Raw genomic sequence first — 54210 nt, forward strand, 5'->3', positions numbered from 1 at the left:
CGGCGAGCTTCAGTCTCAACGCCACCTCCCTCTACTTCACCGCCATCGCCAATGGCAACAGCCGCTTCTATCACTCCAAGCAGATGTATCAGTGCCTGCGTCAGGCCGGTTTCCATGTAGAGGCCGAGCACGAGATCCCGGGTCCTGGCCATACCCTGCTGGTTGCCCAACCTTTGCCCGAACGGCCATAATGGCCCATCCACATGGATGGCATGCAAAAGGAGCGGCCCATGATGCGTAACGGCAAGGTTCTGCTGACACTGGCTCTGGTGCTGGGTAGCTCGGCTTGCACCCACATCAAGGAAGCGGGCCGGACGGTGGGACACACCACCCGGGACGTGACCCGCGAGATTGGCCATACCACCCGGGATGTGACCCGGGAGATTGGCCATGGCACCAGGGATACCGTCAATAAAGTGGGTGACGAGATCAGTAAATGACAACAGGGGCCTCGGCCCCTGTTGTGCTATCTGTGGTTTCCTTCCCCTGTTCACCACATCGCCATCAGCTGGGATTCCATGGCCTCTTCCTGTTCATCCGGCAGACTGGCGAAAAAATCGAGTCCCGTCTGCGCTTCCACCGCATCCACAGTCACTATGTAGTCTGCCAGCTTGCTGGACGGGATATTCTGCTGCGGCAGAATGAAGGCGATGGCCTCCTGATTGGCCACGTCCATCACCACCCGATAGTAGGCATGGGGCACGGTCACACCGTTGCCGATGGAGGCGTCCGAGTTGGTGAAGATGGGGCCGGTGATCACCTGGACATTCTCATAGGTGATGGCCCACTGGCGGGTCTTCTCCTCGAGGATGCGCCAGGCTCCCTGATTGAGCGCCGGCAATTGCGGCGTCATGTTGGTCAGCAGGAAACTCTGCTTCATGGTGGTCGCGCTGGTGCGCATGTCGGCTGCCGGTGCCTGATGTCCCCTGTCGTAACCGGAGCCCTTGTAGTCCGCCAGGGTGGCGCGGAACTGCACCGGCACCTCCTTGTCCTCGGCGAAGGCATCCTTGCGCGGCACCTGCCCCTGGGCGCTGGCCGCCGTCATCCGGTAAGAGACCCAGTCAGACACCTTGGTGTCGTAGTTGTAGCCCGCCGCATAACCTTCCCGGCAGAGCAGCTGACTGGATTGACCCGGAACCCCCAGGGTCACGTGATCCTTGCATTGGAATCCCGCCGCCAGGGTCGGGAAAGCGCTGAGAGAAAATCCGATAGCCAGGACTAACTTATTAATATTATTCATTATTATGCCACTCCTTGTGTTAGGCGGAGTGATTTGACACCAGGTCTGATGAGTCAGGCAATCGGCTATTTTACGAGCATCTCGTAAATGTGAAGGGGGCGGCAATTTGACCAAAAAGCGGCGGACAGCTGGGGGATTGTCATCGGCCCGTCATTGTGGTGGAGAGGGTACTTTATCTCTGCAATCAAGCAGATAGGCAGGAGAAGAAGCGGAGACTTGCTCCGCTTCCCTGTGCGCCGAATGGTCAGCTCTTGACTTGCGGCCTCGGGGTATCGGGTTGGGACGGCGGCAACATGGGCAGCACTATCTGGGGCTGCTCACCGGTCAGGCTCTTGAGGAAGGCCGTCATGTCCTCGGCCTCCTGCTCGCTCAGCCGCTGGCCGAGCTGGATATCCGCCATGATCTGCACCGCTTCCTTCAGATCCCAGACTGCGCCGTCGTGGAAGTAGGGGTAGGTCAGTTCTATGTTGCGCAGGGTGGGCACCTTGAACCAGCCGATGAACTGCTTCTCACCGGTCACCGCCCCGCGCCCCTGGGCCGGGTTGCTGGTCTGGTAGTGTTTGACCAGCCCCATCTTCTGATAGGAGTTGCCGCCGATGGCAACGCCGTTGTGACAGGCGGTACAGCCCTTGTCCTTGAACAACTGGTAGCCCGTCAGCTGCTGCGCCGTCAACGCCTTGCCATCTCCCTTGAGCCAGCGATCGAAGGGGGCATTGGGGGTGACCAGGGTCTCCTCGAAGGCGGCGATGGCGTCGGTCACCTCATCGATGCCGAACTGCGCCTTGCCGTAGACGGCATCGAAACGGTCACGATACTCGGGCAGGGTGTGGAGGGTCTCCACCGCCAGCTTGTGGGTGAAGGCCATCTCCAGCGGGTTGGCGATGGGGCCCGCCGCCTGCTCCTTCAGATCCTTGGCACGGCCGTCCCAGAACTGCACGAAATTGAGGCTGGAGTTGAGCACGGTCGGCGAGTTGATCGGCCCCTCCTTCCACTTGTGACCGAGGGAGCTGACCTGATTGTCCACTCCCCCCGTCGCCAGGTTGTGGCAGGAGTTGCACGAGATGGCGTTGGATCTGGAGAGCCTCGGCTCGAAGAACAACATCTTGCCCAATTCGACCTTGGCCGGATCACCCACCTTGACCGCTTCCACCGGTTGCACCGGTTCGCTCGCCCACCCCGTCACGGGCAGTGCCAACACCAGCAGCAAATTATATTTATTCATTATTCTCTCTCCCTTGAGTTTGCGAGTCATCGCATTCCCAGCCTGCAGGAGTAGGACTGAGTGTTATTTGTTCAAGATCAAGGGAAAAACACTAAAACCACATTAAAAACAATGACTTTGTGTTTTTTGGACGGAATGAGGGCGGGGTCTTTCGAAGAAAATTTGACTGAATTCTGATGCATCGATTATCAACAGCCGCTGCCGAAATAACAGCCAATTGATTAGATTGAGGTCATTGAATAAAGCGATTATTAAATATGCAGATCATCTCTCGTCATTATTTCATGCATTTAACATACACCGTTAAATAACGATCGATGATATTGACGATCTATTTCCCCCCTGCCGGGCGCCTCTTCCCTGTATTCATGAAAAAGGGGCCTGTGGCCCCCTCTCGTTATCTGACGTTGGCACCTATCACAGGCTGGCGGCGATGCGCGCCCCCAGAGCGGCGTTGTTCAGCACCAGCTGGATGTTGGAAGCCAGGGAGTTGCCGCCGGTCAGCTCACACACCCTGGCCAGCAGGAAGGGAGTGGACTCCTTGCCCTTGACCCCCTGTTCATCCGCCTCACGCAGGGCTTGTGCGATGGCGGCATCGATGTCGGCCTTGGGCATGGCAAACTGGGCCGGGATGGGATTGGTCACCACGGCGCCACCAGCCAGCCCCAGCTCCCACTTGAGGCGCAGGGCCTCGGCAATGGCCGCCGGGGTATCGAGACGGTAATCCACCTTGAAGCCGCTCTCGCGGGTGTAGAAGGCGGGCAACTCCTCGGTTTGATAGCCGATGACCGGCACCCCCTGGGTCTCCAGATACTCCAGGGTCAGACCGATGTCGAGGATGGACTTGGCACCGGCGCACACCACGGCCACCGGGGTCTGGGCAAATTCCTGCAAGTCAGCGGAGATGTCGAAGGTCTCCTGGGCGCCGCGGTGGACGCCGCCGATGCCACCGGTGGCGAAGACACGAATGCCGGCCATGGCGGCGATGATCATGGTGGACGCCACCGTGGTCGCCCCCATCCCCTTGCTCGCCAGCACGAAAGGAATGTCGCGGCGGCTGCACTTGGTCACGGCATGGCCTGCCTTGCCCAGCGCCTCCAGCGCCCCCTCATCCAGACCCACCTTGAGGCGGCCATGCAGGATGGCGATGGTGGCCGGCACGGCGCCGTTGTCGCGCACCACCTGCTCCACCTGGCGCGCCGTCTCCACGTTCTGCGGATAGGGCATGCCATGGGAGATGATGGTGGACTCCAGGGCCACTACGGGTTTGCCAGCGGCCAGGGCGGCGGCGACTTCAGGTTGGATATCGAGGTAAGCGTTCAACATGGGTACTCCTCCAGCAAGCGTTCAACGGCGGCCTTGGAGAGGCCGGAAAAGACGGTATCGGGACAATTGACGGTGAGGGCGGCGCAACCGAGGGCGAAGCGAGTCGTTTCAGCCATGGTCTGCTCCTGCAACCAGGCGTGGGCCAGCCCTGCCATGAAGGCATCGCCACCGCCGGTCACGTTGACGACGGGGCTGCCGAGCACGGGCAGATGGCCCTGACTCTCCCCGTCGCTATAGAAGATCCCCTGATCACCCAGACTCAGGAACAGTCGCTGCACCCCGGCGCGGTGGAACCAGGCCGCCGCCATGGGCCAGGTGTCGGGCCCGGCGATGGTGAAACCGCACAGCTGTTCGGCCTCGCTGCGGTTGGGTTTGAGGGTGTGGATGCGATGCAGCCAGGGGCGGATCTTCTCCACCTTGGCCACGGAGACGGTGTCGACGAAGATGATGTGCTCCCCCTGACGCTCGAACAGCCAGTCCAGGGTGTGAGTCGCAAGGTTGGTGTCGAGCACCCAGAGCCGGGCTGCTCCCAGGAAGCCGCCGAGGGGGGCCAGTCTTGCGGGTGTCAGCTCGTCGATGATCCCCATGTCGTTGACGGCGCAGCTCATCTCGCCGCTGCCATCGTGCAGGCTGAGGTAGCAGGAGGTCGACTGACCCTCCAGCACCAGCACCTGGCGCACGTCGACACCGGCGCGCTGGCTCACCTCCAGCAGGTGGTGGCCGTACTGATCGTTGCCCACCGCGGTCAGCAGGCGGGTATCGGTGCCAAGCCGCGCCAGGTTCTCGGCGATGTTGCGTCCCACCCCGCCGGCGGAGGTACTCACCCGACCCGGGTTGGAATCCCCGATGCGCAAGTTGTCGTGGCTGCTGCCGCAGATATCCATGTTGGCTCCGCCGATCACCACGGCGTAGGGTCCCTCGCGCAGCACATAGCCGCGCCCCTGCACATAGCCCTGGCGCATCAGGCTGGAGATATGACTCGCCAGCGCCGAGCGGCTGATGCCGAGCCTGTCCGCCAGATCCTGCTGGGCAATCATGGGATCCTGGCGCAGCAGGGCGAGGATCTCTTGTTCACGCTCCGTCATAGACAAACATCCAATTGCAAACGTTTGTCTATTATTCTCCGCAAAGGTTTTCCTGCCAGGGTTTTGTGCAAAAAATGTCGCCTGCGCCACAGAAAATCGCCGGGCATGGGCCCGGCGATCGAAAAAAGATTTTCATTTGGTTCTGGTTAATCGAGCAGTACCCATACCGCCTCATCGGCCAGCATCACGGGCCAGGTCGTCACGCTCAGGGCGGGATCATCCAGACAGCGACCATCGACCAGGGCGTAGCGCTGTTTGTAGAGAGGGGAGGCAACCACGGGCTCACCGCCGCAATCTCCCACCAACCCGCGGCCCAGCACCGCCACCCCGGCCCGGGGATCCACGGCATCCAGCGCATAGACTCGCTCCCCGAGCCGGAACAGGGCCAACGCCCGCCCCTTCAACCAGGCGCTGCGCCCCGCCTGCACCGGCAGGGCCGAGAGGGCGCACACCCGCAACCATTCACCGTGCTCGCAAGACAGCATGTTTTCCTTGAATGCATTCATCGCCTCTCCTCCCTGTGGATGACGGATTCGAATCCGGGCTCTTGGCTCATATCACCTCCTTGATGCCGATGTCCGGCACCCACTGCCCCCGCTCCTGCCTGCGAGGAGGGGTCTCGTCCTCGGGCCGGTTGACGAAGGCCTCGAACAGCTTCAGCTTGTCCGGATCCGCCAGGGTGCTCTTCCACTCGCACTGCCAGCTGCCGACGATCTCCGTCATCATCGCCTCCAATTCGGCCCCGATGCCGAGTTTGTCCTCGATGATGACCGACTTCAGGTAGTCGAGCCCCCCTTCCATTCCCTCCATCCAGACCGAGGTGCGTTGCAGGCGATCACCGGTGCGCACATAGAACATCAGCAGCCGGTCGATGTAGCGGATCAGGGTCGGCTCGTCGAGATCGGTGGCGAAGAGGTCGGCGTGGCGGGGCCGCATGCCGCCATTGCCGCACACATAGAGGTTCCAGCCCCGTTCGGTGGCGATGACGCCGATGTCCTTGCTCTGAGCCTCGGCACACTCCCGGGTGCAGCCGGAGACGGCGAACTTCAGCTTGTGGGGAGCCCGCAGCCCCTTGTAACGATTCTCCAGGGTCTGGGTCAGGGTCATGGAGTCCTGCACCCCATAGCGGCACCAGGTCGACCCCACACAGGACTTCACGGTACGCACCGACTTGCCGTAGGCCTGACCGGTCTCAAACCCCGCCGCCACCAGCTCGCCCCAGATGGCAGGTAACTGATCGACCCGGGCACCGAACAGATCGATGCGCTGGCCACCGGTGATCTTGGTATAGAGGCCGTACTTGCGTGCCACCTCGCCGATGGTGATGAGCCCCTGGGGGGTGATCTCTCCCCCCGGGATGCGCGGCACCACCGAGTAGGTACCATCCTTTTGCAGGTTGGCGAGGAAGGCATCATTGGTATCTTGCAAGGCGCGATGGGGCTTCTCCAGCACGTGCTCGTTCCACAGCGACGCCAGAATGGAGGCCACTGTCGGCCGGCAGATGTCGCACCCCAGCCCCTGGCCGTGTTTGTCGCGCAGCGCCTCGAAGCTCTTCAGCTCGCCGACCCGGGCCAGGTGGTAGAGCTCCTGGCGGCTGTGGGCAAAGTGTTCGCACAATCCCTTGTCCGCCTCGACCCCGATTTCGGCCAGAGTCTGCTCCACCACCTGCTTGAGCAGGTTGCTGCAACCGCCGCAGCCCGTGCCCGCCTTGGTGCAGCTCTTCACTGCGCTCAACTCGTGATTGCCCGCCTTGACCGCCGCCACCACGGCCCCCTTGCTGACGTTGTGGCAGGAGCAGAGGATGGCGCTGTCCGGCAGCACCATGGGGGCCGGCGTACCGCCACTCTCCCCCACCAGCAGGGAGAGGGGTGGCTGGGGCAGCGCCATGCCATTCTGGTAGTACTGCAGCAGCCGCTCATAGTCCGCCCCCTCCCCCACCAGGATGGCACCGAGCAGTTTCTCCCCTTCCCCATCGGTCACCAGCTTCTTGTAGATGCCGTTGACCCTGTCCAGCAGCAGCAGCTCCTGGGCGCCTGGGGTGCTGGCGTGGGCATCGCCGATGGAGCCTACGTCCACCCCCATCAACTTGAGCTTGGTGGACATGTCGGCCCCCGCGAAGCGGGTCTCGCCACCGCACAGGCTGGCCACGGCGGCGCGCGCCATCTGGTAGCCCGGGGCCACCAGCCCGAAGATGCGCCCCTGCCAGAGCGCGCACTCGCCGATGGCCAGGATGGCAGGATCCGAGCTGTGGCAGCCGTCATCGATGCAGATACCGCCACGCTCGCCAATGCTCAGCCCGGCCTGGCGAGCCAGGCTGTCGGCGGGACGAATGCCGGCGGAGAAGAGCAGCACGTCGGTCTCCAGATGAGATCCATCCTTGAAGCAGAGGCGATGGCGAGCCTGCTCCCCGTCTTCAATGCACTCGGTGGCCTTCTCCACCAGCACCTCGACCCCGAGGGCCCGGATCTTGTCCCGCAGCACGGCGCCGCCGCTCTCGTCGAGCTGTACCGGCATCAGGCGCGGGGCGAACTCCACCACCTGGGTATCGAGGCCGAGCAGGCGCAAGGCATTGGCCGCCTCCAGCCCGAGCAGGCCGCCCCCGATGACCACGCCGCTCCTGGCCCCGGCGCAGGCATCCCGGATGGCAGCAAGATCGCCCAGGGTGCGGTAGACGAAACACCCCTCCCGCCCATGGCCGGGGATGGGCGGTACGAAGGGGACGGAGCCGGTCGCCAGCACCAGACGGTCGTAGCCCAATCGCTCGCCGCTGGCGAGAGTGAGAATGCGGGCATCCCTGTCCAGCACCTCCACCTCGGCCCCCAGCCGCAGCGCGATGCCCTGCTCTTCATACCAGACGGGATCGGCCATGCGCAGCGCCTCGGGCGCCTTGCCACCGAATACCTCCGACAGGTGCACCCTGTCATAGGCGGGATCCGGCTCGGCGCCGAGCACAATCACGTCAAACTGCTTCAGTCCACCGGCCGCCACCAGCTGCTCGACGAAATGATGGCCAACCATGCCATTGCCAATCACCAGCAACCGCTGTTTTTCAACCTTCTCGGGCGATGTTACGAAGTGATGATCCATCTCATCATTCATGCCATTACCAGTCACCAGCGACTTTTGCTTGCCAATCGTCTCGGGGGATCCGGAAACGTCGCCGCCCCTCAGATCCGGATCATTGCCCACCGACATGCTCTGTTTGTTATCCATCTCTCTCTTCCTTGAATCCGATAGGGGCTCAGGCACGCTGCTTGCCGCGCACTGGCTGATCGACGGCCTTGAGGGGCGTCACCTTGCGCTGCTTCTCGTAGAGGAAGCGCAGCACCTGCTGGCGCAGTCTGTGGTAATGCGCGTCATCCGCCAGGGCGACCCTGTCCCTGGGCCTTGGCAGATCCACCGCCAGGATCTCTCCGACGGTGGCGGCCGGGCCATTGGTCATCATGACGATGCGATCCGACAGCAACACCGCCTCGTCCACGTCATGGGTGATCATGATGACGGTGTTGTTGAGCTCCGCCTGGATGACCATGAGCGCGTCCTGCAGATGGGCCCGGGTCAGGGCATCGAGGGCACCGAACGGCTCGTCCATCAGCAATACCTTGGGGGAGAGCGACAGGGCGCGGGCGATGCCGACCCGCTGCTTCATCCCCCCGGACAATTCGTGGGGCATCTTGTGGCTGGCGTGATCCATCTGCACCAGGGAGAGGTAGTAGTCGACCCTGTCCGCCACGGCCCGTTTATCCGGCTCCACCTGACTGGCGGCCAGCGCCACGTTCTGCTGCACGCTGAGCCAGGGCAGCAGGGCATGGTTCTGGAATACCATGGCCCGCTCCGGCCCCGGCCCCACCACTTCGCGCCCGTCCAGAATGATGCCCCCCGTGGTCGGCTCCAGGAGCCCGGCCACCAGGTTGAGCACCGTACTCTTGCCGCAGCCCGAGTGGCCGATGAGGGAGACAAACTCCCCCCGCTCGATACGCAGGTTGACCCGGCTGAGGGCATCGAAGCGCCCCTTGTCGGTGTCGAACCACATGCCCACATCGCTAATTTGCAGATAACTCTTCATTGGCACTTCTCCTGCCTGAATGTGTGTCCCGTTCCAACGCCACCTCACCCTCTACCGGCATCGCGTTGCGATGCCGCGGGGGTGACGGGCTCGCTTAGCGCAATACCTGGCGCTTGTCCCAGGAGAGCCACTGCTGCAGGGCCAGCATGCCCCTGTCCAGGGCGCAGCCGATGAGCCCTATGGTGATCACCGCCACCATGATGCGGGCCAACGACGAGGCGCCTCCGCTCTGGAACTCGTCCCAGACGAACTTGCCTAGCCCCGGGTTCTGGGCCAGCATCTCCGCCGCGATCAGCACCATCCAGGCCACCCCGAGGGAGAGCCGCAGACCGGTGAAGATCATGGGAAGGGCGCCGGGCAGCACGATGCGGCGCACATGGGTCACAAACGACAGTTGCAGCACCCGGCTGACGTTGTGCAGATCCCTGTCCAGCCCCGCCACCCCGACGGCGGTGTTGATCAGGGTCGGCCAGAGGGAGCAGAGGGTGACCGTCAGCGCCGAGGTGAGAAATGACTTCGCAAGCCAGGGCGTCGGGCTGGCGTAGAGCGCGCTCACCACCAGGGTGATGAGGGGCAGCCAGGCCAGAGGCGATACCGGCTTGAGCAGCTGAATGACCGGGTTGGCGGCGCGATAGAGCCCCTGATTCATGCCGAGCAGCACCCCGCACGGGATGGCGATCAGGGTCGCGAGCCCGAAACCGCACAGCACGGTGAGCAGGCTGGTGGCGATCTGGTCGAAGAAGGTGGGACGCCCGGTATAGGGACGCAGCGTCACCTTCGCCGCCGGATCCTCGGCCAGCAGCTCGGCATTGCGCACCTTCTGGCGCTCGAGGAAGGCATCCGCCTTCTCCCGTTCCGCCAGGTGATCCTGCCCCAGGGCCCAGAATTGGCTGGCGGTCGCAAGCGGCCCCGGCAGGGCTCCCAGACTGGTCTGTACCTGGCTTGCCCCCCACTGCCAGAGGCCGAGAAACAGCAGCACACCGAGCAGGGGCTGCACCAGGGGAGTCAATATCTGTTGCCATCTGTATCCTTGCATCATGGGCTCCTTGCTCATTGCACCCGCTCATCGCCCTTGAGGCCGATGGCGAACTGTTGCAGATAGGCATTCGGGTGACGGCCGTCGTAGATGAGGCCATCGATGAAGCCATCCTGGGGACCCCGATAACCCTGCTCGCTGGCAAAATCGGGGAAATCCTGCGCCTTGAACTTGCCCTCGGCGATCAGTTCTTCGGCCGCCTGACGGTAGATCTCCGGGCGATAGACGGCCTTCGCCACCTGCTCGAACCAGGTATCAGGCTGCGCCTCGGGGATCTGGCCCCAGCGCCGCATCTGGGTCAGATACCAGATGGCGTCCGAGTAGTAGGGATAGGTGGCGTGATGACGAAAGAAGACGTTGAAATCCGGCAGCTGGCGCACATCCCCCTTGCCATATTCGAAGGTGCCGGTCATGGAGTTGGCGATCACCCCCTCATCCGCCCCCACGTATTCCGGTTTCGCCAGCAGTTTGGCCGCTTCGCGCCGGTTGGCATTCTGTTCGGCATCCAGCCACCAGGCCGCCCGCAGCAACGCCTTCACCAAGCGGATATGGCTGTTGGGATGATGTTCCGCCCACTGACGGGTGACCCCAAACACCTTCTCCGGATTGTTGCGCCAGATCTCGAGATCGGTGATGACGGGCACCCCTATCCCCTTGGCCACCGCCTGCTGGTTCCAGGGCTCTCCCACGCTGTAACCGGCGATGGTGCCCGCCTCCAGGGTCGCGGGCATCTGGGGCGGCGGGGTGACCGACAGCAGCACATCGGCCTGACGCTGGCCCGAGTTGTCCCCCTGCAAGGGGGCATAGAAGCCGGGGTTCAGCCCACCGGCTGCCAGCCAGTATCTGAGTTCGTAGTTGTGGGGGGAGACGGGAAACACCATCCCCATGTTGAACGGCTTGCCCGCCTGCCGATATTGCTCCACCACGGGCTTGAGGGTGGCGGCACTGACCGGCGCCGGCACCTGGCCCGCCACCGCTTTGGGCAGCTGGGTGGCCATGGCGGCCCACACCGGATTGGCGACCGTGATGGCATTGCCGTTGAGATCCATGGCAAAGGCCGTCACCAGCTCGGCCTTGGTGCCGATGCCGATGTGAGCCGCTAGGGGCTGGCCCGCCAGCATCTGGGCGCCGTCCAGCTCGCCATCGATCACCCTGTCCAGCAGGATCTTCCAGTTCGCCTGAGCCTCCAGGGTGACGTAGAGCCCCTCGTCCTCGAAGTAGCCGCGCTCATAGGCCACCGCGAGCGGCGCCATGTCGGTCAGCTTGATGAAGCCGAGCCGGATCTCCTCCTGCTCGGGTGCCCCCACCTTCGCCAGCACCGGCAGCGACAGCATCGCCAACAACAGGCCCGCGCATCCTTGTCTCTTGTTCATTCGATTCCCTCGCTCGGTTCACTGTTCCGGGCGATCGCAATGGGGCCTCGTTGCCGCACGGCGACCAAAAAAAAGCCCCACCGATCCGGGATCGGTGAGGCTTCTTTGCCCTGCTGCGGAGGAGGGGAACTGACCCATCCCCCGCTTGTTTGTTCACAGTCTCAGTGATTCATTTTTCATGCCAATCTGCTTGATGCCCAGCGGGCACGGGGTTTCTCGTTATGATGGCGCCTCTCCTCCCCTATTTGCGCCTTGTTGAGGCAAGCTTGCACCAAAGTGGCGTTTGCTGCCCCCATTCAACCGGGCAACGCCAGCAGCAGTTGCCGGGCCAGCTCCCCCAGGCTCAGATGGCGGCTCATGGCGGTGCTGCGCATCAGTCGATAAGCCTGCTCCTCGTCCAGCCCCTGATGACGCATCAGCCGTCCCTTGGCCTGCTCGATCAGGCGCCGCTCCACCAGCTTCTGGCGCAGTTCACTCTCGGTCCGGGCCAGCGCCTGCACCACGGCCAGCTGGCTGCGAGCTAGGCGCAGCCACTGCTCCACCGGCTCGCGTTCGCCGCAGCCGTGGGGTACCAGCAGCACCCCTTGCTGCAGCAGCGACATCTGTTGCTCGCTCCCGATCCGCTCGCAAAACAGCAGCCGGGGCAGCCCGATCCGAAGGGAGAGGCCGAGCCTCACTTCGGCCTCGAAACGACGACTGCTGATGAGCAGAGCATCCCCCTCTACATCCGGGCTCAGCAACTGGCGAGTGTCGAGGATCCTGGGCTGATGGCCATAGTGGCTGACCAGCAGGGCCAGGCGATTGGCCTGGCCCGGATCATCGGCGTGGATCAGCAGGCAGGAAGGGGGGCCGGTGCGGCTCCCCGTGGACATTGTGGTCATGGCGCTCCTTGCCAATGGCGATTGCATTCCGTTTCGCCAAAAAGACGCAACATGAGAGCCAACTGTTTGAATCTACCCCTTTTTTATTCCTCCAGAGGTAGTGGAGGTAGAGGGCCTGCCGGCCGCTCAGGCGACCCGTTCCATGGCCTGTCCCAGCAGACTGTCCAGCTCGGACCGCAGGCGTACCACCTCCCCCATCATGATGAGCACCGGGCTCTGGCCGAGCAGAGACTCAGCCGCCTGCGCCAGGGCGTCCAGCCGGGTCTCCACCACTTGCTGCCGGGGGCTGCACCCGGCCACCACCAGGGCCACCGGCAGATCAGGGAGGGCGCCGGCCGCCAGCAATCCCCGGCGGATCCTGTCCGCCCGCTCCAGTCCCATGTAGAACACCAGGGTATGGCCGCTGCGTGCCAGCGCCTGCCAGCCCTGATAGTCTTCCTCCTCCATCAGGTGGCCGGTGATCAGGGTCAGCGAACGGGCCACCCCCCTGTGGGTCAAGGGAATGGCGGCACTGGCGGCGCAGCCCAGGGCGGCCGTGATGCCGGGCACCAGTTCGGCTTGGATGCCGTGACGGGCCAGGTGCAGCGCTTCTTCTCCGCCACGACCAAACACCAGGGGATCCCCCCCCTTGAGTCGCACCACCCGCTTGCCGGTACGGGCCAGCGCCAACAGCAGGGCATTGATCTGACTCTGGCTCGGGCTCGGCTCACCACAGCGCTTGCCCACGTCGAAACGGGCGGCCCCCTTGGGAATGCAGGCCAGGATCTCTTCGCCCACCAGGCGGTCGTAGACCACCACCTCGGCGGCCTCGATGCGCCGCAAGGCGCGCAAGGTCAGCAGCTCCACAGGGCCGGGGCCGGCCCCCACCAGGCTGATATGGCTCATCTCACTCTCCTCGTGTTGATAGCCGCCCTCAGGCGGAGGCGATGTAAACGTGTTTGATCAGCAGCTTGTCGATTTCAGGCAGGCAGGTGCCGCAGTTGCTGCCACAGCCAAGCAGGGCTTGCAGCCCCGCCAGCTCGCTCACCCCCTGCCGGGTGATGGCATCGACGATGCGTTGCTCCGACACCCGCAGGCAGGAGCAGACCAGTCGGCTCTCCCCCAGCAGGGCCGTGCTCAGGGTCTGACTCAGCGCCCCCCCTTGCAGGGGGGTCCCCAGCAGACTGGCCAGCAGTTCGGTTTTCAGATCCGGGTACTTCTCCCCCACCACCAACAAGCCAACGATGCGCCCCTGCTGGAGCGCCACCGCGCACCAGCCCTGGGCCAGGGGTAACCTCAGCCAGTGGCCAGCCTGGGCCAGCCGTTGCCAGAGTGCCTCCTGGGGCTCAGACCAGGAGGCCAGCAGGGTGCAATGCCCCTCTGGCAGGGGGCGACTGGCCCACCAGTCCATCGGTTCACGCCATGGCTGCGAACCAATCCAGAGCCCCTGCCAACGGGTCGGCTGGGGCTCCACCCATACCCGCCCCTGTTTGAACATGGGCTGGCCAGAGAGCGGATCCACCACGGCGGGGAGGAGGCGGTTGACCGCCCCCTGGCTGCACTGGCTGTCGGTCCAGTGCATGGGCAGGAAGGCTTCCCCCTCCCGCAGCCCCTCATCCAGCCCGACTCGCAGCCGCGCCTCTCCCGATGCGTTGTGCAGCCGCACCAGATCCCCCTCCTTGAGTCCCAGCGCCAGCAGGCTGGCCGCCCCCATCCTCACCCTGGGCCAGGGCTCGGCCTCCTGCAGGCGGGGCACGTGGCCGGTACGGGTCATGGTGTGCCACTGATCCCGCAGCCGCCCCGAGTTGAGCAGCAAAGAGAGTGCCCCCCCTTGCGGCAAGGCCGTCAGGGCCACGGATGAGGGGAACTGCTGGTGCAGTGGCAACAATCTGGCCCGCCCATCCGCCGTGGCGAAGCGGCCATCCTCGAACAGGCGGGCACGCCCCTGCGGCCAGCGCTCGTTGATGGGCCAGCGAAGGGGGGTCAGCGCCTCAAACTCGGCCCGTGACAACTGCGCCAACCCGGAGATGTCGAATTGACGCTCCCCCCCGTTCTCGAAGCCGGAGAGCGCCGCATGCTCACAGAAGATCGCGTGTTCATGGTCGTAGGCAAACGCCGCACCGAAGCCGAGGCGGCGGGCGAGCTGGGTCAGCGCCCACCAGTCCTGCCTCGCCTCACCCGGCATGGGCAGGAAGGCGCGCTGGCGGCTGATGGTACGTTCGGAATTGGTGACGGTGCCGCCCTTCTCCCCCCAGGCGGCGGCAGGGAGCAGCAGATGGGCCAGCCGCGCCGTGTCGGTGTTGGCCGTCACCTCGGAGACCACCAGCAGCTCGCAGCTGGCCAGGGCCTCCCGCACCCGGTTGCCGTCGGGCAGAGAGACGGCCGGGTTGGTGCCGAGCACCCAGAGCGCGCGGATCTCCCCCCTGTGTACGGCCTCGAGCAACTCGACCGCCTTGTAACCCGGCCCCCGCACTATGGTCGGACTCTGCCAGAAGCGTTGCACCCGATCGCACTCGACTTCTGTGAATCCCATGTGGGCCGCCAGCTGGGTCGCCAATCCCCCCACCTCGCGCCCGCCCATGGCATTGGGTTGGCCCGTCATGGAGAAGGGCGCCGCCCCCGGTTTGCCGATGCGCCCGCACAGCAGGTGTGCATTGATGATGGCATTGGCCTTGTCCACCCCCTGATTGGACTGATTGATCCCCTGGCAAAACAGGGTGACGGTGCGCGGGGTGCGTGCAAACAGGCGATAGAAACCGAGCAGATCGCCGAGGGAGAGATCGCAACTCCTGGCGACCGCCTCCAGCTGCCACTCGGGGGAGTCCAGTTCGGCCGCCAATTCTGCAAAGCCGCTGACGTGACGCGCCACGTACTCCTTGTCCCAGCCATCGTGGTCTAGCAGGTAACGACAGAGCCCGTTCCAGAGCGCCACATCGCTGCCGGGTTTGAGCGGCAGGTGCAGATCTCCCTGCTCCGCCGTCATGGTGCGGCGCGGATCCAGCACCACCAGCTTGAGTTCTGGTCGCCGCACCCTGGCCTGTTGCAGGCGGCGAAACAGCACGGGATGGGTCCAGGCGGTATTGGCCCCGGTGAGGATCACCAGATCCGCCAACTCCAGATCCTCATAACAGGCGGGCACCAGATCCTCGCCGAAGGCCCGCTGGTGGGCCACCACCGCGGATGACATGCAGAGCCGGGAGTTGGTGTCCACATGGGCGCTGCCGATAAACCCCTTCATCAACTTGTTGGCGACGTAGTAATCCTCCGTGGTGAGCTGACCCGACAGATAGATGCCGATGGCATCTGGCCCGGATTCCGCGAGGATCCGGGTCAGACGCTCGGCGAGGGTATCGAGCGCCTCGTCCCAGCTGACCCGCTTGCCCTGCCAGCGCGGGTAGAGCAGGCGGTCAGGAAAATCCAGACTCTCCAAGAGGCTGGCCCCCTTGACGCACAGGGCACCGCCATTGGCGGGGTGCTGCTCGTCCCCCGTCAATTGCCATCCTTCTCCCTCCCGGTTCAACCGGATGCCGCATCCCACTCCACAGTAGGCACAGGTGGTTTTCATTCCCTTGCTCCTTGTCACCGGGCTGCCCGGCTGCCGCCTCACCGTGCCAAATGAAAAAGGCGCCCGCCCCCCAAGGGGGACGGACGCCTTTGTCCGGCATGGTCTCATTCATCTTGTCAGTCCATTGCAAGGCTCGCGCCAGGATCCATGACGCGATCCGCCCGCTGCCGGGGGATAAAGGCGCCCGTTCACGATCCGGCAAGGTGCAGTTGCCCCCGAATGGGGCCCCGGAGCACGGACATGGCCACCGATGGGCAAATGCCGGAGCAGGGGTATAATGCGCCCCTGCAATCACAGAGGTGTATCAGATGAACAACATCGATCAGAACAACAAGGCGCAGGCGGCGCCTCTTTCGCAGGAACCCGCGGCAGCCATCCGCTGCGCCATTGGTCTGGTCAATCCCAAGTCACCGGAGAACGTGGGGGCCGTGATGCGGGCGGCGGGTTGCTACGGGGCACAGGAGGTCTACTACACCGGCAGTCGTTTCGAGCTGGCACGCCGCTTTGCCACCGACACCAAACAGATGGTGGAGAAGATCCCCCTGCTCGGGGTCGACAATCTGCTGGAGTTCGTTCCCGCTGGCTGCACCCCGGTGCTGGTGGATCTCATCGAGGGGGCGACCTCGCTACCGGATTATGTGCATCCCGAGCGGGCCTTCTACATCTTCGGCCCGGAGGATGGCACGCTGGAGCCCGAGCGCTTCGCGGCGGTGAAGGAGGTCATCTATGTGCCGACCCATGGCTGCATGAACCTGGCCGCCTCGGTCAACGTCATCCTCTATGATCGGCTGGCCAAGGAGCTGAGAGCGAAACGGGAAGCCTGAAACAGCCCTGACGTGACAGCACAAGAAACCAGAATTCAATGCATTAACAAATAGATTATCTGTACGCACCTAACAGATAGAGAAAAAATCTGAAGAATTACCCAATGACAGACAGCTCATCGGTGATGAAAACGGCGGCCGGGCAACCAGGCACAGGCCGTCATTTGTTCAGGCTCTGCGTCTGTGCCTTCAAAAACTCCCGGTAGTATTCATAGAGCTGGTTGCGCCTGTAGATATCCACCAAGGCGCCGGTCTTGATCAAGGATTGCATGCCGGGATCCCATAGTTGTGCCAGTTGCCGCCCTTTCTCGTTGTCGGCAAAGATGGGGTAAGTCGGCACCCAGCGCAGAAACACCCGGGTCATGTCGGGGGGAATGTCTGCCTTTGGATAGAGCACCCCGGCGGTCAGGTAGTAGCGATAGCGCCCCTTGGCCAGCAGTTGCAGCGCCATGGCATGGCTGTCTATCTCATACCAGCGCATGGGCTCGGAGATGAACTTGTCAAACGCCCAGCCTCGCAGCCAGAGCACATCCTGATCCCGAAGACTCTGCTCCCCTTCCCAGCCAGGCAGCCATTTCGTTTTCATCAGCACGGTCACGTCATCCGCCGAAGCCGGGAAGCGGGGTTGATGCACTCCGTCCACCTCCTCCTGGTAGACCCCCATCGCCATGTCCCCTCCCTTCTGCGCCACCACCGCCAGCGCCCGCTTGTAGGGCACAATGTGCGGATGAATGCCGTAGCCAGCGGGTTTATAGATGGCGCGCACTATGTCCAGATAGACGCCGTGACCATCCGCCTGACAGAAACCGGGCCAGTCATCGCAATAGACATGTATGGTGTCGGCCCGGACGGGCCAGATAAGCAGTAGGCTGCACAACAAGATAGCACGGAGCATGTACCTGTTTTTCCTTGGAGATGACACTGTTGGCCGTCTGTTCACGCCTTAACACAGCATAGGAAGTTCTCGCGTCGGCTCCCATCTTTTCCCGGTTTTGCGAGCGAGTCGTGAGTTATTACCACCTAAAGAGGTAGTATGGATCACAAGATTCATTAGTGACCCAACCAGAAGAGGAGCCACATCATGCCATCCATCAAATCGCTACTCTGCCCCGTCGACTTCTCCGAGATGTCCAAGGCCGTGCTCGACTATGCGGTCTTCATGGCCCAGACCCATCAGGCCGAGCTCAAGCTGATCCACGTGGTGGACCAACTGCACGGTTTCGACAGCTACAAGATCCTGCACATGACCGCCATCGAGATCACCCACGAGATGGAGCGCCAGGCCAAGAGCCAACTCAAGGAGCTGGTTGCCACCCTGCCCATTCCCGCCACCTTCGAAGTGCGCTTCGGCCGTGCCGCCGACGAGATAGTGCAGCAGGCGAAGGAGGACAAGGTGAATATGGTGATCATGGGCAGCCACGGACGCTCCGGCATCAGCCACCTGCTGGTAGGCAGTGTCGCCGAATCCGTGGTACGCCACGCCCCCTGTCCGGTGCTGGTGGTGCGTTAACCCGTACGCCCTGCTTGGATGACAAGGCCAGCCCAGTGCTGGCCTTGTGTTTTCTGCTCAGCCGTGAGCGTAGATGACGCTCACCCCCTTGATGATGTCGATGATGGCCCTGGACTGCTCCCTCGGCAGGGCGGGGCAACCCCAGCTGCGGCCCAGCTTGTCATATTTTTGCAGGTGCCGCGGACTCGCGTAATCCGCCCCGTGCACCACGATGGCACGCTTGCGGGCATTGCTGTTTTTGCCGGGGCTCAGGCCATCGAGACGCAGGGAGTAACCGTGCTTGCCCTGGTAGGTCTCCGCCGTGCGATAGACCCCGAGGGAGCTCTGCCTTGAGTTGAGCTGATTGGAGAACTGGCGCGCCGCCAGCTCGCCGGAGTTGCGGCCATGACTGACCCAGGTGTGGTAGAGCAGCTTGTGGCGCTTGACGTCGATAACGAACAGCCGGCGCTGATTCGAGGGTTTGCTGTAATCGATGATGGTGAGAATGGGCTTTCGCTTGTGACGCACGCTTTGATAGCCGCTGAGTGCCTTGCGAAACACCTGTTTGTCGAGCTTGCCCGCCAGACCCAGTTGACGATAGAGATCCTGATCCCAGCTCGCCTGACTGGCACCACTGAAGCAGAGTGCCCCCAGCAGCAACGGCAGGCTCATCCAGAGCCAGCCCAGCCGTGTCATCCAGCTTGTCTGTTTCATCCTTGAAATTGCTCCCGTTTTTGCTGGTAGCCTAGTGAGCAAAATCTCGCCACGGCTTGCTGGATAGTTATATGCAAGCCCCTGATGGGGCGCAATAAAAAAGCATAAAAATGCCGACAGACGTCGGCATTTCCGATGAGGGCAACAAGAATTGACTCAGGCGCGGCTCAGGTAATCCGCCACCCCTACCCATTTGTAGCTGGTGAGTTCGGTCAGCCCCATGGGGCCACGGGCGTGCAGCATCTGGGTCGAGACCGCCACCTCGGCGCCGAGACCAAACTGGCCGCCATCGGTGAAACGGGTGGACGCATTGACATAGACCGCCGCCGACCCCGCCCCGTTGACGAAACGCTCGGCGTTCGCCAGATCGTTGGTCAGGATGGCGTCGGAGTGGCCGGCATTGTGCTCGCGCATGTGGGCAAGCGCCTCGTTCACATCCGCCACCAGCTTGACGCCCAGGGTCAGCCCCAGCCACTCGGTATCGAAATCCTCTGCGGCCGCGGCGCTCAGGTTGTCGGCCTCCACCAGCAGCGGCAAGGATTCCGGGGTCGCCACCAAGGTCACCTTGCGCTCGTTCATCAGCCCGGCTAGTCGTGGCAACAACTCAGCCGCCACCTTCTCATGGACCAGCAGGGTATCGAGGGCGTTGCAGGCGGAGGGGCGCTGCACCTTGGCGTTGTCGATGACCGCGAGGGCCCGGGTCAGATCCGCGCTCTCGTCCACGAAGATATGGCTGATGCCGAAGCCACCGATGATGACGGGGATGGAGCTGTTCTCCTTGCACATCTTGTGCAGGCCGGCGCCGCCGCGGGGGATGATCATGTCCACGTAGCGATCGAGGCGCAGCAGCTCACCCACCAGGGCACGATCCGGATTGTCGATGTACTGCACCGCGTCACCGGGCAGGCCGGAGGCCGTCAGCGCGGACTGGATCACCCGCACCAGCTCCAGGTTGGAGTGGAACGTTTCCCGACCGCCGCGCAGTATGCTGGCGTTGCCGGTCTTGAGGCAGAGGCTGGCGATGTCGATGGTGACATTGGGGCGCGCCTCGTAGATGACGCCGATGACACCGATCGGCACCCGGCGACGAGAGAGGCGCAGGCCGTTCTCCAGCACCCGGTGGTCTATTTCGGCACCGACTGGATCATCCAGCGTTATCACCTTGCGCACATCCGCGACTATGCCGGCGAGGCGTGTCGGGTTGAGCAGCAGCCGATCCAGCATGGCCTCGGAGAGACCCGCCTCCCGGCCCGCCGCGATGTCTTTCTCGTTGGCGGCCAGGATCTGGGGGCTGCGCGCTTCCAGTTCATCGGCGATGGCGGCCAGCGCCCGGTTCTTCTGCGCCGTGCTGATGGTGGCCAGCTGGTAGGCGACTTCGCGGGCGGCCTGCCCCATTTTCTCCAGACTCATAACATGTCCTCTTTCAACCTGAGGCACCGCGTTGGCGCGGTGCCATATCATCTGTGCGAACGGCCCATGGTCATGAACCTATCCCTGGCTGGGCCCAAGCGTACCGCCTTACAGCAGTACCATATCGTCGCGGTGAATGGCCACGGCGCCATAGCCGTAACCCAATACCTGTTCTATCTGATCCGAATGCACGCCGCGCAACTTGTCCAGCTCGATGTGATCATAACGGCAGATACCCCGTGCCAGCTCGCTCCCTTTGGGGTCGAGAATGCGTACCACCTCGCCCCGGGCGAAGTCTCCTTTCACCGCTATGATGCCCTTGGGCAGCAAGCTGGATCCTTTCTCCTGCATGGCGGCGACGGCCCCCTGATCCACCTGTACCTCGCCATGGGGGGGCGGGCCTGCCAGGATCCAGCTCTTGCGCCCCTCCAGCGGGGATGCCAGGGCCGGAAACAGGGTGCCGACCCGCTCCCCCTTGGCCAGACGGCCAACCACTTCCGGGATCTGGCCGGTAGCGATCACCACGTTGACCCCGGCCCGGCGCGCCACGTCGGCCGCCTGCAGCTTGGTGGCCATGCCACCCGTTCCCAGGCCGCTGACGCTGTCACCGGCCAGCTTGCGCAGGGTGTCGTCTATGGTCTGCACCTCTTCGATGAGCTGGGCATCCGGATTGCTGCGGGGATCGGCGGTGAAGAGTCCTTTCTGATCCGTGAGCAGGATCAGCAAGTCCGCATCCGCCAAAATGGCGGCGCGGGCGGAGAGGTTGTCGTTGTCCCCCACCTTGATCTCGGCGGTGGCCACAGCGTCGTTCTCGTTGATGACGGGGATGATGCGGTGATCGAGCAGGGTGCGCAGGGTATCGCGGGCATTGAGATAGCGCTCCCTGTCTTCCAGATCGGCGCGGGTCAGCAGCATCTGGCCGATATGCAGCCCATAGAGATTGAACAAGTCTTGCCACACCCGGATGAGCTGGGTCTGGCCAACGGCCGCCAGCATCTGCTTGTTGGGCAGGGTCGGCGCCAAGGGAGGGTGGCCAAGGTGTTCACGACCGGCGGCGATGGCCCCGGAGGTGACCATGACGACGCGATGGCCATCACGGTGCAACGCGGCACACTGTCTGACCAACTCGACCATGTGGGCACGGTTGAGGCGGGCAGATCCCCCGGTGAGCACGCTGGTGCCCAGTTTGACGACTATGGTTCTGTTTTCCATGGGAACTAAGAGGCTAAAAAGTAAGGAATCCCTTTATACCCACGGCCCCCCTGCCCTGCAAGGCAATTACGCCGAGTCGCGGTCATGATGGCGAAACTGTACGCCAAGCGCGCATTTGACGTCACGGGAAGGCAGAGAGCATGGGAAAACGGCCCCGTGGTGACGGGGCCGGCATGAGTCAGGCGGCGGTGACACTCAGCTCATTGGTCACCTGCTCGGCAGGCGAGAGCTTGCACTCCAGGGTGGCAAGTTTGCCACTGATGAGCTTGTAGAAGTGGTTGAGGGTACGCTCCACCTCCGCCTGATGCTTCTTGGGCAGCGGCTTGTCTATCCACTCCCCGTCCGCGTTGTAGAAACCGACCTGGTAGTGATAGCTGAAGTGGTGATCGTCCTGCTCCAGCACCAGCCACCAGCCCCAGAACTCCCGTTTGTCCGGCGCCGGTTTGGCGCTGACGCAGACCGACAGACAGTCGAAGCGGTAACGCCCCTCTTCGCACAGATCTTCGCGCAGATAGGGGCCAATGGCGGCGAATTGCCGCAGCAAGCGCTTGTAGGTCACTCTCTCTGACATGCTAACCTCCCTGTTGAACAAGCCATACCATCACATGGTGATGTGACACTTTTAGTTTTGCATCATGTACATAGGTGCTTCTTGAGCCAATCAACCGTCTCTTTCAGCGCCTCGTCATACACCTCTAGCAGAGGTTGTTTGTCAAACACCACCGCCTTGCCATTGCGGCTGGCAGAGGCCAATGCCCGGACATCCTGCTCGGGACAAATAAAATCTCGCTTGTGCCCGATACTCAATATCGGCACAGAGGTGCGACTCCCCAGCAGACCCTGCGTCTTGAGGGAGAAGACCTGACACTTGGTGCGCAGCAGATCCCACTGGGCCGCGTCGGCCCCCAGCCGGTTCGCCAGACCGTCGCGCATCATGCGCGGGCAACGGGCAAACATCTCCTGGTTGGTGAACACCTGATTGATGCCTGCGCCGATGCAGACCACGGTCCGCAGCTTGAACGGCTCTATATAGGCAAGGCGTGCCGCCACATTGCCCGCCAGCCGGAATCCCACCATGGCGATCCGCTGATGATCCACCCAGGCCACCTCAGCCAGATGGTGCAGCACCGCCTGATGCAACCGGCTGGTGTCCTGCACCAGGGGCCAGTGTTCGGCATAGCCGGTGCCCGGCATGTCCAGGGAGAGCATGCCGATACCGTGGGGTTCGAGGCATTTGAAGTAGAAGCTGAGAAAATCCACCTGCAACGAGTCGATGCCGCCGCTGACGATGACCAGGGGCACGGGTTTCTCTGTGGTCGGCAGGTGCAGATACCCCTGGATGGTCTTGCCCCGAAACGGTACCTGCAACTCCTTGAGAGGGACCTTGAACAGGCGCCCCGCCTCGCGGTACGCCATGTTGCCGAGCAGCTGCGCCTGATCCGCCAGTTCGTCGTGCTTGAGATGGGGATAACTGGCGATGGAGTAGTAACGCACCGCCTTGAGCAGATTCTTCAGGGCGACTTCCCGCTCCCCCTGACTCGCCTGTTCACGCCCCTGATTGAAGTAACGACCACCCAGCTGACTCCACTCGTACACCCAGTTGCCAGGCACATAGCCCTTGATGGTATCGAGGAACCGCTCATGGCTGCGCTCCCCCTGCCCCATGGCGATGTGGGCGAGCGTCTGCTCCACCTCCACCGGATCCGCGCCCTGCCAGGCCCAGGTCGGTCGGCGCAGCAGCCTATACCAATGGGGCGAAAGGGCACCGTCGATGAAGCTCTCGGCCAGGGCGCTGTCGTGCTCTTCGACCGGGCTGGAGTTGGATATCTCGGAGGTCTCCAATACCTTTTTGACCCGGGTGAACAGCTTTTCCGTCAGGTTGGTATCGTTGTTTGGTTCCAAAATCGTCGCTCTTCTGTCTCAGGCTATGGGTCATCTTAACCACTTTTCACGCCCGGCAGCCATAGCATAAAAAAACAGGGCCCCTAAGTGGGGCCCTTTGAGACCTTTCTGACGCCGTCATGCTGACGGTGCCATCGACTTGTCGTCGCCGCGTGGCGCCAGCGATGGACTTACTCTTCGTCGCAGATGGGGTTGGCGAATTCCAGCGCCATGTCCCAGGGTTGCTCAATCCAGGTATCCTGCGGGATGGCGACTTCGAAGTCGTCCACCAGCGGCTCGCCCATGGGCTTGGCAAAGATGGTGATGAACTTGGCCTTGGGGTAGAGCTCACGGATCGCCTTGGCGGTACCGCCGGTGTCCACCAGATCGTCCACCACCAGCCAGCCTTCGCCATCGCCGGCCGTGGTCGCGGCCTTCACTACCACCAGCTCACGCTGGCTGTTGTGGTCATAGCTGGAGATGCAGAGGGTTTCGACATTGCGAATGCCAAGTTCACGGGCCATCAGCGCGGCCGGTACCAGGCCGCCGCGGCTGACCGCGATGATCCCTTTCCATTGGCTGACAGGCAACTGGCGACGGGCCAGACGGCGGGCTTCACGTTGCAGGTTGTCCCAGGACACATAAAATTTCTTAGGCATAGTAATTGGCTCAACGACTTACAGTTAAAACAAAGGGTTAGCGCGCAACATCACGCGGTATCACGCATTCCATGCGGAGCTCTGCCGCCACTTTGCCGCCATTTTTCACCTATGAGTGAGGGCTGATCAGAGGGTTTAATCTGACCGCGTCATCCAAATGTTCGGGGGCAAAATGGGCGTACCTCATGGTCATGGTGATGGTGCTGTGACCGAGGATTCGCTGTAGGACAAGGATATTACCACCATTCATCATAAAATGGCTGGCAAACGTATGTCTGAGCACATGAGAAAGTTGTCCCTCTGGCAGGTTCACCCCGGATTTTTGCGCGGCATACTCAAATGCGTCATAGCAGGGAGGGAACAACCTGCCTTCATGGATGCCGCGTTTGGGGATCAGTTCATAGAGCTCTGGCGAGATGGGGACCGAGCGATTGCGCTTGCTCTTGGTCTGGGTGAACGTCAGCCGATACTTGCTCACCTGGGCGCTGGTCAGCCCCTGCACCTCAGACCAACGCGCCCCGGTGGCCAGACAGAGTTTGACCACCGTAGTCAACGCCGGCACCCGGGAGGTCGCGCAACTGGCCAGCAGCATGTCGATTTGCGCTGCCGTGAGGTAGGTCATCTCCGATTCATGGGTTTTGACCTGGCGCAAGCCAGTCAATGGGTGGGGGTTCACCCACTCCCCCAATCGGATCAGCTCCCCAAACACCGCATTCAGCAAGCGCTGTTCGTCGTTCACCGTTTTGGGACCGGCGGCCCGGTCACGGCAGCGGCCAGGGAAGATGATGGCTCCAGTGAGCCGCCCTTCCCGGTACGTGGCGAAATGCCCCTTGTTGAGATCGACCGCATAGGGGTTGCCCATCGCCTCGGCCATCAAGTCGAGTTTGCGCTTGACCTGTTCGCCAGAGACCAGAGTCTGCCCATGCAAACGGAACCAGAGGTCGATGACGTCGGACAAGCGCCGCTTGTCTTCGGTCACCTTGTTGGCGGTGAGCCAGGGGTTGCTGTTGCTCTCTTCCAGCAACCACTTTTCCCAGGCCAGCGCCTCGCCCTTGGTGGCGAAGCGCTTGCGCTTGCGGGGGCCCTCACGGCCTTGGGGGTAAACTTCGGCAAGCCAGAGCCGCGGCTTGCCGTCATCAAGTTTGCGAACTGTCATAGTGCTTAACGGGGAGATGAAATGAAAAAGGCGCCAAGCGCCTTTTGTATGAGAGGTTACACCCCAACAAACTTAAGAAAAGCGAGTACACCAGTCACCAAGGCAAACATGGTTACAATTAGCCATTTGGTCTGACTGTGCAGCGCAGCTTGAAGGTCTTCTTTGGTGGCAAATTTCTTGTCTAGCCCGTCGAACTTTTTATCTACAGTGTCAAACTTTGTATCGACCTTCTTGTCATTGGCTTCGAACTTGGTATCGATCTTCTTGTCCATGGACTCGAACTTGCTATCGATTTTTTTGTCCACCGCGTCGAGCTTTAACTCAAAAAGGTCTTGCCGCCCCCCCATCTTTTCCAGCCGAATTTTGATATCGGTTGTATCGGCCATCAGTACTTTCGCCGAGTCTTTGACATCGGCCACATCCCTCAGGATGTGCTCGACCCCAGATTCGAGGCGAGCAACACGAGCTTCTAGCACTCCTCCTCCTCCACCACCATTACCGTTACTCGGGATGTCATCAACGACTCTCATTACTGGTCTGTTGCGGCCGTTGCTAATAGGGATTGCTTCTTGATTACTCATGCTCTTCTTCATCCTCATCTAGAACATGACTCTCATTGGAATCCGCTTCAATCCGATCAGAGATCTCCTTCCATTCCAGAATGCGGAGGGCATCTATGTTCCAAATTGTACCGCAATTACGGCAAAGCAATGGATAGACCTTGAGCTGGGTAGGAGGTTCTACGTTTACCCCGCTCAATTCAAAAACTTCAAGTACTCTATAGTTTTTGCCGTCGCTTCCAGTGTCTGAGGACTCATAAGTTGTTGCAACATAATTCGTTGCTCCACATTGCGAACATTTCGGTTTGAATCCCTTCTCAGAGAAGTACTTAGCGATAACCCTAGGTGTTATCTTTTCAAATCGAATTTTAAGTGCTTCTGGCATCTTTTTTGACATAAATGTCGCCTTGATATTCTGATTGTCTTCACACAACCTACGATATGCTGCCGCTAAAGCAGCTATCGCCATGATGCATTAAAACTTCTTCCCTGCCCATGCCACGCGGCCGACGATATGCACATCGGCCCGTTGGTCCTTGGTCACCACCTGGGTTTCATAGCCAGGATTGTCAGAGATGACCTTGATCCCGCCGAGCACATCGAATTGCAGCCGCTTCACCAGCAGGCTGTCGCCAATGCGCAGCACATAGAGGCCATCGCGTAGGGCATCGCCGTTGCACAGGTTCACCAGGATGATGTCGTTATTGCTGATGGTGGGCTCCATGCTGTCGCCCTTGGCGCGGATAACCGCCAGCCGTTCCGGTGCCAACCCCTCTTTCTTGAGCCAGTCGGTGCGAAACGCCATGGGCTCGGTTTTCAGCTCGTCGGAAACAGTGGCGCCGAACCCGGCCGACGCAAACACCTGGTAGCAGTCGACCAGGGTGTAATCCTGCATCTGGTGGTAGGAAGCTCCGGACTCTTCGAGCGCTACTGGCTCTTTACTATGACCCGCCAGGGCATTGCGTGGCACCTCAGGAAGAACGGCAACCTCTTCAGGCATATCTCCTAAGCCAAGACATAGCCATAAGAACAACCGAGGCTCATGACCACAGATCTGGGAAACTTGTCCCACAGAGGGCATTGTTTCGCCAGTCACGTACTTGCGCAGTACTGCATCGCTCACACCTACCCGCCTCGAAAACGACTTATAGCTCTCTCTGCCTATCAGAGCTTCCATTCGCTTTGCGAAACCCTTCATGTCGAATGTGCTGCCGTTAACAATCTCCATAAATTGAAAGCCTCAGGTTGTTTTGAGATCTTTCGGTTGCGCGATGCCGCGCGACCGTATACTCTCACCCTACAAGTCTCGTTGTAACCCATAGGTCGCAAACTAGGGGGTTCAACGCATTGAAAGGCAAATAAAATAGGGATAGGGGCGCAGTATGACGCAACGTGACACCGAAAGACAGCCTTTAGGGGCGCATGCCTCACCGATAGGTGACGCCGTTCAACCTCCAGTTGACGCACTGGCAGAAGTGCTGCGCCAGTTGGAAACCATCAAACAGAGCCTTGCGCTCACCATGCTGCCGGCCATTCCGCTGGATGCCTTCCTCACCATGCTGCGGGACGAACTCAAGTTCGACCTGCCACTGCGCACCGCCCAGGACATGATCAGCGACGGGCGCCTGCCCATCGTTCCCAAACTGCGTGCTGGCGACAAGCCGTGGGTCAATCTGCACCGCTGGCGCGAGATGACCAAGGAGCCGGAACACTACTTCAAGTTCGTTCATGAGAACTCCCGTCGTCGTGTGGCCAAGGATTCGACCAGCAAGTCGCGCCAGCGCGCTGCTGCTTGACCTAACGGTAGCGATTGAGCACAGGGGGATAAAGTGTCAAACCAGCGCACTCGTTCACACAGCCACTTTGCAGGGGCCTGCGACCTGTTCAAGCAGGCGCACAACATCAGCCAATTGGCTGAAACCATCGGCATGTCACACCACGTGCTGCACAACAAATTCAACCCGGCGTGTGAGCGGCACAACCTGACTGCGCACGATCTCATCGCCCTCTACCACGCCACCGGCGACGACACCCTGTTTGATGGCCTGCTGTTTGACTGCGGCCTGACCGCTGTTCGTCTGCCCGATGCAGCCCAGGTTGCCCCAGAGGCCCGCGCCCAGCAGGCCCTCAATGCGGGGGCCCAGATCCTGGGCGTCACGGCCCAGGCCACCACCCTTCTCGCCGGTGACCGCGTCACCAAATCACACCGAAACACCGTCGTCACCGGCATCTGGGCAGGCATCGAGCACCTTGTGCTGCTGGCTACCGAGGTCGAGGACCGCTTTCACGCCATCCCCAGCCTCGCGTGCGCTGCTGATATGGCCCGCGCCGCCATCGGCGCATAGGAGACCAGACCATGAGATTGATTTGCCCCCACTGCGGTTACCACGCGAATACCCGCACCTCCACCAAAATGAGCCCGCTGACAGGCCATGCCTATTACGCCTGCAGCAATGTCGACTGCGGCCACACCTTCAAGGCGGCGTTTGAAATCGTCGGCACCATCAGCCCATCCGCCATGCCCAATCCGGCCATCGTGCTGCCGTTCTGCAAAGGCGTGGGCAAAAACCACAAAACCATGTCGAAGAGCGTCCCGCTCAAGGAGTCAGCATGAAACTGCGCGCCGAGCAGCCGGGGCTGATCCCGCTGCCGTTTTTGCTGTTCAACCGCGCCACCGTCGTCACCAGCGGTGACGAGCCGGTGATGCGCAACACCACCCGTTTCGACGGCAGTTATCTGGAAGACAGCCAGGGCCGCCGTGGCGCGCTGCGCTTCCAGCCGTGCCATCAACCTCGCCCGCACTGGCTGACCAAGCTGCTGCAGGCATAACCGGAGGGCCGCCCCATGAACACCGCAAAGATCTTCGAGCTCGTTCAACAGCCCAGCGCCGCAGAGGTGGCGCTGGCAGAGATGCGCGCCCAGTTCGGCCGCAATGGGGCGGCCAGCCGCTGGTCACGCCTGCCGACCCGGGCCCGCGCCGTCATCTGCTACGCCGCCGGAGTGTCGACCACCCAAGCCGGGCGCGAGCTGGACCAGTTCGACTTTGACCAGCAAGAGGCGATCCGCCTCGCCCTGGGTGCGCTGATGGCAACCCTGCATGAGTTTGATGGCGGCGTGCTGCACCGCCGCGAGTGGCACCGCACCACACGCCGCATTGAGGGGCCAACCCGCAGCGAGCAGGAACAGGCAGAACACGAGAACAAGCGCCGGGCCGAGCTTAACGAGCAGGCCGGCATATTGGAAAGCCGCAGAGCGGTTTTGCAGAAGGTGGCCGGAAGCGGCCAATAAAAAACCCCGCTATCGGTGTTGGCGCACCAGCGGGGCTTTCAATCAATCAGCGAGGAAAACCTCATGAACAATCTTACAGCAGAACAGGCGACCCGCAAAGTCGCGAACAGCCTCATTAATACCCATCGCCCCCAGCTCGGGGCATGTCACAGCCTCGCCATCGAGGCGAGCCTTGAGGCGCTGGCCGAACTGGCCGACGAGTTGGCCCTGCTCGACATCTACGCCGAGCTGACCAAGCGCCTCGAGATCCTGCAGGGTGGCCAGCGGCCGCCGGTGTTGGATATGGCTGCAACCAAACCGCACCTGCTCGCAGGCCACCACGAAAACCAAAATGGGTCAGCCTACACGCAAGGGTTTAATCGTGGCTGGACTGAGGCGGCCGTCCATCCCATCAAACAGTTCCCTGGCATCGAACAGGGCATGTATGAGCAAGGCCGAGCTGATGGGCGCCGCGCTTTTGAGAAAGCGTCGAAAACATGGTTCCAACCCCTCTTTGCCAGCGAGCAACAAGGCGGTGCCCAATGATCGCCATCACCGCCAAGCACATCGCCCCCTCTCCCGCCGATGCCGTCGCCTACCTGGTGCGCCATGGCTACATCAAAGTGCGCGGTCACTGGCTCAGAGGCCAGCGTCACGCCGCCCGTATCGAAACCCTGGCCTCCGGCCGCGCCTGTGTACTGGAAGGAGTCGCCGCATGAGCAACATGAGATGTGAACAGTGCGGGCGCTACCGCCTGCCGGATCCGGCCGCCTTTCGCTGCGGAGACAAGGTGACCTTCAAGTGGGTGATCCAGCGCGCCAGAACCACCCAGCTCAAAGCTGTCGATGGCGTCATCGTCGAGGAAGGTGTCGCCACTGTGACAATCCGGGTTCGGGGTGGTGACAGGGTTCAAGTCGCGCGCACCGGCATCACCATGCAGGGCGCGCCGGGTCCGCTGACCTATGAAATGTTCGGCATCTGCCGTTGCAACGGAGGTTCCCTGTGACTGACGACATGTTCGAACTGGAGCCGCCGGTCGACGAGCTGGGTGGCGCCGAATCTGGGCCCGCCCATATGCAGCCGCCCGCACCGGTCAGCTCACTGACCAAGCACTGGGAAGCAGCGCAGGAGGAGTTCAGCACCTCGGGCAGTGATGCCCGCCGAAACCGCAACATCGCCCAGGAGTTGCTGGCCCTGGGCGCCATCCGCGCCGTGTATTGGCTGGCGCTGGGTGGCGGTGAAGTCACGTTGGCCAAAGAGATCGCCGAGTGGTGGGCCGAGTGCGAGCCACTCCACGGATTGGGGGAGACCATCAAATGATCCACGACTTCTGGCTCGATGCCATGTTGAGCGACGCAGCGCGCCGCCGGGAATACCAACTCGAGTTACTGGATGCCCGTCGCCGCCCCTGCCGCCCCCATCGATATATCAAAGCCCTGCTGGTCATGGTGCGCGCGGCCCGCCGCTGTGAGCACCAATCTGCCGCCCGTCTGCGCCAGTCATACATCGGAGGCGCCATCTAATGACTCACCAAAAACCAGCCGGGCTTGCCCCGGCTTTGGGCGTCGTGCGCCCTGCAAACAGCAATATCGTGACGCTGGAGCCCTGCACCAAGTGCCGCCAGATGGCGGTTTGCCTGCCGGTAGCGGGCCGACACGGTCGCCGCTCTTACCCCTACTGCGTCGAAACCTGCTGGCCACTGGCCCGCGCCGCCAGTGAAACCGTGGTGAAGACCGTCCCGGCCAACGCCCGCCCCTCGATGCGCTGCAGTTGCTGCGGCGAGTTCGGCCATGTGCGCCCGGTCATCCTGGGCGGTAACCGGCTCACCAGCCTGTTTTTCTGCGAGGCCACCTGCTGGTCTGATCGGCTCGCCACCCTGGACATGGTACCGACCTGCAGCGACTGCGGCCGGTACCTGCAACCCAACGAGTATGTGAACGAAAAGTGCGGGGTGTGCCAATGATGGACTCCATCACCAACCTGCACGGGATACAGCTGCCCCAGCACTATCTGGTCGGGCACCATGCCATCAACATGGCCGGGGCGGCCGAACAACTCGCCCGCATTGAGTGGCACGTTGCCAAGCCGCTGGCCGCGACCTTCCTGCGCCGCTACCCGGCCAACCCCAAGACCGCCAACATCTGGCTGCGCCGCATGGTCGACGCCTGCGCCGCCGCACAGAGCCGGTTTCCGGTACCGGTGATTGATCTTCGCAACGATGTGCGCCGCGAGTTGGTTGCCGCCGAGTGGGCCCGTCGCTGCCAGCAACTGCTGGCGGCGGCGGGCCATGAGCGCACCGCCACGGAGCTGCTGGCCGATATCGGGGCCCAGGCCAAGGCGTGGCACTTCTGCCCGCCCCTCCCCATTCACCCGCGCACCAAGGTGGAGCGCCTGCTGGGCCGCCCTCTGAGCCAGGCCGAGCGGGACGATCTGGCCGACGAGGTGGACAAGTTCGAAGGGGCCGCCGCCAGCCTGCTGGTGCGCCTGCTCGACGAGTCGTGGTGGCTGCGCAAGATCAACCGCGCCTGGGCTATCTACTGCGAGCTGATTGCCATCCTCACCGGCCAGGTGCGCAAGGGGGTCAGCCCCTACGCCAGTGCGCACGCCGTGCGTGAGTTCACCCAGCGTAAAGCAGCCCAGCAAGCCTGGATGGCTGGCATGAGCGCCGTCAACGAAGAGCTGGGGCAAGAGATTGACCTGGTCGATGCGGTGATGGGCTCGGTCGCCAACCCCGAGATCCGCCGTCATGAGCTGATGGTGCGCATGCGGGGCTTTGAAGACATGGCACAGGAGCAGGGCAAACTGGGCCTGTTCCTCACACTGACCGCCCCCTCCAGCTATCACGCCTGGCGCCAGGGCAGCAAAGACAAGGCGAAGACCTACCAGAACGAGAAGTTCAACGGCGCCTGCCCGACCGAGACTAACCGCTTGCTGTGCAAGCAGTGGGCGCGCTTTCGGGCGGCACTGGCCCGCGAGGGGATCATGGCCTTCGGTTTTCGGGTTGTGGAACCGCACCACGATGGCACCCCGCACTGGCATTGCCTGCTGTTTATCAACCCCGAGCATCAACGCGACTTTCTGACCCTGCTTGCCTACCACTTCACCGCCACCGAACGGGCCGAGCTCAAGATGCCCAACGGCGACCAGCTCGATGCGCTGGCCGAGATGAAAATCCGCAACAAGATGCCGCGCATCAAGTGGCTGCTCGATGTGAGCAGCCCGGCGGTGGTCAAGGCGATCAACCCACGGGTGAATTGGAAGGAGATCGACCCAACCAAGGGCAGCGCCACCGGCTACATCGCCAAGTACATCGCCAAGAACATCGACGGCCACAAGGTCGGGATGGACTACGAGGCAGAGGCCCCGGTCGACCACACCACCATCGCGGTCGCGGCCTGGGCGAGCTGCTGGCGTATCCGCCAGTTTCAGCAGATAGGCGGCCCTGCTGTGAGCGTGTGGCGCGAGCTGCGCCGACTGGGTGACGAGGTGATCGAGTGGGATTGCATCCTGGAAGCAGCCCGCTATGCAGCGGACAACAAAATGTGGGGCCGCTTTATCGAGGTCATGGGCGGCATTGAGACCCCGCGTAAAGACCATCTGATCAAGCTCTCCAAGCGCCTCGATGAAGCCGCCAACAAGTATGGCGAGGATGTGCTGCGCCTGATGGGGGTGATCACCGACATCGGCCAGACCACCGCCATCACCCGCACCGAGGGCTGGCAGATAGTGCGCAAGGGCGTCACCGGGTCGGGTTTGGGCGAGCAGAGCGAGCCTGTAGTGGGCGAGCAGAGCGAGCCTGTAGTGGGCGAGCGCAGCGAGTTGCAGTCAGGCGGCGGCAGCCGCCCCCCTCGGAGTTCTGTCAATAACTGTACGAAAGGATCCAAATCGGGGGTGAAAGGATCCGCTCTGGCTAAAGAGCTGGGCCGAATGGGTCTTGATGAAAGCAACGCCGCCCTGCTGCTGCACGGCAGCATCATCCACGCCGACGGCCAATATGTGCGACTGGTCGGCGATCGACTGATTGTGACCCGCAACTGGCCGGGTGCTGGCGATGCCGTGACCGACCAGCTGACCGCCGAGGTCGAGGCAGAGCAGGCCAGCAACCGGGCCGCCAGCAGCAACACGCTGAAACAGCAGGCCCGCGAGCTGATGCACTCCGGCGGCAACATCACCGAATGGCTGGCCGCCCTGCCGCTGGCGCAGGCCGAAGAGGCGATCACCATCTTCACTCGCCTGCTGGATGACGAAGAGGACCGGGCCAGTTACCAACCCACCGAACAGGAGCAGGCCCGCGTCGCGAGCATGCAAGCCGACAACGACCGCCATCAGGCGGAGATTGCCAAGGCGCGGGCGCGCCTGGGCGTGGAATGAGGAGAAGGGGATGAGCATTGATCTGAATGAGCTGCTGACGCTGGCAGAGAAAGCTACGCCGGGGCCGTGGCGCTGCCAGGGGTTCCCAATGGTTGAACCCGAAACGTATTTCGGGGTTCAGGTAGGGAAGCCGGGCAACATCCTGTTTGATGGGGCAAAACAACGAGATGCAGAGTATATCGCCGCAGCAAACCCCGCCGTGGTGGCAGACATCATCAAGCGTCTGCAGCTCGCCGAGGCCATGAATACCTTGAACCTGCAAAAGCTGGCGGCGGCTCCTGGGGACTATGTCCTTGCCACCGTGAATGAAGATCTGATGAAAGCCGGGGAGGCCACATTGAAAGGTATGGGGGGTACGATGAAACAGCTCTTCCCTCAGCAGAAAGTCATCTTCTTGGCTGACTGGTTGAGACTCGAGTGCCTGGGAGAACAGAAGCTGCGGCAGTTGGGGCTTGTCGCTATCGAACAGCAGAAAGGGATGGAAGGTGAGGCATGCACCACGAACTGAAAATCCTGCCGCGCTACTTCCAGCCGGTACTGGACGGCGCCAAGCCGTTCGAGATCCGCGACAACTCTGACCGCGGCTTTCAAGAGGGTGACACCGTCACCCTCAACGAGTGGGACGGCGAACGCTACACCGGCCGCAGTGCCAAACGCCAGATCACCTTCGTCACCGACTATGCCCAACAGCCGGGCTATGTGGTGTTCGGGATGAAGGAGTATGCGGTATGACTGACATCATCAACCGCGCCGACGTCGAGCGCCTGCTGCCGCTCTGTCAGCAGCTCTGGCCCATCCTCCAGCAACACCCGCCGGGATCGGCGGGTCGTGCCGCTATCACCAGCACGCTCGACAGCATGCCGGCCACTGACCGCCATCTCTGCGATCTGCTGCTCGACCGCATGGAGCGGGTCATCCGGTTCGAGGATGCCTGGTTCCCCTTCTACCAGGGCGAGCTGGACACCATCACCCCACCCAAGAAGGCAAAGCGGGTGCTGCCTGTCGGCCCAGCTCCCCAGCAGGTATGGAAGGCCACCAGGGCGCGACAGGGGGCGTTTGCCAGAAGGAGGGCTGTATGAGCAAACCAAAGGAGGCGAAGGAGCGAAAGCAGGCCCAGCGTGCGAGACAGTCAGCCCTAGGCATCACTCGCGTTGAGGTTAGGATGTCAGAACGGGAGCGCCAACAACTCAACCACCTACGCATTGTTCGGGCTGGCAGCGGTCAGCCTTATTCTGCCGACGAGTACATCAGTACCCTGATCCGGCGGGACTGGGAACGGTGGGTGTCGCAGGCGGACAATCTGAAAATGCAGGTATGTAAGCATTGCAACCACCCTTTACCTGTCGGGTGCAATGGGGCGTTTAAAGGGGAAAGCGCATGCTGGAAGACAGCGGGAGATAAAACCCTTGCACTGTAGCCAACGGGTTTTAAGAAAGGCACCAATGTGACCGGTCTTAAAATCCTTGGTGGGCACCTCTTAAAACCAAAATCGTGACCGGACACGTTTCAACGATTACCATAACTGTCCAACGAAGAGAGGTGCCAAGTGAGTTTTAACCTATGTGACCTCCCCCGGGAGGAAAAGGCCCTGATCGAGGTCGACAAAGCGGCTGCCTATGCGGTGTGGAAGGAACGCAACGGCAAGCTGGCCACGGCGGAGCTGGACAGTTCAGCCTTCACCGGCCATCAGCTTGAGGTCTTCACCAAGGCATTGGCAAAGTACCGGACCAGACCATAACACCATCTGCCAATCAGTTTAAAAGCCCCCTCATGCAGGGGGCTTTTTAATATATTCGATGTTGTGTACCTATTATGTACATAGGAGGTACACAATAGGTATATAACTGGGGGGAAACATATGAAATACGTATGAAACACATATACAAAAGATATGCTTTTAATATGAAATGCATATCCCTTTAATATTAAAATAATATCATTTTGGTGATGGTGAATTGCTTGCATGCCCCCATTTAAACATTGCCCATCACGCCATTGGATGGGTTGTTAAAATCCAAGCCTCCACCCCCCTCTCATCTGGGGCGAACGTACACGAGAAGAGCGGTTTCACTGACTTGTTAGGATGTTGTCCAGCAAGGATATTGTCCAGCTAGGACACTGAGACGTGACTGTGGTTTGCCTATGGCGACGATGTTTAGATGACCCTAGGGATTATTTAATATTTTATTTCACTGAGACCATTGACCAGTAATATTTCTGGCGCATAAGATTCGGCCCAAGCAAACAAGAAACCGCGCTCCCTTCGCTGAGGGTGGCATCGTTTTATCTGCGTGAAAATTCTTTCGATGGTCACTATCCAGTGGTCAGCGATTATTAACACACCTCTGTTGGGAGTACATGCATGCAAGAGCCATCCATCGAAGCTATTTTGGAAGACCTGTATTTTATCGCCGGTAAAATCACTGACGATCATCGCCCTATGCCGCTTGGACGAGTCGAGTCAAGCATACGCCACCTGGTGGTGCTGGCCATGAAGGCTCTGGACGCCCAGCGCAAGTCCTACACCATCCACTGAGTAATGCTGGCTATGCCTTCACCACCGGCAGTTCGCCGAGCGCAGTGGTATAGCGGGGGCTTAACTGCTCCCGCTTCATCATCCACTCCCGGGTGTCCCGACCGCGAGCCGCGAAGTAGACCTTCCCCAGCCGCCCCTGGTTGATCTTGTCGATGACCTGCATCAGCGCATCGCTGCGCGTGGATTGCTGCTGTGCGGCGAACAGGTCGCCCTGCTGCATGTTGGCGGGGGTGAAGTCGGCCAGCATGACACCCCCTTTCTGGTATCGTTGCTCATCGCGCCAGATACGGGGGAGGAGTTCAGAGATCAGGGCCAGCAGCGCCCGGGTGTCATGGGTGGGCATGGCCAGCTTGGTGCTCACCTGGTTGCCGTAATAGGGCTCCCGGTCGCTGAACGGGCTGGTGCGAATGAACAGGGTCACGTGCCGGCAGCACATCCCCTCCCCCCGCATCTTCTCGGCGGCCCGCTCCATGTAGCCGGCCAGCGCCTGGTGCATGGGGCCGATCTGGGTGATGCGCTCCCCAAACGAGCGCGAGCAGATGATCTGCTGCTTGGCCTGGGCCTCTTGTTCCAGCTCGGCGCAGGGGATCCCCCGCAGCTCCTGCACCGTGCGCTCGACCACCACGCCATAGCGGCGCCGCAGTGCCTTGGGATCAGCGGCGACCAGGTCGGCCACGGTCTTGATGCCCTGGGCCTCCAGCTTGGCGGTGAGCCGCCTGCCAATGCCCCATATCTCGTCCACCGGGGTGATCGCCATCAGCCGGGCGCGCCGCGCTTCATCCCGCAGATCCACCACGCCGCCGGTGGCGGGCCACTTCTTGGCGGCGTAGTTGGCGAGCTTGGCGAGGGTTTTGGTGGGGCCGATGCCGACCCCCACGGTCAGCCCCGTCCACTGCTGCACCCGCTCGCGAATCTGGCGGCCATAGGCCACCAGGTCGCCCGCCCATGACTCGCTCAGTTCGATGAAGGCCTCGTCGATGCTGTAGACCTCCACCGCCGGGGCCATCCCCTCCAGAATGGTCATCACCCGGTTCGACATGTCGCCATAGAGGGCATAGTTGCTGGAGAACCAGACCCCGCCCATGGCCTCGAAGAATTGGCGGATCTGGAAGTACGGCACCCCCATCTTGATGCCGAGGGCCTTGGCCTCTGCCGAACGGGCCACCACACAGCCATCGTTGTTGGAGAGCACCACGATGGGCCGCCCCTTGAGGTCTGGGCGAAACAGTCGCTCGCAACTGGCGTAGAAGTTGTTCACATCGACCAGGGCGACGGCGCAGCGCTTGTTCATGGGCTATCCACCTGGTGCACGACAAAGGCCACCACCCCGAAGATTTCCAGCTCCTGCCCATCGTTGAAATGGATGGGGCGATAGGCCCGATTGCCAGGGAGCAAGGCGACTGTAGGCTCAAGCTGCAGTTTCTTCACCGTGAACTCGCCATCCACCGCGGCGACCACCACGCTACCGTGCCTGGCCTTGCGGCTGCGGTCGACGACCAGCAAGTCGCCATCGCGGATCCCGTGGTCCACCATACTGTCACCGGCCGCCCGCACGAAGTAGGTGGCCGCCGGGTGCGCCACACACAGCTGGTTGAGATCGATGGTCTGCTCGGTGTAGTCCTGCGCCGGCGACGGAAAGCCGCAGGCCACCGGGGAGAGAAACAGAGGTAACTCCAACAAGGGAGCATCGGGAGTGGGCTGAGCAAACATGTGGGCAATCTCACAAAACACTGTATGGATAACCAGTGTAGCAAGGTGCCAAAATCCGATCACCGTTCGGCGTTTGGCTCCCGAGCTACCGTATTTTTTCACACAGCCCACAATAGCGATTGAGTGAAAGGATCTGACGGAAAGTGAAGGATCGCAAAAAGGATCCGTTATCACCCGCGCGGCCAGCGCTGGCGCGGGGAGCCATTCCCCGCCCCCTGTCGTTCACCTGCATGATTTTCCACACATAAAGCGGGCAGGCGAGGCGGGGTCCCGATTGCGCGCCAGCGGTGCTGGCAGAGGGGCGGCAGGCTGCGCCAGCCGCTCAGGATGCGCGTGAAAGGATCTGCGAGGGTGCAAGGATAGCCAGCATCGGTGATGCAGCAGCGGGCCGCTGATGCGGCTATGTGAGGGGCAAAAGAAAACCCCGCCAGGTGGCGGGGTGGTCGGGATGCACAGGCCGGGTCAGCGCAGCATGTCGCCTTGGCTGGCCTGCTCGATGCCGGCGGCCAGCTTGTAGGGGTTGAACCGGATCACCTCCTCACCTGCCCAGTCATTGAGCGCCAGCAGACTGGCCTTGATGCTGTCGATCTCGTTGATGTCGAACACCTGGGCGGCCTTGGTCACATCGCCGAACCCGCCGGTGCTGTTCGGCATCACACCCATCAGCTGGGGCGGTACCCGGTGGGTGGCCAACTGGTCGTCGCGGCTGACGTTCTTGATGGAGAGAAAATCATCCTTGGCCGCCACCTCGGCAACCGGGATCAGCCTCACCCCGTCCTTGCTGCCGTTAGGGGTGTAGAGCAAGAGGTTGCGGAAGTTGCCGGGCCCCCGGCTCTGGCGCAGCGCCTCACGCAAGGCCGCAATGTCGCCCTCGTTCTGCACTGCGTCGGTGATGTGCATGATGAACCCGGCGTGGGAGCCGTTCTCGTAATACTTGCGGCGAAACAGGGTAGCCGACTCGTTGAGCAGGGTGGAATTGAGCCCGCCGACATAGTCGGGGATGCCGTAAATCTCCTGGTTGATGTCGCTCTCCATCACATGGCCCACCCGCCCGGACGGCAGCGCCTGCTCCTGCCCGGGCTGGGCAATCCACCAATAGGTGTCCAAGTCCAGAGCCCGCCGGGTGTATTTAGCCCGCAGGTGGTCATAGCGCAGCACCCCGCCGAGCCGGTTCTGCACCGCCTGCAGATAGCCGTTGCCGAAGATCAGATAGTCCAGCGCCAACCCGGTGAAGGCGGCCAAACTCAGTTTCGGATGCGGGATGAAACAGGAGCGCAGGATATTGCGCTTCACCTGGATGGCCGAGGCGTGATGCACCCCGGCCCGATAGACCCGAGACAGCCCATTGAGGGAGAGGGGCGGCTCGTACCAGCGGCCATTGTGCATGGCCTCCAGGTAGTCGAACACCTCCCGTTGCGATAAGACGGGCACCGGCTCGCCAAAGCTGAACGCCTCGATGGCCGCGCCGGGTTTCTGGGTCGCCGTCATCGGCGAGGTATGGCGCTGTGGGCGGCGCTTTCTCATGCGAAAATCTCCATCATGCTGGTATTGGCACCGGTGGCACCTGCCAGCGGTTCATGTAACAGGGCCTGCATCGTGGCCCAGGCAATGTCGGCGTGGCTGGTTTCCTCTGACCGGCTGGCCTCAAAGGTCGGCATCTTGCCGCCAGCAGTCACAGAGCGGCGGATGCTCATGAAGGCCTGGGCCAGATCGGTCATCCCGCAGTCAAATTCCAGCCGCCCCTTGTTCATCACATCCTGGGCCTTCATCACCATCTGGATTTTCACACTCGGGTTGTACTGGATGGGAGTCACCGCTGGGTAGAACTGCTTCACCAACTGGTAAACACCCTCCCCGATCCCGGTGGTGTCAATGCCGATGTACCCGACGTTGTAACGCTCGCACATGGCCTTGATGGCCCGCGCTTGGGCGTCGAAGTCCATACCGCTCCAGCGGTGGCGCTCCAGCACTCGGAACTTGCCGCCCGGTACCGCCGGCGGAGCCAGCACGGCGCAACCCGCGCTATCACCCTGCCCGCCCTTGGCCGGGTCATAGCCGATCCATACAGGCCGATGACCGAGCGGGCGCATTGCGTGAGGCTTGTAGTCCTCCCACACCTCCCAGCTATCGACCATGCAGCGCTGCAGCATGGCGAGCGGGAATACGCTGTCAGTGTCATCAGCGAACTGACACATCAACAGCTGGTTATAGTCATCAGGGGAGTAACGCCGCCGCAGCCGGTCAAGGTCGAACAGGTCGCAGCCACCACGCACGGCATCCTCAACCGTAACGATCTGCCGCCACTGGCCATCACCGCACAGCCGCCCACCATGCAAAGCCGCATGGTCAACGTCGAACTTTATGTGCTCGTTCTTCGGCCGTCCCTTGTTGAACATCGCACCAGACCAGAACGGGTAGGCATCGTGCGAAAGGCTTGAAGGCGTCGAGAAGTAGGTCAGCCGCCAAAACTTTTGCATCGCCATGCCGCTGGAAACCTTGTAGAGCTCCTGAAACTTGGGGATCCAAAAGTATTCATCGATGTAGAGATTGCCGTGATAACTCTGGGCGGTGCGGGAGTTGGTCCCGAGGAAATAGAGAATGGCGCCGTTGCCGAGCGTAATGGGATCCCCCTTGAGCTCAACCCCGACCTCCTGAGCAAAAGCCAGAATGTACTGCTTGAACTGATGGGCCTGCGCCTTACTGGCTGACAAGAAAATCTGATTGCGACCAGTGGTCAGCGCATCAATCAACGCCTCCCGTGCAAAGTAGAACGTGGCGCCGATCTGGCGGCTCTTGAGCAGGTTGCGCTCCGTGTGCTGCAAACCAGCCTGATACCAGACCTTCTGATAGCCAAACATATTGCCGTGGAACAGCTCGCCCAGCTTCTCGAGCTGAGCCTCATCAAAATTGTTGCGAACCGGCGCCTTCTTCGGCCCCTTGTTGCGGTTCGCCACCTTGGGGTTGAGGTCGGCCTCATTGCCTCCGTTGCTGTATTTGTTGACCCGGGCGATCCGCTCCAACTGCCTGCCCAGCAGGTCAATCTCCTTGAGGTCGCCGCCGGTTTTCACGTCCTTGGCGATCAGCTGGCACATCCGCGCCTCGATGGCGAAGTCGACCCGGTCAATGGGTTTGATGTCATCCCAGCCGTCGCGCTTCTTCCAGGTCGAGATAGTCCCCTCCGGCGTCTGCAGCAATTCAGCAATGGCGCGGAGCGGATAGCCCTGGAAGAACAGGTGCATGGCCTGCCGTCTGGGTTCGATATGGGGGAAGAGTAAGGGTGCTGTCATGGCGCCAGTCTACCCAGTCGCTACCGCCCAAAACGCCCCCGCGCCAGTGTGCCAGCGCCGTACACACTGGCCGCCGATTGCACGATCCCGCCTGTCACCCAGACCATAACCGCGACATCACCACCCAATCACCAAAGGGATCCCAACCCATGGCAAAGTCCAAATTTTTCCGTGTTGCCGTAGAAGGGGGCACAACCGATGGCCGCGCCATCACCCGCGAATGGCTTGAGCAGATGGCCCAGCGCTACAACCAGTCGACCTACGGCGCCCGGGTCAATATGGAGCACATCCGGGGGATTGACCCCAACGGCCTGTTCAAGATGTACGGCGACATCACCGCCGCCAAGACAGAAGAGGTCACCATCGAGGGCGAGAAACGCCTGGCCCTGTTCGTGCAGATTGACCCGACCCCGGAGTTGATCGAACTGAACAAGAAGCGCCAGAAGGTGTACACCTCGGTCGAGATCCACCCCAACCTGAACGAAAAGGGTGCCTACATGATGGGGCTGGCCGTCACCGACAGCCCGGCCAGCCTCGGCACTGAGATGCTGCAGTTCTGCAGCAAGGCCACGGTCAATCCGCTGGCCTACCGCAAATACCATCCGGAATGCCTGTTCACCGAAGCCTTGGAAACTGTCATCGAACTCGAGGATGAAGGTGAAAAAGGCCCAGGTCTGCTGGAACGGGTCACCGCGCTGTTCTCCACCCACAAGAAGCAATCCACCGCCGATTTAAGCGATGTGCACCAGGCCGTCGAGACCGTTGCGAAAGAAGTGACCAGCCTCGATGCCGACATGCAGAAGAAGTTCACCGACCAGGCCCAGACCATCACCGAGCTGACCAGCAAGCAGGATGCCACCGCCAAGGCGCTGGCCGACCTCACCGCCAAGCTGGAGGACCAGGAAGATTTCAGCCACAAGCGCCAGCCGGCCACCGGTAGCGATGGCACCTCCATTCAAACTGACTGCTAAGGACCCCATACATGCGTAACGAAACCCGCCAGAAGTTCAACGAGTTCACCGGCCAGGTGGCCAAACTCAACGCCATCTCCAACGCCATGGTGCAGTTCAACGTGCAGCCGAGCGTCCAGCAGACCCTGGAAACCAAGATGCAGGAGTCGGTGAAGTTCTTGGAAATGATCCAAGTCATCCCGGTACCTGAGATGAAGGGGCAGAAAGTGGGTATCGGTATCGGCAACACCATCGCAGGCCGCACCGATACCAGCAGCAATGCCCGAGAACCTAACGACCCGAGCGCCCTCTATCCGCAAGACTACGAGTGCGCAAAGACCAACTACGACACCAGTCTGGGTTACAACAAGCTGGACATCTGGGCCAAATTCCCCGACTTCCAGACTCGCATTCGCGACGCCATCCTCAAACGCCAAGGGCTGGACCGGATCATGATCGGCTGGCACGGTACCAGCGTGGCGCCGAGCACCAACCGCACCGCCAACCCGCTGCTGCAAGATGTGAACAAGGGCTGGCTGCAACACATCCGTGAGGATGCCCCGGCCAAAGTGATGGATGAAGGGGAAGAAGGTTCCGGCCATATCTACATCTACCAGCCGAAGGGGGAGGACGACGCCAAAGAAGGCGACTACCACAACCTCGACGCCCTGGTGTTCGATGCCGTAAGCGAGTCTATTGCCCCCTGGCATCAGGATGACACCGAACTGGTTGTCATCTGCGGTCGCAAGCTGCTGGCCGACAAATACTTCCCCATCATCAACAACGCCGACAACAACCAGGAAAAGCTGGCTGGCCAGGTGCTGGTCAGCCAGAAACAGATCGGCGGGCTCAAGGCCGTGCGGGTCCCCTTCTTCCCCGAAGACTCCATGCTCATAACTTCGCTGGAAAATCTGTCCATCTACTGGCAGGAAGGCGCCCGCCGCCGTCATATCCAGGAAGAACCGCAGCGTGACCGCATCGTCAACTACGAAAGCTCCAACGACGCCTATGTGGTCGAGGATTACGACTGCGTCGCCCTGATTGAAAACATCGTCATCGGGCCGAAACCGGCCGCTGGCGGTTAAGGGGGCGACATGACATCACCTGCCCGTCGCAACCGCGAACGCAAACTGGCCGCCCTGCAAGGGGCGGCCAATCCCCAGTTCGACCAGATGCGCGCCAACGCCTACGAGCTGCAGCTGATGCAGCTGGCCGAACACCGCCGCACCCTCAAAGGCATCCAGAGCATCGAGCGCAAGATCGACGCCAAGCGCACCATGCTGGGCGTCTACAAGCCGTGGATTGATGGCCTGCTGGCCGCCGACCGGGGCGGACAAGATGACGTCCTCGTCACTGTCATGCTCTGGACTCTCGACACCGGCGATCTCGAAGGTGCCTTCAACATGGCCGATTACGTGATCCGCCACGGTCTCAGCACCCCGGATCGCTACGAGCGCACCGCCGCCACCCTGATCGCCGAAGAGGTCGCCGACACCGGCATCAAGCTGCAAGAGGCAGGCGCGGGCCCCAGTTATGGCCTGCTGTGCGCTTACCTCGAGCTGCTGACCCACTGCGACATCTTCGACCAGGTGCGCGCCAAGCTGCACAAGGCCGTGGGCCGCGCAGCACTGGCCGAAGGGTTCAAGGAAGAGGCCGCCCAGCGCTACCGCCGCGCCATCGAACTGCACGACAAGGTGGGCATCAAGAAAGAGCTCGAAGTGCTCGAGCGTGAACTGAAAAAAGAACAGCAGCCCGACGCCACCGGCGGCGGCAGCTAACCGAGCGAACCCCGCACCCTGGGCGGCTCGGGCCTGACGAATGCGTTTCGCATACCAGACGGCCCGACCACCGCCCAACAAGCGGAAAAGGAACACCATGAGCACCGGATTCATTGCCAATGCCACCACGTCGCCAGCCGAAGGGGAGATAGACTCCAGCCCCTTCTGGCCGGCGATCTCGCTGCCTGACCTGCGCGACACCGTCCGGCTCGATGGCACCGTCACCACGGCCCGCCTCAAGCATGCCGTCATCGACGCCATCACCAGCGTCAACCGGGATCTGGCTGACTGGCGCCGCGCCCGTGAGGCAGAGGGGGTAACCACCCTAGCCGCCGTACCGGGCGAGGTCATCAATGGCGAATCGGCGCACCTGCACAGCTACCGGCGCGCCGTCTATGCCATGACCCGCGCCAACCTGCTAGAGCGTTACACCGACTACAGCGCCACCGGTGATGGCGTCAAAGGGGCCGATGCCAAAATCATCAGCTCTGACGACCTCTACCGCGACGCCCGCTTTGCCATTCGCGACATCCTCGGTACCACCCACATCACCGTGGCGCTCATCTGATGGAGCTGCGCAGCCAACAGGGTGACACCCTCGACCTCATCCTGTTCCGGCACTACGGCTACACCGCAGGCATCACCGAGCAGGTGCTCGCACTCAACCCCGGTTTGGCCGCGCTCGGCCCCATCCTCCCGACCGGAACCCTCATCACAATGCCAGCGGCCCCCACCCAGGCCGAGCAGCCGCTGATCCAGCTATGGGAATGACCATGAGCCGCCTCGACGACGAACTCGAACGACTGGCCGACATCAGCGAGCAGCAACTCGCTGCCCGCATCCACGCCGCCCGCATCAGTGGCACTGGCCCGCACTACTGCATCGACTGCGACAACACCATCCCGCAGGCGCGCCGTGAAGCGATCCGGGGCTGCGAACGCTGCGCCGAGTGCCAGACCATCTACGAATTTCAAACCGCTCGCCACTACGGCGGCAAACGATAGGAGAGCACGATGCCAGAACCCATTTCATCCAGTGCAGCAACCAGCACCCTGAGCGCCTTGGCGTTGCTGTCCCTCTTCCCGGGCGTAGACCCAGGCGTCCTGCTCGGTGCATTCGCCGGGGCGCTGGTGTTCATCGCCACCACCGCCGAGCTGGGCAACCTGCGCAAAGCGGGCCTGTTCGTTGCCGCCTTCGTGGCGGGCGCGCTGGCGGCGCCGCTGGTTGCCGCCATGCTGGCCAGCGTACTGCCACTCAGCGTCGAGGTCCCCAGGGCCGTCGGCGCAATGCTCGCCTCGGCGCTGGCCGTCCACCTGTTGCAGTGGATCCTGCGCAAAACGCCGGAAGACCTACTCAAACTCCGCAAAGGGGGCTGACATGAACCAACTGCAAGAACACGCGAGTTATCTGGTCGGGTTGGTTGAAAAACTCATCAAGGAATCCATCAAAACAGGTCTGATGATTGTTTTTGCCTGCCTGGGATTGATGACCGTGGAGTTTGTCAGCCAAAAACCACTGTGCCTTGTTGCGACATCAGTAAATGTGGCTGCTGCCACCGCCCTGCTGGGGCTGCTGCTGGCAATCATCACCACCATTAAATGGGCGTGGCGCAAGCGCCAAGCCCTCAACGGGGGCTGACATGCTAACCATCCTCTACGCCATGATCTGCGCAGCCATCGCGCTGCGTATCGCCACCTTCAACCGCAACGGGGGCGACTATCGCCCCCTCCCTGCCGTGCTGGCCTGGGCCATCACCGTCGCCGCCGGTTCCGTGCCCCTGCGTGCCCTGATCGGGGCACTGCCCGCTCCTGACCCAGCCGCCGTCCTGCTGGCTTCTGTCGTACTCACCGCCCTGATCGGTTCCCGCGGATCCGTCATGCGCCTACTGCCACGGCGGCGCCAGCAACCGACTACCGCCAGCCATCTGAACGGGAGGTTTCAACCATGAGCCTGAAAAAAGGGGATACCGGCGCCGCCGTCGCCGACCTGCAGCGTCGGCTGGCCAAAGCAGGTTATCCGCTCGATCCGGATGGCTGGTTTGGCGATGCCACCGAGCGCGCCCTGCTCGCCTTTCAGCGGGACTACATGATCACCGCCATCGGCCAGGCTGGACCCCGCACAATGGCCGCCCTGCTCGGCAGCGAGCGGGGCAACCAGTTGCGCATCGGCGACATGCAGGCTGGCGCTGACCTGCTGGGCCTGCCGCTGGCCACCATGGCAACCGTCGCCCAGGTCGAGAGCATCGGCGAGGGGTTCACCACCGACATGCGTCCGGTGGTGCTGTTCGAGCGGCATGTGTTCTACAAGCAGATCACCCAGCACCTGGGCAAGGGCACTGCCGACCAGATGGCCGCCCATTACCCCAACCTGGTCAACCCCAAGCGCGGCGGCTATGCGGGCGGGGCGGCCGAGTGGGAGCGGCTGCAACTCGCCATCAGCCTGCACCGGGATGCCGCCATCGAGTCGGCCAGTTGGGGGATGTTCCAGATCATGGGCTTCCACTGGCAGGCGCTGGGCTTTGCCTCGGCCAGCGACTGGCAGGCCGCCATGCAGCGCAGCGAGGTCGAACACCTCACCGCCCTGTGCCGCTTCATCCAGCAAGATCCCGCCATGCACAAGGCCCTGCAGGGTCGCAAGTGGGCTGACTTTGCCCGCCGCTACAACGGCCCGGCCTACAAGGACAATGACTACGACACCAAGCTGGCCAAGGCATACGACCATTTTGCCAAGGTCTATCCGGTGAAGGAGGTGGCGGATGTGGCGTAGCCTGCTGCGCTCCCCCCTCACCTGGTTGCTGCTGGCCCTGACCGTCGCCTTGGCAGGCTGGGGCTGGTCGGCCCGCTCCGCCGCCAAGGCTGAGGGCCAAGTCTCCACCCTGCAAAGCGACCTCAACGCGGCCAACGACAAGGCCAAAGAGGCCGAGCAGCGGGAAAAGCTCAAAGACGGGGCCATTGATACCCTCACCGGCGAGCTGGACGCCCAGGCAAACGCCGCCGCCACGCTGCAACGCCAGCTTGGCGATCTGACCATCACGGCCGCCACCCGGGCCGACACCATCAAGAGGCTCAAACGTGAAAATGCTGAACTCAAGGAGTGGGCTGATCGCCCTCTGCCTGATCCTGTTGTCAGGCTGCTCCAGCGCCCCGCCCTCACCGGCGCCGCAGATTATCAGGCTCACCTGTCCAGCCCCGGCGCCCTGCCAACTGCCGGCAGCCAGCCCGGTCAATAACGGTGATCTGCTCGACCAACTGACCCAGACCGAGGCGGCATGGGCCACCTGCGCCGCCCAGGTCGACAGCCTTATCGCCTGCCAGCAACGCCACCAGTACAGGAGGGAAAATGGAAAAGCCAAAACAGATCCGTGAGGTGTTGCAGCAGTGCATCCCGCTGCTGCGCCAGAACCCGGATCACATGATGATATTCGTCGACAAGGGCAAGCTGGTTGCCACTGGCGCCGCCAGCCTGTCGTTTGAATACCAGTACGAACTGACCATCATCGTGGCCGACTTTGCCCAGAACGTGAACACCGTCATGGTGCCGCTGCTGGCATGGATCAGGCAGTACCAGCCAGAACTGATGATGAACAGCGACAAGCGCGAAAACGCCATGCGGTTCGAAGTCGAGATCCAGAACAACGAAACCTGCGACATCGAAATCAAATTGCCGCTGACCGAGCGGGTCAAGGTCTGGAAGGATGACCAGGGCCTGCACTTCGAACACCTGCCCGAACCGCCAGAAGACCCCTACGACGGCATCACCTGGGAACTGTTCATCAACGGGGAGTATCAGCCGTGGCAGCCGACATCGACCGTCTGAACGACTTCGCCGCCAGGGTAGAGTTGATCCGGGCCAACCTGTCGCAGCGGGAGCTGGCCAAATTTGCTGACCAGATGGCCAAAGAGATGCGCGACAGCAACGCCAAGCGCATCAAAGACAACGTCACCCCGGAAGGGGGCAAGATGGACCCGCGCAAGCCGCAGCGCGGCAACCGCGAGATAAAGTTCATCTACACCACCAGTGACAAAGAAGTGCGCCATCTGAAAAGCTGGCGCGGCACTCGCAGCTACATCATCGGCTTCGATATCATGCGGGGCGGCATCCGGACCTTCAAACGATCACGCATCAAGCGCTTCATCAAGGTCGATGCCAGCAAGGGCGACACCGTCAACAAAAGTCGGCTCAAGCGCAAGATGTTCTCCCGCCTCATCAAGTCGACATGGCTCAAGGCCAAGGGCTATAGCGACAGGGCCGAGGTCACATTCGCCAGCACGGCCGAGAAAATCGCCCATATCCACCACTACGGTCTGAAAGACAAAGGCAGCAAGGGGCAAGACATTCGGTACCCGGAACGGCGGTTACTGGGCATGGATGACAAAGACATCGATAAGGTCGAAGACCTGCTGCTCGCCCAGCTCACCAAAGGACTGTAACCATCGCCGCCAGTGTGCCAGCGCCGTACACACTGGCCTCCCCTCGCCTTCCCGGCCATTGCCCAAAACAATGGCCCCATGCAACCGACCCCGACCGAACTCCAACGCCTGATCGACAACCTGATCCGCATCGGCACCGTGACCGCCGTGCGATCAGGGGAATGTCGCGTCAAAACCGGCGACCTCATCACCAACTGGCGGCCCTACGCAGCAGCGCGGGCCGGGAAGAACCGCACCCGCCATCGCCTCTCCATTGGCGAACAGGTGCTGATGCTCTCGGTCAGCGGCGACCCGCGCAATGCCTACATCGTCGGCCCCATCAATTGCGCTGCCTTCCCAGAGCCCTTGGCGGACGATGACAACCCGGACCTCGACCGCACCGAATACGCTGATGGCGCCGTCATCGAATACAACCCGGCCACCGGGGTGCTCAATGCGAGCGGCATCAAGCGCGCCACCCTCTCGGCCTCCGTCACCGTCAAGCTCATCACCCCCCTGGTGGAATGCACCCAGGCACTCAAGGTCGGTTCGAGCATCGAGGCGGGCGGCAAGATCACCGCCCCCAGCGCCAAGATTGGCGGCATCGAGGTGACCACCCACAAGCACGGCAACGTCAGTACCGGCAGCGGTACCTCCGGGGGCCCGCAATGAACTGGCTCGGCATGAATGCAGCCTCTGGCCGCGCCATCAGCGCCACCGACCACATCATCCAGTCGGTGCGCGACATCCTCATCACCCCGGTGGGATCCCGGGTCATGCGCCGCGACTACGGCAGCGAGCTGTTTTACCTCATCGACCAGCCACAGCATCAGGCCACTCGCCTGCGCCTGATGGCCGCCACCGTGCAGGCCCTCATCAACTGGGAACCCCGCATCACCATCACCCGGGTCGATGTGCTGGGCGGCGGCATGGATGGTGCCCTCACCGTCGAGCTCACCTGGCAGCGCAAGGACGGCGGCGCGCTGGAGTCTGCGTCTATCGCCATCCCCACAGGAGCCGCCAATTGAGCAACGTGGATTTGACCCAGCTCCCGCCGCCCTCGGTGGTGGAGCCCCTCGATTTCGAGACCATCCTGGCCGAGCGCAAGGCCACCCTGGTGAGCTACTACCCGGCAGACCAGCAAGCCGCCATCGCCGCCACCCTGGAGCTCGAATCCGAGCCGCTCAACAAGCTGCTGCAAGAGAACGCCTATCGGGAGGTGGTGCTGCGGGCCCGCATCAACGATGCCGCCAAGCAAACGCTGCTCGCCTTTGCCAGCGGCACCACCCTCGACCACGTGGTTGGTGAATACAACATCGCCCGCCTGCTGGTCACCCCGGGGGATCCGGCGGCCAATCCGCCTGTCGATCCGGTCTATGAATCAGATGACCGCCTGCGCCTGCGCGGCCAGATGGCCTTTGAGGGGCTGACCACCGCCGGGCCGGTCAATGCCTACAAGTTTCACGCCCTGTCGGCCAGTGCCGAGGTGGCGGATGTGGCCGTCGACAGCCCCTCGCCGGGTACCGTGCGGGTGACCTTGCTCTCCCCTGCCGGCCAACCCAGTGCCGACACCCTCAATCGGGTCAGCCAGGCGCTCTCGGCCGATGATGTGCGCCCACTGTGCGATCTGGTGGCCGTCGAGCCCGCCCAGATCAAGCCCTATGCCGTCGATGCCACCCTCAACGCCACCGGCCTTGGCAAGGAGCAGGCCATTGCAGCGGCCACCGCTGCCATGAACCAGACCGCTGCCGCTTATTACCGGGTCGGGGCCACTGTCCCGCTCTCGGCCATCTATGCCGCCCTGCACCAGCCGGGGATCGACAGCGTCACCCTGCGCGCACCGCTGGCAGATGTCACCTGCACGGCGCAGCAGGCCGCCAAACTCACCACCCTCCACCTCGATTAAGGACCAGACCATGGCAAACGCCCTCTATGACAAAGGCCGCGAAAAGTTTCTCACCGGCGCCATCAACGCCAGTGCCGACACCCTCAAGTGCGCGCTGATCAAAGACACCTACGCCCCTACCCTGGGCAGCGACGAGTTTTTCAGCACGCTCTCGTCCCACGTGGTCGGCACCCCTCAGACCCTGACCAGCAAGACGGTCACCGGCGGGGTGCTGGACGCCGCCGACGTCACTTTCAGCGCCGTACCCACGGCGGCGGTGAAGTATTGCGCCATCTACAAAGACACCGGCAGCGCCGCGACCAGCCCGCTGATCGCCCTGTTCGACACGGCGGCGGGCCTGCCGGTCAGCACCAATGGCGGCGACATCATCATCGCCTGGGACCCCGGCGCCAATAAGATCTTCAAACTCTGATGGCAACCCTCTATCCCGTCTGGCGCGGGTCACTGACCTATCACGACGGCACCCTGTCATTCGACGGGGCGGCGATCTACCGGGGCACCCTGCCGGGTGACGATGACCCCGCGCCGATCTCCATTGCCGGGGTCAGTATCGGCCTGTCAACGGGCGGGATAGCAGCAGGGCAAATCGGTGGCATGGCGGCATTACAGCGCGCCAGACCAACCGGGGTCAGTCAGTTCGCAGCAGGCACGGGCAAGCTGACCCACCGCACCGCACCCGGCGCCATCGAGGCGGGTGCCTATGGCACCCCGGATACCACCGCCAGGGCCAGCGTGGCGACCCTGGGCGACCTGCTCGCCATGGGAGCCCCCGAGATGTCCACCCAGATCAACTTGGCGGGACTCAGTGCGGGCGCACTGGGGGTGACCACGGTCAGGGCCAGACTCGGGGCAGGCGGCATGCAGCCTGATGCCATCGAGGCGCCGACCATTGGGCAGCGTCTCGCTCCTGCCTGCTTCGATCTTGGCGCCCTGGGCAGCCACCGGGCACGAGTGCGCCAGATAGTCGGCGCCCTGTCTGACGGCCAGAGCGGCGCCCACCGGCTCAATACCCGGCTGGCGCAGGCCGCGACCCCCTTCACTGGCGCAGTGGGGAGCCCCGTCGCCAAGTACGCACGGATCCTCTATCCGCTGGCCCCGGCGGTCCCCCTCCCTGGTCTGCCCGCCATCACCGCCGAACTGGTCCCGGCCCCGCTGCTGACTTCGGCACTCTCGCCGGTTGCCAGCACCACCCGCCTGACCACACGGGGCTTTGATGGCTGCACCTTCGGCGCGGCCAAGGTGCATCGCCTGCCCCTGCCATTGCCGACCACCCGGGATCTGCTGCCGCCCTCTGCCACCCGGCTGGAGCACCTCGCTGCTGCCACCCTGGCCAGCACAGTGACGCCGGAGGTGATCACCACCACCCGCTTTGCTGACACCTGCCCGGCCCCGCTGTTGCCCTGGCTCGCCTGGGCCAGGTCGGTGGATTGGTGGGAGCTGGCCGAGTCAGAAGACCAGCAGCGAGCCCTCATCAGCGCCTCGTTCCGCCTGCATCAGCGCAAAGGCACCCCCTGGGCCATCAAGGAGGCGCTGGCCGTGCTGGGGTTTGGCGACAGCACCATCATCGAACGCGCCACGGGCCGCCGCTATGACGGCACCCTCGCTTACAACGGCAACGAACCCCACGGGGATCCGTCCCAGTGGGCCGTCTATCGCGTCATCCTCGCCCGCCCGGTCACCACCGTGCAGGCGAACCGCATCCGGCGCCTGCTGGCAGAGATGGCCCCGACCCGCTGCCATCTGGCGGCCCTCGATTACACCCAGGCGCCCATCACCTACAACGGCGCCGCAACCTACAACGGCAACTACAACCACGGAGCCTCCTGATATGGCGAATTTACAAGAGGTGGTGAGCTGGGACGCTGGCGTCTATCAGCTCGAAACCAGCGACCCGGTGCTCGGCGGCCCGGGGGGTATCTCCAACAAACAGGCTCAGGCGCTGGCGAACCGCACCGCCTACCTGAAAAAGCACATGGATGACCTGGAAGGTGGCACCACCGCTGCGGGCAAGGCCAACAAGCTCACCACGGCGCGTACCATCGCCGTGGCCGGGGATGTGACCGGCCAGGCCTCGTTCGATGGCAGCGGCAACATCTCCATCACCGCCACCTATAAAAACTCCGGGGTGGTGGCGGGGACCTATCGCTCCGTCACCGTCGATGCCAAGGGCAACGTCACCGCCGGCAGCAACCCCACCACCCTGTCGGGCTATGGCATCACCGATGCCGTGCCCAGCAGCCAGAAGGGCGCCGCCAACGGGGTGGCGACCCTGGACAGTGGCGGCAAGGTGCCCGTCGCTCAGATCCCGGCCACCGCCATCACCGACACCTTTGTCGTCGGTACCCAGGCCGCCATGCTGGCCCTGACCGCAGAAATCGGCGATGTCGCGGTGCGCACCGACCTGAACAAGAGCTTCATCCTGCGGGTGGCGGGCGCCTCGACCCTGGCCAACTGGCAAGAGCTGCTCACCCCCACTGACGCAGTGCAGTCGGTAGATGGCCAGACCGGGGTCGTGGTGATCCCCTCCGCAACAGAAGCGGCTCTAGGCAAAGCGCAAATCGCCACCCAGGCCGAGGTAGACGCGGGGATCGATGACAGCAAGTTTGTGACGGCATTGAAGCTGATGAACTGGGTCAAGCAAGCCGGGGAGTCCGTGCTCGGCATGCTGAAGGTGGCAACGCAGGCGCAAACTAACGCTGGCGCGGCCGATGATGTGGTAGTCACCCCCAAGAAGCTGCGCGCCGGGTTTGCAGTATCTCTAGCTGCTAATGGCTACATCGCTTTTCCGACCTGGATGGGGGGAGTAATTATTCAATGGGGTGGGTTTATTGTGAATTTCACTACGGCACCACAGGTGATTGCTCAAGTGGTGACACTTCCCATGACATTCCCTACTTCACAACGGGCTGTGATGCTTGAGCCGTTTACAAGCAGTCCAACCCAATTTGCAGAACACGGTTTTATCCCAACGAATAACAGCCAATTCACTGCATATGTAAATGGTAAGTCTAATACAGCACAAGAATATCGCTGGGTAGCAATCGGATATTAAGGAGACGAAAAATGTTGTTATATTCAAAGTTAACAGGTGGATTTTACAACACTGCAATTAACTGTGGAGAGATCCCAGACTCTGTGGTTGAAATAACAGCGAAGTATCATACAGAACTATTACAAGCACAGGGGCTTGGCATGGTGATTATAAGCAACGATGAAGGCTACCCGATAGCCATAGAACCACCTAGCCAAGTGCGAACAAAGGATGTACTGCGGGCCGAAGTAGCGGCAAAACGATGGCATGTAGAAACCGGTGGGATAGTGGTTGATGGGATGCCAGTCGCCACTGACATTGATTCACAAGCTAGACTGAACAGTGCTTATATATCGTTAAAACTTGGCCATATCAATGATACAAAATGGAAGGATGTAAATGGTACGTTTACGCAAATTACATTGATAGAAATGGAAAAATTAGCGCAGGCAGTTGCCAAACACATCCGAGATTGCTTCTCCAGGGAGAATGCTCATAACGAGATAATTAACTCATTGCGGACTCAAGATGAGCTGGACACCTACGACATCGATACTGGCTGGCCATCAGCAAACTATTAACCCTCTGAACCAGCCCACACCCCGCCCTGTGCGGGGTGTTTCGTTACTGCCGTCATCCGTCACCTTGTCACCGCTTCGCCAGTGTGTACGGCCCTCACACACTGGCCTCCGCTCGCCTGTCATCCCCTGCCCCTGCATCCTGACTCTGCTCGCATCACAGGCATTACCTACGCACAGAATGCTCCGTCCGGACAACAGGAGAACCTATGGCACTGGACCAATTTCACCACGGCGTGCGCGTCGTGGAAGTCAACGAGGGCACGCGCACCATCCGCACCGTCGCCACGGCGGTGATCGGCATCATCTGCACCGGCAGCGATGCGGATGCCGCTTACTTCCCCCTCAACAAACCCGTGCTGATTGCCAACCTGCCGGCGGCCATCGCCAAGGCGGGCAGCACCGGCAACCTCAAGCGCTCGCTGCAAACCATCTATGACACCGTCAACACCATCGTCATCGCCGTGCGCGTGGCCGATGGCGCCGACGCCGCCGAGCTGACCAGCAACATCATCGGCACCATACTGCCGGATGGCAGCTATACCGGCCTCAAGGCGCTGGAGCGGGCCGCCCCGATCACCGGCGTCAAGCCCCGCATCCTCTGCGTGCCGGACAACTGCACCCTGCCCATCGCCACCGCCCTGGCGGGCGCAGCCAAGAAGCTGCGCGCCTTCGCCTATGTGCCAACCATTGCCGACACCGTCGAGGC

Annotated in this window: 70 protein-coding genes (2 of these 70 cut by a window edge); 43 read left to right on the top strand and 27 right to left on the bottom strand. The window is 62.0% G+C overall.

Going from position 1 to position 54210, the window contains the following annotated elements:
* Positions 1–191, top strand: the end of a protein-coding gene (locus VZC39_RS15790) for a methyltransferase (RefSeq protein WP_434663779.1). The gene continues 892 nt to the left of window position 1, outside the view; the window shows 191 of its 1083 coding nt (coding positions 893–1083); the start codon falls outside the window, past its left edge; it ends in the stop codon at positions 189–191.
* Between the two features lie 39 nt (positions 192–230).
* A complete protein-coding gene (locus VZC39_RS15795) occupies positions 231–440 on the top strand; it encodes a hypothetical protein (protein WP_349919291.1) in 210 nt (69 codons plus the stop codon).
* Between the two features lie 50 nt (positions 441–490).
* Here the strand turns inward: VZC39_RS15795 and VZC39_RS15800 are convergent, their stop codons facing one another.
* The 12 genes from VZC39_RS15800 to VZC39_RS15855 all read right to left on the bottom strand — a co-directional run bounded on the left by VZC39_RS15800 (position 491) and on the right by VZC39_RS15855 (position 15773).
* Positions 491–1240 carry a DNA/RNA non-specific endonuclease gene (locus tag VZC39_RS15800; RefSeq protein WP_434663781.1) on the bottom strand — a complete coding sequence of 250 codons (750 nt, stop codon included), beginning with the start codon at positions 1238–1240 and terminating at the stop codon, positions 491–493.
* 244 nt (positions 1241–1484) lie between these two features.
* Positions 1485–2462, bottom strand: coding sequence for a cytochrome-c peroxidase (locus VZC39_RS15805; protein ID WP_434663783.1), 978 nt, complete (start codon positions 2460–2462; stop codon positions 1485–1487).
* A 417-nt stretch (positions 2463–2879) separates the two neighbouring features.
* The gene (locus VZC39_RS15810; protein ID WP_434663785.1) at positions 2880–3788 is read right to left on the bottom strand and encodes a pseudouridine-5'-phosphate glycosidase; all 909 of its coding nucleotides are present in this window, start codon (positions 3786–3788) and stop codon (positions 2880–2882) included.
* Positions 3782–4873: a PfkB family carbohydrate kinase gene (locus tag VZC39_RS15815; RefSeq protein WP_349919297.1), complete on the bottom strand. Its 1092-nt coding sequence runs from the start codon at positions 4871–4873 to the stop codon at positions 3782–3784. The genes VZC39_RS15810 and VZC39_RS15815 overlap by 7 nt, the downstream gene beginning before the upstream one ends.
* A gap of 146 nt (positions 4874–5019) precedes the next feature.
* On the bottom strand, positions 5020–5379 hold the full coding sequence (gene nirD, locus VZC39_RS15820) for a nitrite reductase small subunit NirD (protein WP_434663787.1): 360 nt from the start codon (positions 5377–5379) through the stop codon (positions 5020–5022).
* 46 nt (positions 5380–5425) lie between these two features.
* A complete protein-coding gene (nirB, locus tag VZC39_RS15825; protein ID WP_434668490.1) occupies positions 5426–7960 on the bottom strand; it encodes a nitrite reductase large subunit NirB in 2535 nt (844 codons plus the stop codon).
* Between the two features lie 154 nt (positions 7961–8114).
* Entirely contained in the window at positions 8115–8939 is an 825-nt protein-coding gene (locus VZC39_RS15830) for an ABC transporter ATP-binding protein (protein ID WP_434663789.1), read from the bottom strand.
* A gap of 94 nt (positions 8940–9033) precedes the next feature.
* The gene (locus VZC39_RS15835; protein ID WP_434663791.1) at positions 9034–9975 is read right to left on the bottom strand and encodes an ABC transporter permease; all 942 of its coding nucleotides are present in this window, start codon (positions 9973–9975) and stop codon (positions 9034–9036) included.
* 14 nt (positions 9976–9989) lie between these two features.
* On the bottom strand, positions 9990–11348 hold the full coding sequence (locus VZC39_RS15840; RefSeq protein WP_434663794.1) for a CmpA/NrtA family ABC transporter substrate-binding protein: 1359 nt from the start codon (positions 11346–11348) through the stop codon (positions 9990–9992).
* A gap of 296 nt (positions 11349–11644) precedes the next feature.
* On the bottom strand, positions 11645–12229 hold the full coding sequence (locus tag VZC39_RS15845) for an ANTAR domain-containing response regulator (RefSeq protein WP_434663797.1): 585 nt from the start codon (positions 12227–12229) through the stop codon (positions 11645–11647).
* Positions 12230–12355: 126 nt separating this feature from the next.
* Entirely contained in the window at positions 12356–13114 is a 759-nt protein-coding gene (gene cobA, locus VZC39_RS15850; RefSeq protein WP_434663798.1) for a uroporphyrinogen-III C-methyltransferase, read from the bottom strand.
* A gap of 28 nt (positions 13115–13142) precedes the next feature.
* Positions 13143–15773, bottom strand: a complete 2631-nt coding sequence (locus VZC39_RS15855; protein WP_434663801.1) for a nitrate reductase — start codon at positions 15771–15773, stop codon at positions 13143–13145.
* Positions 15774–16081: 308 nt separating this feature from the next.
* Here VZC39_RS15855 and VZC39_RS15860 point away from each other — a divergent pair, with 308 nt between their 5' ends.
* Entirely contained in the window at positions 16082–16597 is a 516-nt protein-coding gene (locus VZC39_RS15860) for an RNA methyltransferase (RefSeq protein WP_434663803.1), read from the top strand.
* A 160-nt stretch (positions 16598–16757) separates the two neighbouring features.
* Here the strand turns inward: VZC39_RS15860 and VZC39_RS15865 are convergent, their stop codons facing one another.
* Positions 16758–17492 carry a hypothetical protein gene (locus tag VZC39_RS15865; RefSeq protein ID WP_434663806.1) on the bottom strand — a complete coding sequence of 245 codons (735 nt, stop codon included), beginning with the start codon at positions 17490–17492 and terminating at the stop codon, positions 16758–16760.
* A 186-nt stretch (positions 17493–17678) separates the two neighbouring features.
* Between VZC39_RS15865 and VZC39_RS15870 the strand changes: the two genes are divergently transcribed.
* Positions 17679–18107: a universal stress protein gene (locus VZC39_RS15870; RefSeq protein WP_349919311.1), complete on the top strand. Its 429-nt coding sequence runs from the start codon at positions 17679–17681 to the stop codon at positions 18105–18107.
* A gap of 57 nt (positions 18108–18164) precedes the next feature.
* Here the strand turns inward: VZC39_RS15870 and VZC39_RS15875 are convergent, their stop codons facing one another.
* The 10 genes from VZC39_RS15875 to VZC39_RS15920 form a co-directional block, all read right to left on the bottom strand.
* Positions 18165–18800: a murein L,D-transpeptidase catalytic domain family protein gene (locus VZC39_RS15875; RefSeq protein WP_434663808.1), complete on the bottom strand. Its 636-nt coding sequence runs from the start codon at positions 18798–18800 to the stop codon at positions 18165–18167.
* Positions 18801–18956: 156 nt separating this feature from the next.
* Entirely contained in the window at positions 18957–20210 is a 1254-nt protein-coding gene (locus tag VZC39_RS15880; RefSeq protein ID WP_434663810.1) for a glutamate-5-semialdehyde dehydrogenase, read from the bottom strand.
* Positions 20211–20318: 108 nt separating this feature from the next.
* The gene (proB, locus tag VZC39_RS15885; RefSeq protein ID WP_349919315.1) at positions 20319–21422 is read right to left on the bottom strand and encodes a glutamate 5-kinase; all 1104 of its coding nucleotides are present in this window, start codon (positions 21420–21422) and stop codon (positions 20319–20321) included.
* 178 nt (positions 21423–21600) lie between these two features.
* Positions 21601–21993: a sigma factor-binding protein Crl gene (gene crl, locus VZC39_RS15890; RefSeq protein WP_434663812.1), complete on the bottom strand. Its 393-nt coding sequence runs from the start codon at positions 21991–21993 to the stop codon at positions 21601–21603.
* Between the two features lie 62 nt (positions 21994–22055).
* Positions 22056–23324 (bottom strand): esterase FrsA, encoded by a 1269-nt coding sequence (frsA, locus tag VZC39_RS15895; protein WP_434663814.1) that lies wholly within the window; start codon positions 23322–23324, stop codon positions 22056–22058.
* 170 nt (positions 23325–23494) lie between these two features.
* A complete protein-coding gene (gpt, locus tag VZC39_RS15900) occupies positions 23495–23962 on the bottom strand; it encodes a xanthine phosphoribosyltransferase (protein ID WP_349919318.1) in 468 nt (155 codons plus the stop codon).
* Between the two features lie 109 nt (positions 23963–24071).
* Positions 24072–25118, bottom strand: coding sequence for a phage integrase (locus tag VZC39_RS15905; RefSeq protein WP_104452397.1), 1047 nt, complete (start codon positions 25116–25118; stop codon positions 24072–24074).
* A gap of 56 nt (positions 25119–25174) precedes the next feature.
* Positions 25175–25699 carry a hypothetical protein gene (locus VZC39_RS15910; RefSeq protein WP_434663818.1) on the bottom strand — a complete coding sequence of 175 codons (525 nt, stop codon included), beginning with the start codon at positions 25697–25699 and terminating at the stop codon, positions 25175–25177.
* Positions 25692–26147 (bottom strand): hypothetical protein, encoded by a 456-nt coding sequence (locus VZC39_RS15915; RefSeq protein WP_434663820.1) that lies wholly within the window; start codon positions 26145–26147, stop codon positions 25692–25694. Before VZC39_RS15915 ends, VZC39_RS15910 begins: the two co-directional genes overlap by 8 nt.
* A gap of 6 nt (positions 26148–26153) precedes the next feature.
* On the bottom strand, positions 26154–26678 hold the full coding sequence (locus tag VZC39_RS15920; RefSeq protein ID WP_239053059.1) for a S24 family peptidase: 525 nt from the start codon (positions 26676–26678) through the stop codon (positions 26154–26156).
* 487 nt (positions 26679–27165) lie between these two features.
* On the opposite strand from VZC39_RS15920, the gene VZC39_RS15925 reads away from it, so the two are divergent.
* The 17 genes from VZC39_RS15925 (at position 27166) to VZC39_RS16005 (ending at position 35852) form a co-directional block, all read left to right on the top strand.
* A complete protein-coding gene (locus tag VZC39_RS15925) occupies positions 27166–27474 on the top strand; it encodes a hypothetical protein (RefSeq protein WP_158656249.1) in 309 nt (102 codons plus the stop codon).
* Positions 27475–27507: 33 nt separating this feature from the next.
* On the top strand, positions 27508–28023 hold the full coding sequence (locus tag VZC39_RS15930) for a phage regulatory CII family protein (protein WP_223920638.1): 516 nt from the start codon (positions 27508–27510) through the stop codon (positions 28021–28023).
* A gap of 11 nt (positions 28024–28034) precedes the next feature.
* Positions 28035–28292, top strand: a complete 258-nt coding sequence (locus VZC39_RS15935) for an ogr/Delta-like zinc finger family protein (protein ID WP_048209134.1) — start codon at positions 28035–28037, stop codon at positions 28290–28292.
* The gene (locus VZC39_RS15940; protein WP_104455397.1) at positions 28289–28507 is read left to right on the top strand and encodes a hypothetical protein; all 219 of its coding nucleotides are present in this window, start codon (positions 28289–28291) and stop codon (positions 28505–28507) included. The genes VZC39_RS15935 and VZC39_RS15940 overlap by 4 nt, the downstream gene beginning before the upstream one ends.
* A gap of 15 nt (positions 28508–28522) precedes the next feature.
* Entirely contained in the window at positions 28523–28966 is a 444-nt protein-coding gene (locus tag VZC39_RS15945; protein ID WP_434663825.1) for a hypothetical protein, read from the top strand.
* Between the two features lie 63 nt (positions 28967–29029).
* Positions 29030–29491, top strand: coding sequence for a hypothetical protein (locus VZC39_RS15950; protein ID WP_434663828.1), 462 nt, complete (start codon positions 29030–29032; stop codon positions 29489–29491).
* Positions 29488–29664, top strand: a complete 177-nt coding sequence (locus VZC39_RS15955; protein WP_202605904.1) for a hypothetical protein — start codon at positions 29488–29490, stop codon at positions 29662–29664. The genes VZC39_RS15950 and VZC39_RS15955 overlap by 4 nt, the downstream gene beginning before the upstream one ends.
* The gene (locus tag VZC39_RS15960; RefSeq protein WP_434663831.1) at positions 29661–29951 is read left to right on the top strand and encodes a hypothetical protein; all 291 of its coding nucleotides are present in this window, start codon (positions 29661–29663) and stop codon (positions 29949–29951) included. Before VZC39_RS15955 ends, VZC39_RS15960 begins: the two co-directional genes overlap by 4 nt.
* Complete coding sequence (locus VZC39_RS15965) at positions 29948–30265, top strand: hypothetical protein (protein ID WP_434663834.1); 318 nt, start codon at positions 29948–29950, stop codon at positions 30263–30265. The genes VZC39_RS15960 and VZC39_RS15965 overlap by 4 nt, the downstream gene beginning before the upstream one ends.
* Positions 30262–30468, top strand: a complete 207-nt coding sequence (locus tag VZC39_RS15970; RefSeq protein WP_223944128.1) for a hypothetical protein — start codon at positions 30262–30264, stop codon at positions 30466–30468. Before VZC39_RS15965 ends, VZC39_RS15970 begins: the two co-directional genes overlap by 4 nt.
* Positions 30468–30908: a hypothetical protein gene (locus VZC39_RS15975; RefSeq protein WP_434663836.1), complete on the top strand. Its 441-nt coding sequence runs from the start codon at positions 30468–30470 to the stop codon at positions 30906–30908. Before VZC39_RS15970 ends, VZC39_RS15975 begins: the two co-directional genes overlap by 1 nt.
* Positions 30905–33316, top strand: a complete 2412-nt coding sequence (locus VZC39_RS15980; RefSeq protein WP_434663838.1) for a replication endonuclease — start codon at positions 30905–30907, stop codon at positions 33314–33316. Before VZC39_RS15975 ends, VZC39_RS15980 begins: the two co-directional genes overlap by 4 nt.
* Before the next feature lie 10 nt (positions 33317–33326).
* Positions 33327–33824, top strand: a complete 498-nt coding sequence (locus tag VZC39_RS15985) for a hypothetical protein (RefSeq protein WP_434663841.1) — start codon at positions 33327–33329, stop codon at positions 33822–33824.
* Positions 33809–34048, top strand: coding sequence for a DUF3850 domain-containing protein (locus VZC39_RS15990; RefSeq protein ID WP_434663844.1), 240 nt, complete (start codon positions 33809–33811; stop codon positions 34046–34048). The genes VZC39_RS15985 and VZC39_RS15990 overlap by 16 nt, the downstream gene beginning before the upstream one ends.
* Positions 34045–34395 (top strand): hypothetical protein, encoded by a 351-nt coding sequence (locus VZC39_RS15995; protein ID WP_434663847.1) that lies wholly within the window; start codon positions 34045–34047, stop codon positions 34393–34395. The genes VZC39_RS15990 and VZC39_RS15995 overlap by 4 nt, the downstream gene beginning before the upstream one ends.
* A gap of 467 nt (positions 34396–34862) precedes the next feature.
* Positions 34863–35054: a DUF3283 family protein gene (locus tag VZC39_RS16000; protein WP_048209119.1), complete on the top strand. Its 192-nt coding sequence runs from the start codon at positions 34863–34865 to the stop codon at positions 35052–35054.
* A gap of 624 nt (positions 35055–35678) precedes the next feature.
* Positions 35679–35852 (top strand): hypothetical protein, encoded by a 174-nt coding sequence (locus tag VZC39_RS16005; protein ID WP_323951160.1) that lies wholly within the window; start codon positions 35679–35681, stop codon positions 35850–35852.
* A 10-nt stretch (positions 35853–35862) separates the two neighbouring features.
* Here the strand turns inward: VZC39_RS16005 and umuC are convergent, their stop codons facing one another.
* From umuC to VZC39_RS16025, 4 genes are all read right to left on the bottom strand, one after another.
* On the bottom strand, positions 35863–37143 hold the full coding sequence (gene umuC, locus VZC39_RS16010; RefSeq protein WP_434663849.1) for a translesion error-prone DNA polymerase V subunit UmuC: 1281 nt from the start codon (positions 37141–37143) through the stop codon (positions 35863–35865).
* Positions 37140–37562, bottom strand: a complete 423-nt coding sequence (gene umuD / locus VZC39_RS16015) for a translesion error-prone DNA polymerase V autoproteolytic subunit (RefSeq protein WP_060389713.1) — start codon at positions 37560–37562, stop codon at positions 37140–37142. Before umuD ends, umuC begins: the two co-directional genes overlap by 4 nt.
* A gap of 462 nt (positions 37563–38024) precedes the next feature.
* A complete protein-coding gene (locus VZC39_RS16020) occupies positions 38025–39086 on the bottom strand; it encodes a phage portal protein (RefSeq protein ID WP_434663853.1) in 1062 nt (353 codons plus the stop codon).
* The gene (locus VZC39_RS16025) at positions 39083–40801 is read right to left on the bottom strand and encodes a terminase ATPase subunit family protein (RefSeq protein ID WP_434663855.1); all 1719 of its coding nucleotides are present in this window, start codon (positions 40799–40801) and stop codon (positions 39083–39085) included. Before VZC39_RS16025 ends, VZC39_RS16020 begins: the two co-directional genes overlap by 4 nt.
* A gap of 197 nt (positions 40802–40998) precedes the next feature.
* On the opposite strand from VZC39_RS16025, the gene VZC39_RS16030 reads away from it, so the two are divergent.
* The 22 genes from VZC39_RS16030 to VZC39_RS16135 all read left to right on the top strand — a co-directional run.
* Positions 40999–41820 (top strand): GPO family capsid scaffolding protein, encoded by an 822-nt coding sequence (locus tag VZC39_RS16030; RefSeq protein WP_434663857.1) that lies wholly within the window; start codon positions 40999–41001, stop codon positions 41818–41820.
* 11 nt (positions 41821–41831) lie between these two features.
* Entirely contained in the window at positions 41832–42884 is a 1053-nt protein-coding gene (locus VZC39_RS16035) for a phage major capsid protein, P2 family (RefSeq protein ID WP_323888169.1), read from the top strand.
* A gap of 9 nt (positions 42885–42893) precedes the next feature.
* Positions 42894–43577, top strand: coding sequence for a phage terminase small subunit (gpM, locus tag VZC39_RS16040; RefSeq protein WP_434663860.1), 684 nt, complete (start codon positions 42894–42896; stop codon positions 43575–43577).
* A gap of 97 nt (positions 43578–43674) precedes the next feature.
* Positions 43675–44145, top strand: coding sequence for a head completion/stabilization protein (locus VZC39_RS16045; RefSeq protein WP_408794470.1), 471 nt, complete (start codon positions 43675–43677; stop codon positions 44143–44145).
* Complete coding sequence (locus VZC39_RS16050; protein WP_139737920.1) at positions 44145–44348, top strand: tail protein X; 204 nt, start codon at positions 44145–44147, stop codon at positions 44346–44348. The genes VZC39_RS16045 and VZC39_RS16050 overlap by 1 nt, the downstream gene beginning before the upstream one ends.
* Before the next feature lie 2 nt (positions 44349–44350).
* Complete coding sequence (locus VZC39_RS16055; RefSeq protein ID WP_434663863.1) at positions 44351–44581, top strand: TraR/DksA C4-type zinc finger protein; 231 nt, start codon at positions 44351–44353, stop codon at positions 44579–44581.
* Between the two features lie 9 nt (positions 44582–44590).
* Positions 44591–44953, top strand: a complete 363-nt coding sequence (locus VZC39_RS16060) for a putative holin (RefSeq protein ID WP_041214915.1) — start codon at positions 44591–44593, stop codon at positions 44951–44953.
* Between the two features lies 1 nt (position 44954).
* Positions 44955–45215 (top strand): hypothetical protein, encoded by a 261-nt coding sequence (locus tag VZC39_RS16065; RefSeq protein ID WP_319864206.1) that lies wholly within the window; start codon positions 44955–44957, stop codon positions 45213–45215.
* A 1-nt stretch (position 45216) separates the two neighbouring features.
* Complete coding sequence (locus VZC39_RS16070; RefSeq protein WP_161470084.1) at positions 45217–45525, top strand: phage holin family protein; 309 nt, start codon at positions 45217–45219, stop codon at positions 45523–45525.
* Positions 45522–46343 (top strand): N-acetylmuramidase family protein, encoded by an 822-nt coding sequence (locus tag VZC39_RS16075; RefSeq protein WP_319891598.1) that lies wholly within the window; start codon positions 45522–45524, stop codon positions 46341–46343. Before VZC39_RS16070 ends, VZC39_RS16075 begins: the two co-directional genes overlap by 4 nt.
* Complete coding sequence (gene lysB / locus VZC39_RS16080; protein ID WP_319891597.1) at positions 46333–46806, top strand: Rz-like lysis system protein LysB; 474 nt, start codon at positions 46333–46335, stop codon at positions 46804–46806. The genes VZC39_RS16075 and lysB overlap by 11 nt, the downstream gene beginning before the upstream one ends.
* A complete protein-coding gene (gene lysC / locus VZC39_RS16085) occupies positions 46700–46942 on the top strand; it encodes an Rz1-like lysis system protein LysC (RefSeq protein ID WP_236752469.1) in 243 nt (80 codons plus the stop codon). Before lysB ends, lysC begins: the two co-directional genes overlap by 107 nt.
* Positions 46917–47393 (top strand): phage tail protein, encoded by a 477-nt coding sequence (locus VZC39_RS16090; protein WP_236758572.1) that lies wholly within the window; start codon positions 46917–46919, stop codon positions 47391–47393. Before lysC ends, VZC39_RS16090 begins: the two co-directional genes overlap by 26 nt.
* Positions 47369–48007 (top strand): phage virion morphogenesis protein, encoded by a 639-nt coding sequence (locus VZC39_RS16095; RefSeq protein ID WP_319891596.1) that lies wholly within the window; start codon positions 47369–47371, stop codon positions 48005–48007. The genes VZC39_RS16090 and VZC39_RS16095 overlap by 25 nt, the downstream gene beginning before the upstream one ends.
* Before the next feature lie 78 nt (positions 48008–48085).
* Positions 48086–48658, top strand: a complete 573-nt coding sequence (locus VZC39_RS16100) for a phage baseplate assembly protein V (RefSeq protein ID WP_434663871.1) — start codon at positions 48086–48088, stop codon at positions 48656–48658.
* Positions 48655–49014, top strand: a complete 360-nt coding sequence (locus tag VZC39_RS16105; RefSeq protein WP_279451133.1) for a GPW/gp25 family protein — start codon at positions 48655–48657, stop codon at positions 49012–49014. Before VZC39_RS16100 ends, VZC39_RS16105 begins: the two co-directional genes overlap by 4 nt.
* Before the next feature lie 5 nt (positions 49015–49019).
* Positions 49020–49892 (top strand): baseplate assembly protein, encoded by an 873-nt coding sequence (locus VZC39_RS16110; RefSeq protein ID WP_338892498.1) that lies wholly within the window; start codon positions 49020–49022, stop codon positions 49890–49892.
* Positions 49893–49902: 10 nt separating this feature from the next.
* Complete coding sequence (locus VZC39_RS16115) at positions 49903–50304, top strand: hypothetical protein (protein ID WP_171280088.1); 402 nt, start codon at positions 49903–49905, stop codon at positions 50302–50304.
* On the top strand, positions 50304–51719 hold the full coding sequence (locus VZC39_RS16120) for a phage tail protein I (RefSeq protein ID WP_434663874.1): 1416 nt from the start codon (positions 50304–50306) through the stop codon (positions 51717–51719). The genes VZC39_RS16115 and VZC39_RS16120 overlap by 1 nt, the downstream gene beginning before the upstream one ends.
* Position 51720: 1 nt before the next feature.
* A complete protein-coding gene (locus tag VZC39_RS16125) occupies positions 51721–52944 on the top strand; it encodes a gp53-like domain-containing protein (RefSeq protein WP_434663877.1) in 1224 nt (407 codons plus the stop codon).
* A gap of 11 nt (positions 52945–52955) precedes the next feature.
* Positions 52956–53504, top strand: a complete 549-nt coding sequence (locus VZC39_RS16130) for a DUF4376 domain-containing protein (RefSeq protein WP_434663880.1) — start codon at positions 52956–52958, stop codon at positions 53502–53504.
* 206 nt (positions 53505–53710) lie between these two features.
* On the top strand, positions 53711–54210 hold the beginning of the coding sequence (locus VZC39_RS16135) for a phage tail sheath protein (protein WP_434663882.1). 679 nt of this gene lie beyond the right edge of the window; 500 of the gene's 1179 nt are visible here — the first part of the coding sequence; its start codon is at positions 53711–53713; its stop codon lies beyond the right edge, outside the window.

It is taken from the genome of Aeromonas sp. NJAU223, from assembly GCF_051125555.1.
GTDB lineage: Bacteria > Pseudomonadota > Gammaproteobacteria > Enterobacterales > Aeromonadaceae > Aeromonas > Aeromonas veronii_G.

Bases quoted from the DNA above. Each gene is read 5' to 3' on its own strand.
- VZC39_RS16070 (WP_161470084.1), top strand. From the start codon at position 45,217: ATGCTAACCATCCTCTACGCCATGATCTGCGCAGCCATCGCGCTGCGT.
- VZC39_RS15830 (WP_434663789.1), bottom strand. From the start codon at position 8,939: ATGAAGAGTTATCTGCAAATTAGCGATGTGGGCATGTGGTTCGACACC.
- cobA (WP_434663798.1), bottom strand. From the start codon at position 13,114: ATGAGCCATATCAGCCTGGTGGGGGCCGGCCCCGGCCCTGTGGAGCTG.
- VZC39_RS15810 (WP_434663785.1), bottom strand. From the start codon at position 3,788: ATGTTGAACGCTTACCTCGATATCCAACCTGAAGTCGCCGCCGCCCTG.
- VZC39_RS15970 (WP_223944128.1), top strand. From the start codon at position 30,262: ATGATCCACGACTTCTGGCTCGATGCCATGTTGAGCGACGCAGCGCGC.
- VZC39_RS16100 (WP_434663871.1), top strand. From the start codon at position 48,086: ATGCAACCGACCCCGACCGAACTCCAACGCCTGATCGACAACCTGATC.
- VZC39_RS15955 (WP_202605904.1), top strand. From the start codon at position 29,488: ATGATCGCCATCACCGCCAAGCACATCGCCCCCTCTCCCGCCGATGCC.
- VZC39_RS15855 (WP_434663801.1), bottom strand. From the start codon at position 15,773: ATGAAAACCACCTGTGCCTACTGTGGAGTGGGATGCGGCATCCGGTTG.
- umuD (WP_060389713.1), bottom strand. From the start codon at position 37,562: ATGTTTGCTCAGCCCACTCCCGATGCTCCCTTGTTGGAGTTACCTCTG.
- VZC39_RS16130 (WP_434663880.1), top strand. From the start codon at position 52,956: ATGTTGTTATATTCAAAGTTAACAGGTGGATTTTACAACACTGCAATT.
- VZC39_RS15915 (WP_434663820.1), bottom strand. From the start codon at position 26,147: ATGGCGATAGCTGCTTTAGCGGCAGCATATCGTAGGTTGTGTGAAGAC.
- VZC39_RS15910 (WP_434663818.1), bottom strand. From the start codon at position 25,699: ATGAGTAATCAAGAAGCAATCCCTATTAGCAACGGCCGCAACAGACCA.
- VZC39_RS16005 (WP_323951160.1), top strand. From the start codon at position 35,679: ATGCAAGAGCCATCCATCGAAGCTATTTTGGAAGACCTGTATTTTATC.
- VZC39_RS15845 (WP_434663797.1), bottom strand. From the start codon at position 12,229: ATGACCACAATGTCCACGGGGAGCCGCACCGGCCCCCCTTCCTGCCTG.
- VZC39_RS15800 (WP_434663781.1), bottom strand. From the start codon at position 1,240: ATGAATAATATTAATAAGTTAGTCCTGGCTATCGGATTTTCTCTCAGC.
- gpt (WP_349919318.1), bottom strand. From the start codon at position 23,962: ATGCCTAAGAAATTTTATGTGTCCTGGGACAACCTGCAACGTGAAGCC.
- VZC39_RS16055 (WP_434663863.1), top strand. From the start codon at position 44,351: ATGAGCCGCCTCGACGACGAACTCGAACGACTGGCCGACATCAGCGAG.
- VZC39_RS16025 (WP_434663855.1), bottom strand. From the start codon at position 40,801: ATGCACCTGTTCTTCCAGGGCTATCCGCTCCGCGCCATTGCTGAATTG.
- crl (WP_434663812.1), bottom strand. From the start codon at position 21,993: ATGTCAGAGAGAGTGACCTACAAGCGCTTGCTGCGGCAATTCGCCGCC.
- VZC39_RS15990 (WP_434663844.1), top strand. From the start codon at position 33,809: ATGCACCACGAACTGAAAATCCTGCCGCGCTACTTCCAGCCGGTACTG.
- gpM (WP_434663860.1), top strand. From the start codon at position 42,894: ATGACATCACCTGCCCGTCGCAACCGCGAACGCAAACTGGCCGCCCTG.
- VZC39_RS15805 (WP_434663783.1), bottom strand. From the start codon at position 2,462: ATGAATAAATATAATTTGCTGCTGGTGTTGGCACTGCCCGTGACGGGG.
- VZC39_RS15995 (WP_434663847.1), top strand. From the start codon at position 34,045: ATGACTGACATCATCAACCGCGCCGACGTCGAGCGCCTGCTGCCGCTC.
- VZC39_RS15815 (WP_349919297.1), bottom strand. From the start codon at position 4,873: ATGACGGAGCGTGAACAAGAGATCCTCGCCCTGCTGCGCCAGGATCCC.
- VZC39_RS15870 (WP_349919311.1), top strand. From the start codon at position 17,679: ATGCCATCCATCAAATCGCTACTCTGCCCCGTCGACTTCTCCGAGATG.
- VZC39_RS15985 (WP_434663841.1), top strand. From the start codon at position 33,327: ATGAGCATTGATCTGAATGAGCTGCTGACGCTGGCAGAGAAAGCTACG.
- VZC39_RS15960 (WP_434663831.1), top strand. From the start codon at position 29,661: ATGAGCAACATGAGATGTGAACAGTGCGGGCGCTACCGCCTGCCGGAT.
- VZC39_RS16090 (WP_236758572.1), top strand. From the start codon at position 46,917: ATGGAAAAGCCAAAACAGATCCGTGAGGTGTTGCAGCAGTGCATCCCG.
- umuC (WP_434663849.1), bottom strand. From the start codon at position 37,143: ATGAACAAGCGCTGCGCCGTCGCCCTGGTCGATGTGAACAACTTCTAC.
- VZC39_RS16065 (WP_319864206.1), top strand. From the start codon at position 44,955: ATGAACCAACTGCAAGAACACGCGAGTTATCTGGTCGGGTTGGTTGAA.
- VZC39_RS15875 (WP_434663808.1), bottom strand. From the start codon at position 18,800: ATGAAACAGACAAGCTGGATGACACGGCTGGGCTGGCTCTGGATGAGC.
- VZC39_RS15840 (WP_434663794.1), bottom strand. From the start codon at position 11,348: ATGAACAAGAGACAAGGATGCGCGGGCCTGTTGTTGGCGATGCTGTCG.
- VZC39_RS16030 (WP_434663857.1), top strand. From the start codon at position 40,999: ATGGCAAAGTCCAAATTTTTCCGTGTTGCCGTAGAAGGGGGCACAACC.
- VZC39_RS15865 (WP_434663806.1), bottom strand. From the start codon at position 17,492: ATGCTCCGTGCTATCTTGTTGTGCAGCCTACTGCTTATCTGGCCCGTC.
- VZC39_RS16020 (WP_434663853.1), bottom strand. From the start codon at position 39,086: ATGAGAAAGCGCCGCCCACAGCGCCATACCTCGCCGATGACGGCGACC.
- nirD (WP_434663787.1), bottom strand. From the start codon at position 5,379: ATGAATGCATTCAAGGAAAACATGCTGTCTTGCGAGCACGGTGAATGG.
- VZC39_RS16125 (WP_434663877.1), top strand. From the start codon at position 51,721: ATGGCGAATTTACAAGAGGTGGTGAGCTGGGACGCTGGCGTCTATCAG.
- VZC39_RS15940 (WP_104455397.1), top strand. From the start codon at position 28,289: ATGAAACTGCGCGCCGAGCAGCCGGGGCTGATCCCGCTGCCGTTTTTG.
- VZC39_RS15935 (WP_048209134.1), top strand. From the start codon at position 28,035: ATGAGATTGATTTGCCCCCACTGCGGTTACCACGCGAATACCCGCACC.
- VZC39_RS15795 (WP_349919291.1), top strand. From the start codon at position 231: ATGATGCGTAACGGCAAGGTTCTGCTGACACTGGCTCTGGTGCTGGGT.
- VZC39_RS16075 (WP_319891598.1), top strand. From the start codon at position 45,522: ATGAGCCTGAAAAAAGGGGATACCGGCGCCGCCGTCGCCGACCTGCAG.
- VZC39_RS16050 (WP_139737920.1), top strand. From the start codon at position 44,145: ATGGAGCTGCGCAGCCAACAGGGTGACACCCTCGACCTCATCCTGTTC.
- VZC39_RS16045 (WP_408794470.1), top strand. From the start codon at position 43,675: ATGAGCACCGGATTCATTGCCAATGCCACCACGTCGCCAGCCGAAGGG.
- VZC39_RS15880 (WP_434663810.1), bottom strand. From the start codon at position 20,210: ATGAGTCTGGAGAAAATGGGGCAGGCCGCCCGCGAAGTCGCCTACCAG.
- VZC39_RS15950 (WP_434663828.1), top strand. From the start codon at position 29,030: ATGAACAATCTTACAGCAGAACAGGCGACCCGCAAAGTCGCGAACAGC.
- VZC39_RS15920 (WP_239053059.1), bottom strand. From the start codon at position 26,678: ATGCCTGAAGAGGTTGCCGTTCTTCCTGAGGTGCCACGCAATGCCCTG.
- VZC39_RS15905 (WP_104452397.1), bottom strand. From the start codon at position 25,118: ATGACAGTTCGCAAACTTGATGACGGCAAGCCGCGGCTCTGGCTTGCC.
- VZC39_RS15975 (WP_434663836.1), top strand. From the start codon at position 30,468: ATGACTCACCAAAAACCAGCCGGGCTTGCCCCGGCTTTGGGCGTCGTG.
- lysB (WP_319891597.1), top strand. From the start codon at position 46,333: ATGTGGCGTAGCCTGCTGCGCTCCCCCCTCACCTGGTTGCTGCTGGCC.
- VZC39_RS16120 (WP_434663874.1), top strand. From the start codon at position 50,304: ATGGCAACCCTCTATCCCGTCTGGCGCGGGTCACTGACCTATCACGAC.
- proB (WP_349919315.1), bottom strand. From the start codon at position 21,422: ATGGAAAACAGAACCATAGTCGTCAAACTGGGCACCAGCGTGCTCACC.
- VZC39_RS16060 (WP_041214915.1), top strand. From the start codon at position 44,591: ATGCCAGAACCCATTTCATCCAGTGCAGCAACCAGCACCCTGAGCGCC.
- VZC39_RS16035 (WP_323888169.1), top strand. From the start codon at position 41,832: ATGCGTAACGAAACCCGCCAGAAGTTCAACGAGTTCACCGGCCAGGTG.
- VZC39_RS16105 (WP_279451133.1), top strand. From the start codon at position 48,655: ATGAACTGGCTCGGCATGAATGCAGCCTCTGGCCGCGCCATCAGCGCC.
- VZC39_RS15945 (WP_434663825.1), top strand. From the start codon at position 28,523: ATGAACACCGCAAAGATCTTCGAGCTCGTTCAACAGCCCAGCGCCGCA.
- VZC39_RS15860 (WP_434663803.1), top strand. From the start codon at position 16,082: ATGAACAACATCGATCAGAACAACAAGGCGCAGGCGGCGCCTCTTTCG.
- VZC39_RS15835 (WP_434663791.1), bottom strand. From the start codon at position 9,975: ATGCAAGGATACAGATGGCAACAGATATTGACTCCCCTGGTGCAGCCC.
- VZC39_RS15980 (WP_434663838.1), top strand. From the start codon at position 30,905: ATGATGGACTCCATCACCAACCTGCACGGGATACAGCTGCCCCAGCAC.
- VZC39_RS16115 (WP_171280088.1), top strand. From the start codon at position 49,903: ATGGCAAACGCCCTCTATGACAAAGGCCGCGAAAAGTTTCTCACCGGC.
- nirB (WP_434668490.1), bottom strand. From the start codon at position 7,960: ATGGATCATCACTTCGTAACATCGCCCGAGAAGGTTGAAAAACAGCGG.